Origin of the sequence: Bradyrhizobium sp. SZCCHNR1098 (assembly GCF_032489375.1) — a bacterium.
Lineage (GTDB): Bacteria > Pseudomonadota > Alphaproteobacteria > Rhizobiales > Xanthobacteraceae > Bradyrhizobium.
The window spans coordinates 1-54623 of record NZ_JAUEXY010000008.1 but is presented as its reverse complement, the minus strand read 5'-3'; the positions used below and the strand labels follow the sequence as shown (position 1 = coordinate 54623).

General features: G+C 66.2%; 57 protein-coding genes, 1 pseudogene and 1 riboswitch (1 of these 59 running past the window's edge). Of the genes and pseudogenes, 38 read left to right on the top strand and 20 right to left on the bottom strand.

Annotated elements, in window-relative coordinates:
• From QX135_RS18080 to QX135_RS18070, 3 genes are all read left to right on the top strand, one after another.
• Positions 1–915: the 3' portion of a hydroxyacid dehydrogenase gene (locus QX135_RS18080; protein ID WP_316179284.1), read on the top strand. 135 nt of this gene lie to the left of the window's left edge; 915 of the gene's 1050 nt are visible here — the last part of the coding sequence; the start codon falls outside the window, past its left edge; its stop codon occupies positions 913–915.
• 33 nt (positions 916–948) lie between these two features.
• Complete coding sequence (locus QX135_RS18075) at positions 949–1077, top strand: hypothetical protein (RefSeq protein ID WP_316179286.1); 129 nt, start codon at positions 949–951, stop codon at positions 1075–1077.
• A gap of 269 nt (positions 1078–1346) precedes the next feature.
• The gene (locus QX135_RS18070; RefSeq protein WP_315739782.1) at positions 1347–1559 is read left to right on the top strand and encodes a hypothetical protein; all 213 of its coding nucleotides are present in this window, start codon (positions 1347–1349) and stop codon (positions 1557–1559) included.
• Between the two features lie 8 nt (positions 1560–1567).
• On the opposite strand, the gene QX135_RS18065 is transcribed toward QX135_RS18070, so the two are convergent.
• Together QX135_RS18065 and QX135_RS18060 are read right to left on the bottom strand one after the other, a co-directional pair.
• Positions 1568–2140, bottom strand: a complete 573-nt coding sequence (locus QX135_RS18065) for an N-acetyltransferase family protein (RefSeq protein ID WP_316162632.1) — start codon at positions 2138–2140, stop codon at positions 1568–1570.
• An 8-nt stretch (positions 2141–2148) separates the two neighbouring features.
• A complete protein-coding gene (locus QX135_RS18060) occupies positions 2149–4506 on the bottom strand; it encodes an Orn/Lys/Arg decarboxylase N-terminal domain-containing protein (protein ID WP_316179288.1) in 2358 nt (785 codons plus the stop codon).
• Positions 4507–4649: 143 nt separating this feature from the next.
• Here QX135_RS18060 and cobT point away from each other — a divergent pair, with 143 nt between their 5' ends.
• The 3 genes from cobT to cobS are packed head-to-tail and all read left to right on the top strand — an operon-like array spanning position 4650 to position 7014.
• Positions 4650–5705 carry a nicotinate-nucleotide--dimethylbenzimidazole phosphoribosyltransferase gene (cobT, locus tag QX135_RS18055; protein WP_315786280.1) on the top strand — a complete coding sequence of 352 codons (1056 nt, stop codon included), beginning with the start codon at positions 4650–4652 and terminating at the stop codon, positions 5703–5705.
• Positions 5705–6298: a histidine phosphatase family protein gene (locus tag QX135_RS18050; RefSeq protein WP_315786185.1), complete on the top strand. Its 594-nt coding sequence runs from the start codon at positions 5705–5707 to the stop codon at positions 6296–6298. The genes cobT and QX135_RS18050 overlap by 1 nt, the downstream gene beginning before the upstream one ends.
• Positions 6295–7014 (top strand): adenosylcobinamide-GDP ribazoletransferase, encoded by a 720-nt coding sequence (gene cobS, locus QX135_RS18045; RefSeq protein WP_315739776.1) that lies wholly within the window; start codon positions 6295–6297, stop codon positions 7012–7014. Before QX135_RS18050 ends, cobS begins: the two co-directional genes overlap by 4 nt.
• Here cobS and cobD read toward each other — a convergent pair.
• Positions 7011–8042, bottom strand: coding sequence for a threonine-phosphate decarboxylase CobD (cobD, locus tag QX135_RS18040; protein ID WP_316179290.1), 1032 nt, complete (start codon positions 8040–8042; stop codon positions 7011–7013). The two genes, cobS and cobD, sit on opposite strands and share 4 nt — an antisense overlap.
• 22 nt (positions 8043–8064) lie before the next feature.
• Here cobD and cbiB point away from each other — a divergent pair, with 22 nt between their 5' ends.
• Entirely contained in the window at positions 8065–9036 is a 972-nt protein-coding gene (gene cbiB, locus QX135_RS18035; protein WP_316179293.1) for an adenosylcobinamide-phosphate synthase CbiB, read from the top strand.
• Here cbiB and QX135_RS18030 read toward each other — a convergent pair.
• From QX135_RS18030 to cobU, 3 genes are read right to left on the bottom strand one after another with little or no spacing between them, the layout of a single operon-like run.
• Entirely contained in the window at positions 9023–10516 is a 1494-nt protein-coding gene (locus QX135_RS18030; protein WP_316179295.1) for a cobyric acid synthase, read from the bottom strand. The two genes, cbiB and QX135_RS18030, sit on opposite strands and share 14 nt — an antisense overlap.
• A gap of 4 nt (positions 10517–10520) precedes the next feature.
• The gene (gene cobO / locus QX135_RS18025; RefSeq protein ID WP_315799166.1) at positions 10521–11129 is read right to left on the bottom strand and encodes a cob(I)yrinic acid a,c-diamide adenosyltransferase; all 609 of its coding nucleotides are present in this window, start codon (positions 11127–11129) and stop codon (positions 10521–10523) included.
• Between the two features lie 16 nt (positions 11130–11145).
• Positions 11146–11682: a bifunctional adenosylcobinamide kinase/adenosylcobinamide-phosphate guanylyltransferase gene (cobU, locus tag QX135_RS18020; RefSeq protein WP_315799165.1), complete on the bottom strand. Its 537-nt coding sequence runs from the start codon at positions 11680–11682 to the stop codon at positions 11146–11148.
• Between the two features lie 35 nt (positions 11683–11717).
• A riboswitch (cobalamin riboswitch) is annotated at positions 11718–11911 on the top strand.
• A 119-nt stretch (positions 11912–12030) separates the two neighbouring features.
• Here cobU and QX135_RS18015 point away from each other — a divergent pair.
• Genes QX135_RS18015 through cobJ form a run of 8 tightly spaced genes read left to right on the top strand, consistent with a single transcriptional unit; the run spans position 12031 to position 20966 of the window.
• Positions 12031–12663, top strand: coding sequence for a HupE/UreJ family protein (locus QX135_RS18015; RefSeq protein WP_316179298.1), 633 nt, complete (start codon positions 12031–12033; stop codon positions 12661–12663).
• Between the two features lie 3 nt (positions 12664–12666).
• A complete protein-coding gene (locus QX135_RS18010; RefSeq protein WP_316179300.1) occupies positions 12667–13062 on the top strand; it encodes a DUF1636 domain-containing protein in 396 nt (131 codons plus the stop codon).
• 19 nt (positions 13063–13081) lie between these two features.
• Positions 13082–14119, top strand: a complete 1038-nt coding sequence (cobW, locus tag QX135_RS18005; protein WP_315799163.1) for a cobalamin biosynthesis protein CobW — start codon at positions 13082–13084, stop codon at positions 14117–14119.
• 9 nt (positions 14120–14128) lie between these two features.
• Positions 14129–17551 carry a cobaltochelatase subunit CobN gene (gene cobN / locus QX135_RS18000; RefSeq protein WP_316162615.1) on the top strand — a complete coding sequence of 1141 codons (3423 nt, stop codon included), beginning with the start codon at positions 14129–14131 and terminating at the stop codon, positions 17549–17551.
• Entirely contained in the window at positions 17548–18822 is a 1275-nt protein-coding gene (cobG, locus tag QX135_RS17995) for a precorrin-3B synthase (protein WP_316162614.1), read from the top strand. Before cobN ends, cobG begins: the two co-directional genes overlap by 4 nt.
• The gene (locus QX135_RS17990; RefSeq protein ID WP_316162612.1) at positions 18815–19447 is read left to right on the top strand and encodes a precorrin-8X methylmutase; all 633 of its coding nucleotides are present in this window, start codon (positions 18815–18817) and stop codon (positions 19445–19447) included. Before cobG ends, QX135_RS17990 begins: the two co-directional genes overlap by 8 nt.
• Positions 19444–20202, top strand: coding sequence for a precorrin-2 C(20)-methyltransferase (locus QX135_RS17985; protein WP_316162610.1), 759 nt, complete (start codon positions 19444–19446; stop codon positions 20200–20202). Before QX135_RS17990 ends, QX135_RS17985 begins: the two co-directional genes overlap by 4 nt.
• Positions 20199–20966 carry a precorrin-3B C(17)-methyltransferase gene (cobJ, locus tag QX135_RS17980; protein WP_316162608.1) on the top strand — a complete coding sequence of 256 codons (768 nt, stop codon included), beginning with the start codon at positions 20199–20201 and terminating at the stop codon, positions 20964–20966. The genes QX135_RS17985 and cobJ overlap by 4 nt, the downstream gene beginning before the upstream one ends.
• Here cobJ and QX135_RS17975 read toward each other — a convergent pair.
• A complete protein-coding gene (locus QX135_RS17975; protein WP_316162606.1) occupies positions 20930–21703 on the bottom strand; it encodes a cobalt-precorrin-6A reductase in 774 nt (257 codons plus the stop codon). The two genes, cobJ and QX135_RS17975, sit on opposite strands and share 37 nt — an antisense overlap.
• Positions 21704–21717: 14 nt before the next feature.
• On the opposite strand from QX135_RS17975, the gene cbiE reads away from it, so the two are divergent.
• From cbiE to cobM, 3 genes are read left to right on the top strand one after another with little or no spacing between them, the layout of a single operon-like run.
• Positions 21718–22953 carry a precorrin-6y C5,15-methyltransferase (decarboxylating) subunit CbiE gene (gene cbiE, locus QX135_RS17970; protein ID WP_316162604.1) on the top strand — a complete coding sequence of 412 codons (1236 nt, stop codon included), beginning with the start codon at positions 21718–21720 and terminating at the stop codon, positions 22951–22953.
• A complete protein-coding gene (locus QX135_RS17965) occupies positions 22950–23354 on the top strand; it encodes a cobalamin biosynthesis protein (RefSeq protein ID WP_315739759.1) in 405 nt (134 codons plus the stop codon). Before cbiE ends, QX135_RS17965 begins: the two co-directional genes overlap by 4 nt.
• On the top strand, positions 23351–24112 hold the full coding sequence (gene cobM, locus QX135_RS17960) for a precorrin-4 C(11)-methyltransferase (RefSeq protein WP_315777618.1): 762 nt from the start codon (positions 23351–23353) through the stop codon (positions 24110–24112). Before QX135_RS17965 ends, cobM begins: the two co-directional genes overlap by 4 nt.
• Here cobM and QX135_RS17955 read toward each other — a convergent pair.
• A complete protein-coding gene (locus QX135_RS17955) occupies positions 24082–25212 on the bottom strand; it encodes a cobalt-precorrin-5B (C(1))-methyltransferase (RefSeq protein ID WP_316162602.1) in 1131 nt (376 codons plus the stop codon). The two genes, cobM and QX135_RS17955, sit on opposite strands and share 31 nt — an antisense overlap.
• Positions 25213–25259: 47 nt before the next feature.
• Here QX135_RS17955 and QX135_RS17950 point away from each other — a divergent pair, with 47 nt between their 5' ends.
• Both QX135_RS17950 and bluB read left to right on the top strand, forming a co-directional pair.
• Positions 25260–26600, top strand: a complete 1341-nt coding sequence (locus QX135_RS17950) for a cobyrinate a,c-diamide synthase (protein WP_316162600.1) — start codon at positions 25260–25262, stop codon at positions 26598–26600.
• The gene (bluB, locus tag QX135_RS17945) at positions 26597–27253 is read left to right on the top strand and encodes a 5,6-dimethylbenzimidazole synthase (protein WP_316179306.1); all 657 of its coding nucleotides are present in this window, start codon (positions 26597–26599) and stop codon (positions 27251–27253) included. The genes QX135_RS17950 and bluB overlap by 4 nt, the downstream gene beginning before the upstream one ends.
• Before the next feature lies 1 nt (position 27254).
• Here bluB and QX135_RS17940 read toward each other — a convergent pair whose 3' ends face one another.
• Together QX135_RS17940 and QX135_RS17935 are read right to left on the bottom strand one after the other, a co-directional pair.
• Entirely contained in the window at positions 27255–27980 is a 726-nt protein-coding gene (locus QX135_RS17940; protein ID WP_316179308.1) for a formyltransferase family protein, read from the bottom strand.
• Between the two features lie 18 nt (positions 27981–27998).
• Positions 27999–29330 carry a hypothetical protein gene (locus QX135_RS17935; RefSeq protein WP_316179310.1) on the bottom strand — a complete coding sequence of 444 codons (1332 nt, stop codon included), beginning with the start codon at positions 29328–29330 and terminating at the stop codon, positions 27999–28001.
• Between the two features lie 940 nt (positions 29331–30270).
• Here QX135_RS17935 and QX135_RS17930 point away from each other — a divergent pair.
• The 11 genes from QX135_RS17930 to QX135_RS17880 all read left to right on the top strand — a co-directional run bounded on the left by QX135_RS17930 (position 30271) and on the right by QX135_RS17880 (position 40480).
• Entirely contained in the window at positions 30271–30975 is a 705-nt protein-coding gene (locus tag QX135_RS17930; protein ID WP_315756401.1) for an RNA polymerase sigma factor, read from the top strand.
• A gap of 138 nt (positions 30976–31113) precedes the next feature.
• The gene (locus QX135_RS17925) at positions 31114–31938 is read left to right on the top strand and encodes a flagellin (RefSeq protein ID WP_315739750.1); all 825 of its coding nucleotides are present in this window, start codon (positions 31114–31116) and stop codon (positions 31936–31938) included.
• A 61-nt stretch (positions 31939–31999) separates the two neighbouring features.
• On the top strand, positions 32000–33715 hold the full coding sequence (fliD, locus tag QX135_RS17920; RefSeq protein ID WP_316179312.1) for a flagellar filament capping protein FliD: 1716 nt from the start codon (positions 32000–32002) through the stop codon (positions 33713–33715).
• Positions 33715–34140 carry a flagellar export chaperone FliS gene (locus QX135_RS17915; RefSeq protein ID WP_316179314.1) on the top strand — a complete coding sequence of 142 codons (426 nt, stop codon included), beginning with the start codon at positions 33715–33717 and terminating at the stop codon, positions 34138–34140. The genes fliD and QX135_RS17915 overlap by 1 nt, the downstream gene beginning before the upstream one ends.
• 232 nt (positions 34141–34372) lie before the next feature.
• Entirely contained in the window at positions 34373–34645 is a 273-nt protein-coding gene (locus tag QX135_RS17910) for a hypothetical protein (RefSeq protein ID WP_315739747.1), read from the top strand.
• Positions 34646–35103: 458 nt separating this feature from the next.
• Positions 35104–35769: a flagellar hook assembly protein FlgD gene (locus QX135_RS17905; protein ID WP_316179316.1), complete on the top strand. Its 666-nt coding sequence runs from the start codon at positions 35104–35106 to the stop codon at positions 35767–35769.
• Between the two features lie 22 nt (positions 35770–35791).
• Positions 35792–37030 carry a flagellar hook protein FlgE gene (flgE, locus tag QX135_RS17900; RefSeq protein WP_315739745.1) on the top strand — a complete coding sequence of 413 codons (1239 nt, stop codon included), beginning with the start codon at positions 35792–35794 and terminating at the stop codon, positions 37028–37030.
• A 3-nt stretch (positions 37031–37033) separates the two neighbouring features.
• Positions 37034–37303 (top strand): hypothetical protein, encoded by a 270-nt coding sequence (locus QX135_RS17895; RefSeq protein ID WP_315739744.1) that lies wholly within the window; start codon positions 37034–37036, stop codon positions 37301–37303.
• 15 nt (positions 37304–37318) lie between these two features.
• A complete protein-coding gene (locus QX135_RS17890) occupies positions 37319–37771 on the top strand; it encodes a flagellar protein FlgN (protein WP_316179319.1) in 453 nt (150 codons plus the stop codon).
• 27 nt (positions 37772–37798) lie between these two features.
• Positions 37799–39556, top strand: a complete 1758-nt coding sequence (flgK, locus tag QX135_RS17885; RefSeq protein ID WP_316179321.1) for a flagellar hook-associated protein FlgK — start codon at positions 37799–37801, stop codon at positions 39554–39556.
• Positions 39557–39571: 15 nt separating this feature from the next.
• Positions 39572–40480, top strand: a complete 909-nt coding sequence (locus QX135_RS17880; protein ID WP_316179323.1) for a flagellin — start codon at positions 39572–39574, stop codon at positions 40478–40480.
• Positions 40481–40916: 436 nt separating this feature from the next.
• Here the strand turns inward: QX135_RS17880 and QX135_RS17875 are convergent, their stop codons facing one another.
• The 6 genes from QX135_RS17875 to QX135_RS17850 all read right to left on the bottom strand — a co-directional run bounded on the left by QX135_RS17875 (position 40917) and on the right by QX135_RS17850 (position 45931).
• Positions 40917–41456 (bottom strand): hypothetical protein, encoded by a 540-nt coding sequence (locus QX135_RS17875; RefSeq protein WP_316179325.1) that lies wholly within the window; start codon positions 41454–41456, stop codon positions 40917–40919.
• Positions 41457–41596: 140 nt separating this feature from the next.
• Complete coding sequence (locus tag QX135_RS17870; RefSeq protein WP_315799147.1) at positions 41597–42001, bottom strand: BA14K family protein; 405 nt, start codon at positions 41999–42001, stop codon at positions 41597–41599.
• A 124-nt stretch (positions 42002–42125) separates the two neighbouring features.
• Positions 42126–42908 (bottom strand): alpha/beta hydrolase, encoded by a 783-nt coding sequence (locus QX135_RS17865; protein ID WP_316179327.1) that lies wholly within the window; start codon positions 42906–42908, stop codon positions 42126–42128.
• A gap of 3 nt (positions 42909–42911) precedes the next feature.
• Positions 42912–44207 (bottom strand): O-acetylhomoserine aminocarboxypropyltransferase, encoded by a 1296-nt coding sequence (locus tag QX135_RS17860; RefSeq protein WP_316179329.1) that lies wholly within the window; start codon positions 44205–44207, stop codon positions 42912–42914.
• 92 nt (positions 44208–44299) lie between these two features.
• Positions 44300–44920 carry a nitroreductase family protein gene (locus tag QX135_RS17855; protein ID WP_316179331.1) on the bottom strand — a complete coding sequence of 207 codons (621 nt, stop codon included), beginning with the start codon at positions 44918–44920 and terminating at the stop codon, positions 44300–44302.
• Positions 44921–45001: 81 nt separating this feature from the next.
• Positions 45002–45931, bottom strand: coding sequence for an aliphatic sulfonate ABC transporter substrate-binding protein (locus QX135_RS17850; protein ID WP_315777648.1), 930 nt, complete (start codon positions 45929–45931; stop codon positions 45002–45004).
• A gap of 1451 nt (positions 45932–47382) precedes the next feature.
• On the opposite strand from QX135_RS17850, the gene QX135_RS17845 reads away from it, so the two are divergent.
• A complete protein-coding gene (locus QX135_RS17845) occupies positions 47383–48135 on the top strand; it encodes a hypothetical protein (RefSeq protein ID WP_315799143.1) in 753 nt (250 codons plus the stop codon).
• A gap of 378 nt (positions 48136–48513) precedes the next feature.
• Here QX135_RS17845 and QX135_RS17840 read toward each other — a convergent pair whose 3' ends face one another.
• Positions 48514–49164: a TetR family transcriptional regulator gene (locus QX135_RS17840; RefSeq protein ID WP_316234205.1), complete on the bottom strand. Its 651-nt coding sequence runs from the start codon at positions 49162–49164 to the stop codon at positions 48514–48516.
• 93 nt (positions 49165–49257) lie between these two features.
• Between QX135_RS17840 and QX135_RS17835 the strand changes: the two genes are divergently transcribed.
• Complete coding sequence (locus tag QX135_RS17835; RefSeq protein WP_316179335.1) at positions 49258–49920, top strand: O-methyltransferase; 663 nt, start codon at positions 49258–49260, stop codon at positions 49918–49920.
• Positions 49921–49997: 77 nt separating this feature from the next.
• On the opposite strand, the gene QX135_RS17830 is transcribed toward QX135_RS17835, so the two are convergent.
• Positions 49998–50165: a hypothetical protein gene (locus tag QX135_RS17830; RefSeq protein ID WP_316179359.1), complete on the bottom strand. Its 168-nt coding sequence runs from the start codon at positions 50163–50165 to the stop codon at positions 49998–50000.
• On the opposite strand from QX135_RS17830, the gene QX135_RS17825 reads away from it, so the two are divergent.
• Positions 50086–50685 carry an aspartate/glutamate racemase family protein gene (locus tag QX135_RS17825; RefSeq protein ID WP_316179357.1) on the top strand — a complete coding sequence of 200 codons (600 nt, stop codon included), beginning with the start codon at positions 50086–50088 and terminating at the stop codon, positions 50683–50685. The genes QX135_RS17830 and QX135_RS17825 overlap by 80 nt on opposite strands.
• A gap of 18 nt (positions 50686–50703) precedes the next feature.
• Here QX135_RS17825 and QX135_RS17820 read toward each other — a convergent pair whose 3' ends face one another.
• Entirely contained in the window at positions 50704–52062 is a 1359-nt protein-coding gene (locus QX135_RS17820; protein WP_316179336.1) for an LLM class flavin-dependent oxidoreductase, read from the bottom strand.
• A 142-nt stretch (positions 52063–52204) separates the two neighbouring features.
• On the opposite strand from QX135_RS17820, the gene QX135_RS17815 reads away from it, so the two are divergent.
• The 4 genes and pseudogenes from QX135_RS17815 to QX135_RS17800 form a co-directional block, all read left to right on the top strand.
• Positions 52205–52738, top strand: coding sequence for a tannase/feruloyl esterase family alpha/beta hydrolase (locus tag QX135_RS17815; protein WP_316179338.1), 534 nt, complete (start codon positions 52205–52207; stop codon positions 52736–52738).
• A gap of 140 nt (positions 52739–52878) precedes the next feature.
• Positions 52879–53085, top strand: a complete 207-nt coding sequence (locus QX135_RS17810; protein ID WP_315739728.1) for a PRC-barrel domain containing protein — start codon at positions 52879–52881, stop codon at positions 53083–53085.
• 330 nt (positions 53086–53415) lie between these two features.
• On the top strand, positions 53416–53643 hold the full coding sequence (locus tag QX135_RS17805; protein WP_315739926.1) for a hypothetical protein: 228 nt from the start codon (positions 53416–53418) through the stop codon (positions 53641–53643).
• 139 nt (positions 53644–53782) lie between these two features.
• Positions 53783–54108: pseudogene (locus tag QX135_RS17800) on the top strand (amidohydrolase); the annotation flags it as partial.
• A gap of 137 nt (positions 54109–54245) precedes the next feature.
• Here the strand turns inward: QX135_RS17800 and QX135_RS17795 are convergent.
• Positions 54246–54623: hypothetical protein (locus QX135_RS17795; RefSeq protein WP_316179341.1), on the bottom strand; the 378-nt coding region annotated here is incomplete at its 5' end.

The following is a 54623-nucleotide window of genomic DNA, read 5'->3' as shown; positions in this document are numbered from 1 at the left end:
ATCCTCGCGGCGGCTCACGCCTACCAGATCGGGGCGGCCCGCGACGAGCTCGCGCCGCGCTTCCACGTCGATGCAGACCTGCTGCGCCGCGCCCCAAACCTCCTCGTCGTGTCCAGCAACGGGGCCGGATACGACCCGGTCGACGTCGACGCCTGCACCGAAGCCGGCGTCCTCGTCGTGAATCAGTCCGGCGGCAACGCCCATTCGGTGGCGGAGCACACGCTCGGCATGATGCTGACCCTGTCGAAGCGCATCATCCAGTCCGACCGCCGGCTGCGCCGGGAGCGCGACGTCAACCGCAACGATCTGATCGGCAACGAGGTGCAGGGGCGGACGATCGGCATCGTCGGGCTTGGCAATGTCGGCCGCCGGGTTGCCGAGCTGTGCCGCGGCATCCTCGGCATGACGGTGCTGGCCTATGATCCGTATCTCTCGTCCGAGGAGATCGCCGCACGCGGCGCGGAGAAGGTGGAACTCCATGACCTGATGCGGAGCTCGGATTTCGTCTCGATCAACTGCCCGCTGACGAAGGAAAGCCGCGGCATGATCGGTGCCCGCGAGTTCGCGCTGATGCAGCCTAGCGCCTATTTCGTCACCACCGCCCGCGGCTTCATCCATGACGAGGAGGCGCTGTTCGCCGCGCTCAGCGAAAAGCGCATCACCGGCGCCGGGCTCGACGTCTGGGCCAAGGAACCGCCGCCGCCGGACCATCCGCTGCTGCAGCTCGACAACGTGCTGGCGAGCCCGCACACCGCCGGCGTGACGCGGGAGGCGCGGCAGAACATGGGCCGGATCGCGGCCGAGCAACTGCTCGCCGCGCTCGACGGCGGCCGGCCGCCGCGCCTGATCAATCCCGAGGCCTGGCCGCGCTACAGCGCTCGTTTCCGCGAGGCGTTCGGAGTGACGCCCTCGTAGCCAGGAGAGAAGAGATTGCGGGGAGAAGATTTCGTGCGTCGCAAGCTGCGACGCAGCAAAAAATCTTCTCTCCAGGGCGGCTTCGGCGAAGCGGACATTGCTATTTTCGGAGCCGTCTCGACAGCCCAGTGGTGGCTGATCATTTTTCCAGGGGCGCCATGAGCTTAGGCCACGTTTTTCGCTCGGCGCGGAAGGGAAATTGGTCTGATGCGCCGGTTGAACGCCATCCTGAAGTCGACCCACGGCCGCGTCCGTCGCGCCGTCTCGGAGTTCGTCGCGATCGCCGCCGCGAGCCTGCCTTCGGTGGGCGCCTGAGCGCCGGTTCCACCGCTGCGTCAAATATTTGCATCGGCCGCTTGATATCGGTGAACAGCGGGAGGAGAAGCGCGGTAACATCACCTTCGAGCACTGCGTGAGAGGCAGGAGGTTGCATGTCGCGCTATGTCATCCATTTCATGAAGGACGTGCTGGGCGAGAATGGCCGCCAGTGCGAGATATGCCAGAGCACGTTGGAGGTTGAGGCCGACAGCGAAGGCGAAGCCGCAGAAATCGCAAAGTCCAGGTTCTGTAAACAGCAGGAGGTGCGCGACTGGTCGCTGCATGCCGACCGCATTGAGGTGAAGGCGGCCGACTTTCCGTCCTGACGTGCGGCTCAGCGGCCCAGCCCAGCCGGTGCATCGCTGGCCCCGGGGCCAAGCGAGCGCTGCACCATCACCGTGTCGCACCAGCGGCCGTAACGGTAGGCTACTCCCGGCAGCAGCCCCACCCTGACGAACCCGAAGCGCTCATGAATGCCGAGCGAGGCGACGTTGTCGGCGTCGATATAGCCGATCATCTGGCGATATCCGGCCGCGGCGGAAGCATCGATCAGCGCCTGCATCAGCAGCCCGCCGACACCACGGCCGAGATGCTCATGGTGGACATAGATCGAATGCTTGACCGCGAACCGATAGGCCGGCCGCTTCCTGAACAGGACGACATAGGCATAGCCCACGACTTCGCCGCGGAATGTCGCGACCAGATGCGGCAACCGATGATTTCGCAGATTCTTGCGCCGCTGCTTGAGGTCGTCCGGCTCGGGCGCCCCGGAACCGGCGGCGCTGTCCTCGACTCCGCGGCGGACATGCCGCCGGTAGATCGAGAGCATGGCCTCGACATCCTCGTCGCGTGACGGCCTGACGAGGACCGGCGGCTCGGTGTCGCGAGCCGTGATCGCGCTGTCCATGGTTCGAATTACTCTGCGCAGACATAGGTATGGAGCCGGATCCGGCCAGCTTCGTCGATCTCCTTGTACAGCCCCTGGATCTCGACGTCGAAGCCGGGATAGGTGTTGAACGCCCGCTCGAACATCTTGAGGTAATCGATCATCGGCTTGGCGCGGTCGGATAGCCGCTCGCCCGGAACGATGGTGGCGATGCCCGGCGGATAGACCACGAAGGGGGTCGTCGCAATGCGGTCGGAGATGCGATCGATCGGCAGGTAGTCGACCTCGTTGCGCATCAGCGCACGCGCCGCCTCGCGTGGCGACATCGCGATCTCCGGCATGTGCTGCGGCTGGAACTGTTTCGCCTGCAGCGCGCTCACCTCGGCGTCGCGGTAGAAGCGGTGCATCTCGGCGCAGAGGTCGCGCAGCCGCAGCTTGCCGTAACGCGCAAAGCGCTTGCGGGTGAACTCCGGAATGGCGTCCTCCAGAAGCACGTTGTCATCGTGGAGCCGCTTGAAGGCGACCAGGCCACTGATCAGGGTTCCCGCCTTGCTCGCCTCGACCCCCGGCGTCAGCAGGAACAGCAGCGAGTTGAGATCGTTCTTCTCCGCCACGATGCGGTTCTCGCGCAGATATTGCGCGACGATCGGAGCCGGGATGCCGTGATCGGCATAGCCGCCGGTGGCGCGATCGAAGCCCGGGGTCAGCAGGGTCAGCTTGTTCGGATCGGTCATCGCGAAGCCGGGGGCGAGATCCGGAAAGCCGTGCCATGCCGCGCCCGGCGTGAGCTGCCACAGCGCGGTATCGGTCGCGAGCTGGTCGGTCGAGATCGCCTCCCAGGCCACGTCATGGCTAGCCCCGGGATTGGCCGCATCGGGGATCGACACCCGGTCCGGCACGAACGGCTCGAAGAACCAGCGCCGCGCCGGATCCTTCTCCTTCTCCTCGAATTCCCGGCGCATCGCCCTGATCTTCTTGCGCAATTCGATTCCGAGCCGGATCGTGTCGTCCCACAGCACCTCGCCGGAGCGGCCCTTCATCATCTGCGCGCCGACGTCCAGCGAGGCGAACAGCGGATAGAACGGCGAGGTCGAGGCGTGCTGCATGAAGCTTTCGTTGAAGCGGCGATGCTCGACCCGCCGCCGCTGGCCCTTGATGTGGCGGTCCTTGACGTGGATCTGCGAGGCCTGGGAGAAGCTCGCGAGCTGCTTGTGGGTCGATTGCGTGGCGATGATGCCGGGGGCGTCGGGTCCGAGCTCGCCGAGGCCCATGGCGAAGCGGCCGGCGTAGAGCGGGTGGAATTTCATGAAGCCCGCCCAGGCCTCGTCGAACATGATGTAGTCGCAGAGATGCCCGATCCGCTTCAGGATCATCTCGGCGCTGTGGATCGTGCCGTCATAGGTGCACTCCTCGACCACCGCGACGCGGAACGGCCGCTCCTTGCGCCAGGCGTCGGGGTCCTTGACCAGCGGGTTGTCGCGGATCTGCTGTCGCAGATGCTCTTCGTCCAGCAGATCCCAGCGCATCGGGCCGATCAGGCCCCAGGGGTTGCGAACCGTTGGGATGTAGATCGGGACGCCGCCCGAAATCAGCAGCGCGCCGTGATGAGCGGCCTTGTGGTTGTTGCGATCGAACAGCACGAGGTCGCCGTCGGTGACCAGGGCCCCCAGCACGACCTTGTTGGAGGTCGAGGTACCGTTGAGGACGAAATAGGTCTTCTCGGCGCCGAAGATCTGCGCGGCTTCCTTCTGCGCGCGCAGCGCCGGCCCCTCATGGGTCAGGAGATCGCCGAGATCGAGCACGGAATTGTCGAGATCGTCGCGGAACACGGCCTCGCCGAGATGCTCGACGAAGACCCGGCCGATCGGGCTGCGGCTATAGAACACGCCGCCATTGTGCCCGGGGCAGGTCCAGAGCTGGTTGCCTTCCTCGGCGTAGTCGACCAGCGCGCCGAAGAATGGCGTCTTCAGTGTCTCGGCATATTGCTTCAGCCGGCTGACCAGGTTCTTGGCGATGAAGGCTGGAGTCTCCTCCGACAGGAACACGTAGCCGTCGATGAAGTCGAGCACCTCGACCGGCAGATCCTCGAACCGCTTGCGGCGGATCAGGAGGATGATCGGGAAGTCCAGTCCGCGACGGCGCATCAGGTTGATCAGCGACGCCGTCTTGCCTTCCAGGCCCTTCTTGCCCCAATCGACGACCATGCAGCCGATCGCGGCATCCGTCTGCACGGCGATCTCGGCGTCCTCCAGCTTGCGGGCGCGCACCACCTCGAAGCCCGAGCGCTGGATCTCCTCGATGATCTGGTTGAAGCGGAGCCCCGCAAGGTCGTCGGTCTCGAACACGGGCGCGGCGAACAGGAAGGTGAAGCGGCGGAAGTATTCCATGAGAGTCTTTCGGGCTGGGTGGGCAGCCACCTGTCGTCACGTTCGATGACGCTTCGATGACAATAGGGCGCCTCACGGAGCTTGTCTCGGTCGCCTCGCAGTGGCAATCGTCCCGAACCCGAGTGATGCTGAAAGGATCCGTGGTGCTTCCCGAATGGATCAGCCTTGATTGTGTGGCGCCGTCCGAGCTCCATCGGCAGGCGGCGCTGGAACGCCAGGCCCAGTTGACCAAGCCGATTGGCGCCCTTGGGCGATTGGAGCAGGTGGCGGTCGAGCTGGCGGCGCTGCAGGCGTTGGAGCGGCCGGGGGCCGATCGGGTCCCGGTGGTGCTGTTCGCGGGGGACCATGGCATCGCGGCGCGGGGCGTGTCGGCGTATCCGCCGGAAGTGACGGTGCAGATGCTGCACAACTTCGCGGCCGGTGGCGCAGCGATCTCGGTGCTGGCGCGCAACCTCGGCTGTCCGCTGGAGGTGGTCGACGTCGGCACGCTGGCGAGCGAGCCGGTGCCCGGCGTGATCGTCGACAAGCCGCGGCGCGGCACGCGCGACTTCAGCACCGAGGCGGCGCTGACGCTGGAGGAGGTCGCGTTTGCGGCCGAAGCCGGACGGCGCGCGGTGGTGCGGCAGGCCGATCACGCGCCGCAACTCGTGATCTTCGGCGAGATGGGGATCGGCAACACGACATCGGCGGCAGCGATTGCCGCCGCGCTGCTGTCATGCGCGCCCGCGGACATCGTCGGCAGCGGCACCGGGCTCGACGCCGACGGACGGGCCAGGAAGGCTGCGGTGATTGCCGATGCGTTGGGGCGACACGGGCTCACGACGGGAGCGGCCGTCGCGGACGTCCTGGCCGCCGTCGGCGGTTTCGAGATCATTGCGATGGCCGGCGCGATCGTCGCCGCCGCGCAGCGGCGCTGGCCGGTGCTGGTCGACGGCTTCATCGTCTCTGTCGCGGCGCTGGCCGCCGTCCGCCTCAATCCCTCCTGCCGTCCGTGGCTGCTGTTCTCGCATCGCTCGGCCGAGCGCGGCCACGCCATCGTGCTCGACGCGCTCGGTGCCCGTCCGCTGATCGACCTCGATCTGCGGCTTGGCGAGGCCTCGGGCGCCGCCACTGCGCTGCCGATCATTCGGTTGGCCTGCGCGCTCCACGGGGGCATGGCCACCTTTGCGGAGGCCGCCGTCTCGGGAGCCAAGTCCTGATGCGGATCGATCTGCTGCGGCACGGGACGACAGGACGGGACGGCTATCTCGACGGCCGTACCGACCCGCCGCTCAGCGACCTCGGCTGGGATCAATTCCGGCGGCAGACGCGGAGCCTGATCTGGCACAGCGTCGTCAGCTCGCCGTTGGCGCGCGCACGTGCGGCAGCGGAGGATTATGCCCGGCAGACCAACTGTGCGCTGGACATCGATGCGGATTGGAGCGAGCTCGATTTCGGACGCTGGGACGGGCGGACGCATCGCGACATCGCCGCGGAGCCCGGAGGCGAAGCCTTGCTCGACACCTTCCATGCCGATGCTGAGGTCCGGGCGCCGGGCGGTGAGAGCTGGTCCGATTTGCAGGCGCGAGTGGCGCGCGCAACACATCATATCCTTGTCCGGCCCGAGCCTGCGCCGGTTCTCGTGGTGACCCATGGCGGCGCCATACGCGCAGCGCTCTCGCATCTGCTCGGCTGGCCGCTGCACCAGCTGTGGAGCTTACGCATTCGCCCTGGTACGCGGATCACGCTCGAAGCCGGGCAGGGCGATGATGGTGTACCTTGGGGCGAAATCGTCGAGATCATCCAGCCATGATGCTTCGTGAATTCTGGATCGCATTGCAATTCCTGACACGGCTGCCGACACCGCGGGTCGCTGAGTTACGACCGGACGATCTGGCGCGGGCGTCGGTCTGGTTTCCGGCAGCCGGACTGGTGATTGGCGCCTGTCTGGCGCTGGTCGCCCGCCTTTTTCATGATGCCGATCCGTGGATCGTCGCGCTGACCGTGCTGGTCGCCTGGATCGGGATCACCGGCGCGCTGCATCTCGATGGGCTCGGCGACGTCGCCGATGCGTTCGGCGCCTCGCATGGCAAGCCGGAGCGCTTCATCGCCGTGCTTGGCGATCCCCACGCCGGCAGCTTCGCTGTCGTCGCGATATCCCTGCAGATCGCCGCGAAGCTGGTGCTGATCGCCGAGCTGGCGACGGGGCCGACGGCCTGGGCGCTCGTGCTGATCCCGGCCTGGGCGCGCTGGGGAACGCTGGTGTGCAACAAGACGCTGCTTTCGCTGAAGCCGGGGCTGGGGGCGAGCATCTCCAACAGCGTCGGCTGGAACGTCATCGTCGCCTGGGGCGGCGGACTCGCGATCGGTGCGCTCGCCGGCGCGGTACCGACGCTGGTTGCGATTGGTCTCGTTCCGGCGGTCGCGTTCTACTGGCAATGGCGGCTCGGCGGCATCACCGGCGATTGCCATGGCGCCAGCATCGAGGTCACGGAAACGCTGCTGCTTGCCGCCTGCGTGCTCGGTTAGAAGGCATCGCCGAGCGCCGGCGCCAGCCGGTGCCACTCGGACGCATTGCCCGGCAGGCCGAAGCGCAGCCAGCTCGGCTGAGCCGGAAAGCGCCGGACGTGGATGCCGTGCCGGGCGAGCCGCTCGGCGATGTCAGGCGCGTTCGGCGATGTGATCAGCCTGAACAGCGGCGTGCCGCCGATGACCGCGCAGCCGGCCTTGCTCAGAAGATCGTCGATGCGCTGACAGTCGTTCGCCAGCCGCGCGCGTGTCTGCTCCAGCCAAGCAGCGTCGGCCAAGGCCGTCGTTCCGATCGCGAGCGCAGGTCCGGATACGGCCCAAGGCCCGAGCTCGTCGCGGAGTCGGCGGACGACGTCAGCGGAGCCGATCGCGAAACCGAGGCGGACGCCGGCAAGGCCGTAGGTCTTGCCGAACGAGCGCAGCACGATCGTCGCCGGCGGCAGGTCGGCTGCGAGGCTGGCGTCGGCGGGACAAAGATCGATGAATGCTTCGTCGACGATCAGCAGGCCGTCGCGCCGGCGCAAGGTCGCGGCCAATCCGACCAGCACATCGCGGGGCAGCAGGCGGCCGGTGGGATTGTTGGGATTCACGACGACGGCAACATCGGCATCGGCGAGCGCATCGATATCATCGACCAGACCGACGCGATGCCCACAGCGGCGCCAGCACAGCGCATGCTCCTCGTAGGTCGGGGCGAGCACGGCAACCCTCGAGCGCGGGCGCAGCCGCGGCAGGATCTGCAACAGCGCCTGCGTGCCGGGCGCGGCAACGATCATTTCGGGCCCCGCCACGCCATAGCGCGCAGCAGCCGCTGCGCGCAGCGCGTCGTCTTCGGCTTGGGCCGGCAAGCGCGCCCAACTTGCGGGCGGGATGGTCGGCACCGGGTAGGCTATGGGATTGATGCCGGTCGACAGATCGATCCACGGCCGCGGCGCATCCGGGTAGCGACGGCTGATCGCAGCGAGATCGCCGCCGTGAAGGATCGCTTCCGGCTGGTCAGCGCGCGTGCTAGTCGCTCTGTCGTCCATGTCTGTCCTTCAGCGGAGATCGATGTTCGTCTCTCTCGCGCTCACGGCGCTGCTCGTCGAGGCGGCGGTCGGTTATCCCCAGGTCCTGGTGCGGCGGATCGGCCATCCCGTGATGTGGATGGGTGCGCTGATAGCATGGGCGGACCGCCGCTGGAACGGGGCAGGAGACGGCTTTGCCGCGCGACGAGCCCGCGGCGTCGGGCTCGTCTGTCTGCTCGTGGCCGGCATGATGACCATCGGCCTCGCCGCAGCGTGGGTGATGCAGGCGGTCGTGGGCGAGCCGGTCGCAACGATCGTCCTTGGTGTGGCGGCAAGCAGCCTGCTGGCCCAGCGCAGTCTCGACACGCATGTTGCGGCGGTCGCGGAAGGACTGGAGCAGGAGGGGCTCGAGGGCGGCCGCAGAGCCGTCTCGATGATCGTCGGCCGCGATCCCGATCGGCTGGATGAAGCCGGCGTTGCGCGGGCCGCGATCGAGAGCCTGGCAGAAAACTTCTCCGATGGCGTCGTCGCACCCGTGTTCTGGCTCGTCGTCGGTGGTCTTCCTGGTATCCTGATCTACAAGGCTCTCAACACCGCGGACAGCATGATCGGTCATCTCTCGGACCGGCACCGCGCGTTCGGCTGGGCGGCGGCGCGGCTCGACGATCTCGTCAACTTGCCGGCCTCGCGCCTGTCCGCGCTGTGGATCGCAGCCGCTGCGGCCTGCATCCCGAGCGCCTCGGCTTCGGCCGCGGTGCGAGCCGTTGCACGTGATGCGTCGAAGCATCGTTCGCCCAATGCCGGCTGGCCGGAAGCGGCGATGGCTGGTGCGCTCGGACTGCGCCTGGCGGGGCCGCGCGTCTATCACGGTCATCTCGTCACCGATGCCTGGATGGGCGATGGGCACGCCGATCTCGACGCGTCCGACATCCGGAGCGCCTTGCGGCTGTATCGGCTGGCCTGTCTGGTTCAGGTCCTGGTCGTCGCAGGACTCGTCCTGGTCAGGATCCTGTAGCAACGACGGCCGGCGCGGGCTTGCTTGCCAATGCGAGGATACGGTCCACGTCAACGTAGCGCTCGAGATGCTCCGCGAGTGCATCCAACGTCGTGTCCACATCGATCTCATAGGAGAGGCCGCTGGTCGTCGCGTCGAGGCCGCGCAGCCAATGGCTGCGCAGGCCGTCGTCGGCGAACAGGCCATGCACGTAGCAGCCGGCTACCAGGCCATCAGGCGCGATGGCGCCATCGCGCCGGCCATCGGAGAAGGTCAGGAAGGGGCGCTGTGTCGCCCGTCCCTCCGTGTGGCCGATGTGCATCTCGTAGCCGCGGAACGAGAGCTTATCGTGCGTCAGCGTGCCCTGGACCTCGCGCAACGCCTTGTCATCGGTCAATGTCGTTTCGACGTCGAGCAGGCCAAGTCCCGCGACGGACTCGGGCGTGCCCTCGTGCCCATCGGGATCGCTGATCACACGCCCCAGCATCTGATAGCCGCCGCAGATGCCGAGCACGCGGCCGCTGCGGCGCAGATGCGCGATAAGATCGATGTCCCAGCCGACTTCACGCAAGGCGGCGAGATCGGCAATCGTGGCCTTCGAGCCCGGCAGGATCACCATCGATGCGTCGCCGGGGATCGGCGTGCCAGGCCGCAAAAACTGCAGATCGATTCCATCTTCCAGCCGCAACGGATCGAACTCGTCGAAATTGGAGATGCGCGGGTAGGCGAGGATGACGACCTTCGGCCGCTGTCCTCCCGATGATCCGCGTTCAGCCAGGCCAAGCGCGTCCTCCGCTGGCAGGCGGCGCGCATCCGAAAAATGCGGAATGAGCCCGAGCGATGTCCACCCCGTCCGCTTCTCGATCTCGTTCATGCCTGACGCAAACAAGGCCGGATCGCCGCGAAACTTGTTGACGAGGAAACCTGCCACGCGCGCGGCATCGTCCGGCGGGATCACAGTCCTGGTGCCGACCAGGCTCGCAATCACGCCGCCCCGATCGATATCGCCGATCAGCACCACCGGAATCTGCGTGGCTTGCGCAAAACCCATGTTGGCGATGTCGCCCGCGCGCAGGTTGATCTCGGAGGCGGAGCCCGCGCCTTCGACCAGCACGATGTCGGCATCCGCTGCGAGGTGATGGAAGCTGTCCAGCACGGCCGCCATCAGTTGCGGCTTCATCGCCTGATAGGCGGACGCCTTGGCGTTGCCGACCACGCGGCCCTGCACCACGACCTGCGACCCGATCTCACTCTGCGGCTTCAGCAGCACCGGGTTCATGTGCACGGTCGTCGGCCGCCGCGCCGCGCGCGCCTGCAGCGCCTGGGCACGGCCGATCTCGCCGCCATCAGCGGTGACGGCGGCGTTGTTCGACATGTTCTGCGGCTTGAACGGCGCCACCTTGAGGCCGCGCAATGTCAGCGCGCGCGCGAGCCCCGCGACGATCAGCGATTTGCCGACGTCGGAGCCGGTGCCCTGGAACATGATGGCGCGCGCGCTCATGGGCCTAGTACTCGATGCCTTCCTGCGCCTTCACGCCGGCCGCGAAATGATGCTTCACGAGGTTCATCTCGGTGACGAGATCGGCGGCCTCGATCAGCTCCGGCTTGGCGTTGCGCCCGGTGACGACGACGTGCAGATCGGGACGGCGCCCTGCGAGCGTGGCGACGACGTCTGCGATATCAAGGTGATCGTAGCGCAGCGCGATGTTGAGCTCATCGAGGACGAGCAGCCGGATCGACGGATCCGCCATCAGCTCCTTTGCCTTTGCCCAGGCGCGCTCGGCCGCGGCGACGTCGCGCGCGCGATCCTGCGTTTCCCAGGTGAAGCCCTCGCCGAGCGTGTGCCAGGAGACCTGATCGCCGAACTTCTCGATCGCCTTGCGCTCGCCGGTTTCCCACGCGCCCTTGCCGAACTGCACGACGCCGATGCGAAAACCGCGGCCGAGTGCGCGCAGCATCAGGCCCCAGGCCGCCGTCGATTTGCCCTTGCCCTTGCCGGTGTGAACGATCAGCAGGCCCTTCTCGACGGTCTTGGAGGCGACCTCGGCATCCTGCACCGCCTTGCGGTTCTCCATCTTCGCCTTGTGGCGTGAATCGTCGGCGCTTTCGGTCATCGGCATGTCCTTCCCGTTACTTCAATGTCAGCGGCAGGCCGGCCGCCATCAGGATCACGCGATCCGCCACGGCCGCGACGTCCTGGTTCAGTCGCCCCTGGGCATCGCGAAAGGCGCGCGCGAGCGCGTTGTCCGGCACGATACCCAGTCCGACCTCATTGGACACGGCAACGACGGGGCCAGGCGCGTCCCTGAACGCCTCGATCAGCTCGGCGCATCGTGCCGGAACGTTCATGTCGGCGAGCATCACATTGCTGAGCCACAGCGTCAGGCAATCGATCAGCATCGGCGCGCTCGAATTTGCCCGTGCACGGACCAGGCCTGCAAGATCATGCGTGGTCTCCAACGTCTGCCATCCCTCGGTGCGGCGCGCTTTGTGCTGCGCGATTCGGTCCTTCATCTCATCGTCGAACGCCTGCGCGGTCGCAACATAGGTCCAAGGTGCGGGAAGGGCGGTTACGAGCGCCTCGGCATGACGGCTCTTGCCGGAACGCGCGCCGCCGAGCACCAGGGTGAGGCGCGGCAGGGCGGGATGCGGGCGGGCGGGGACCATGGGGGACGATTCCGATTGACGGGCTTTGGCGCGACCCGTATCTAACAGATGACGGTTCTCCGAAAGGAGAGATTTAGGGAACACGGTGCGGGTTCTTGACCCAAGGCCGTGGCTGCCCCCGCAACTGTAATCGGCGAGTGTGAGGCCAAGACACCACTGGGAAACCGGGAAGGTGGCTTCATGCGGTGACCCGAGAGCCAGGAGACCTGCCGTCGACATTGCTGTTGGCCGACCCGTCGCGCGGGGAGTCGCGATGCTGGTTCTGATCCCGCCAGGATGGGCGGGATGCCGTCGGATGCAGCGCATCGTCCGGTCCTCTGGGGGAGCCGGCAAGCGACGGAGACGGCCATGAAGTTGACCCGTATCACGACCTTTGCAGCCGCGAGCCTGGTGCTGCTCGCCGCCGATCCCGCCTTCGCGCATCACATGATGGATGGCAAACTGCCGCAGACGTTTGCGCAGGGCCTGCTGTCCGGCCTCGGCCATCCTGTGATCGGAATCGACCATCTGGCCGCCATCGTCGGTGCGGGCATCGTCGCAGCATTTCTGGGCCGCGGCTTCGCGCCGGTGCTCGCCTTCACCACCGCGATGATCGCGGGCGTCGGTCTTCACGTGGCCAAGGCCAACATCCCGGCTGCCGAGCTGCTGGTCGGCCTGACCACCGCCGTGGTTGGGCTGGTGGTGGCGATGCGTGGCCGTTTCGGCGTGCTGCCCGTCGCCGGCCTGTTCGCCGTGACCGGCCTCGTCCACGGCTATGCGCTGGGTGAATCGATCGTTGGGGCCGAGAACACCCCGCTCGGGGCCTATCTCGTCGGTCTGCTCGTGATCCAGACCATCATCGCCGCCGGCGCGTTCCTCGGCACCAGGCTGCTGTCGGCGAAGGCCAAAGCGGCCGCACCGCTGGCGCTGCGGCTCGCGGGCGCTGCCATCGTGCTGGTGGGTGGGGTCGCCGCGGCGACGGCGGCCGGCGTGATCGGCTGATTGATGACCGCATCGGAGATTGGTGAGACGACGCTGTTCGTCTGCGTCACCTGCCGTTCGCAGGCGACGGAACCTACGCCGCCTGATCAGCCGCGGGCCGGAGCCCGTCTGCTCGCCGCGATCGAGACGTTGCCGACCGCGCAGCGCGCCGGTGTCGCCGTGGTCGGCGTCGAGTGCCTGTCCAACTGCAATCGTGCGTGCACGGTTGCAGTGACGGCGCCGGGCAAATGGACCTACGTGCTCGGCGCGCTCGATCCGGATCTGCATGTTCAGGATGTGCTGACATTCGCGCAGCTGCATCAGCGCCATGACGCCGGCCTGCCGGCCTGGCGCGAGCGTCCCGAATACATCCGCAAGAACACCGTTGCGCGCGTTCCCGCGCTGTCAGCACCACGCTGAAACGAGAGATCGTATCGCCATGACGAAGTCGTTCGCCAAGACGCCTTGCACCATCGTCACCGGTTTCCTCGGCGCCGGCAAGACCACGCTGGTGCGCAACCTGATCGAGACCGCGAACGGTCGCCGGCTCGCCATCATCGTCAACGAGTTCGGCGATGTCGGCATCGACGGCGACATCCTGAAAGGCTGCGGCGTGCCGGACTGTCCGGAGGATCGCATCGTCGAGCTGTCGAACGGCTGTCTGTGCTGCACCGTTGCCGATGATTTCGTGCCCGCGCTCAGGAGCCTGCTGGATCAGAAGGAGCCGCCCGAGCATATCGTGATCGAGACCTCGGGGCTCGCGCTGCCGAAGCCGCTGGTGCAGGCCTTCAACTGGCCGGAGATCGCGACGCGCGTCACCGTCGACGGTGTGGTGGCGGTCGTCGACGGCCCGGCGGTGGTCGCGGGACGCTTCGCCGACGATCCCGAAGCGCTCGCCGCGCAGCGCGCCAGTGATGCTTCACTCGATCACGACAACCCGCTGGAGGAGGTCTACGAGGACCAGCTGCTGTGCGCCGATCTCGTTGTGATGAACAAGAGCGACCTGATGAGCGAGGAGCAGCGCAAGGATGTCGCGGCCGAGATCACGGCGAAGGTGCAGCGTGCCGTCAAGGTGATCGCGACGGAGCACGGCAGGCTGTCGGCTTCAATTCTGCTCGGGCTCGGTGCCGCAGCGGAGGACGATCTCGCGGCCCGACCGTCACATCACGACAACGAGGCCGAGCACGACCACGACGATTTCGAGAGTTTCGTGCTCGACGTTCCGGCGCAGGCTTCGCCCGATGCGCTCGTCGACCGCATCGCGGCCGCCGTCGACGCGCATGACGTATTGCGCGTGAAGGGGTTCGTGGAAGTCGCCGGCAAGCCGCTGCGCCTCCTGGTGCAGGCCGTCGGCAACCGCATCCAGCATCAGTTCGAGCGCCCGTGGCGATCCGGCGAATCGCGGCAGGGGCGGCTGGTGATCATCGGCGAGCGCGGCCTCGATGCCGCCGCCATCCAGAGCCTGATCACAGGATAGGCGGGACCGATGCACCTGCTGGCGACAACGGGCGCGGATCTCGACGACCTCGAACAGGCCGTGGATCTTGCGCAGTCGCCGGCCGAAATCGTCGTGCTGTCGTTCTCGGATAGCGACTTGTCGGCATTGGCCGAGGCCTGGACCGCGTCGTCGGATGAGCTGCCGAGCCTGCGCCTCGCGAGCCTGAAACGGCTGAAGCATCCGATGTCGGTCGATCTCTATGTCGACCGCGTCGTGCTGGGCGCGCGCGCCGTCGTCGTGCGCTGTCTCGGCGGGCTCGACTATTGGCGCTACGGGCTGGAGCGCATCGCATCGGTCTGCCGCAGCCGCCACATCCTGTTCGCGGCACTGCCGGGTGATGATCGCGCCGACGAGAGGCTCGATGCGCTCTCGACCCTGCCGCAGGACGCGACCTCGCGTCTCTACGGCTATCTGCACGAGGGCGGCGTCGGCAATGCGCGCGAGGCCCTGCGCTATCTCGCGACGCTGCTCGGGCGCGACGCGCATTTTGCGGAGCCGGTCGCGATCGGTTCGATCGTCGGCTTCATGCCCGATCGCGGAGCCGTCGGCATCGATGATCTCTGCGGCCACGATGATGCGCGGCCCACCGCGTTGATCGTGTTCTACCGTGCGGGCCTGCTCGCCGCGGATACGGCAGGGATCGCGGACCTGATGCGGGCGCTCGAAGGTGAAGGGCTGGCGGCAGTCGCGGTCGCGGTGACCAGCCTGAAGGATCCCAATATCGGGGATGCACTGGCGCGACTCGTCCAGCGCCGGCGTCCTGCGATCATTTTGAACGCCACCGCGTTCTCGGCGCTGCGCGACGACGGCACCACGGTGCTCGACCTCGCGGACGCGCCGGTCTTGCAGATCATCCAGGCGCAGAGCACCGAAGAGGCCTGGGCCTCGTCGGCGCGCGGACTGTCGCCGACGGATCTGGCCATGAATGTCGTTCTGCCGGAGCTCGACGGCCGACTGTTGGCGCGCCCGATTGCGTTCAAGGGCGAAGCGCCCGCGGATGAGCGTCTGCAGTTCGGCACGATGCGCTATGTGCCCCGACACGACCGCATCGCTTACGTCGCCCGGCTCGCGGCGCGATGGGCGCGGCTGCGGGCGCTGCCGGCAAGCGAGCGGCGCGTGGCGCTGCTGCTCTCCGACTATCCGGCGCGCGGCGGGCGCCGCGGCTACGCTGTCGGTCTCGACACCAGCGAAAGCGCAGCCGCCATTGCGCGGCTGTTGGCGGAGGCGGGGTACGATATCGGCCGCGCAGCGCCGACCGCCGAAGATGTCGACGCGCTGCTGCGGGACGAGGCAGATGAGCTCGTCGTGCCGCTCGCGGCCTATCGGTGTGCTCTGGCGCTGTTGCCGGACGATCTGCAGCGTGCCTTGCATGACAATTGGGGAGAGGCGGAAGCCGACCCGGCGGTTCGAGATGGCGCCTTTCGTTTTTCGGTGCTGCACGCCGGACAACTATCGATCCTGCTACAGCCGGATCGTGGCAATCGCGCCGATCGCAAGTCTGGCTACCATGACACGAGCGTGCCTCCGCGGCACGCCTATGTCGCGCTCTATGCGCATCTGCGTGAGGCCGAGCGGATCGATGCGCTGATTCATCTCGGTGCGCATGGCACACTGGAATGGCTGCCGGGCAAGGCGCTGGCGCTGTCAAATGCGTGCTGGCCGGAGGCCGTGCTGGGTCCGCTGCCGGTGATCTATCCCTTCATCGTCAACAATCCCGGCGAAGCGATGCAGGCCAAGCGGCGGTTGTCGGCACTGACGCTCGGGCATCTGACGCCGCCGCTGTCGCAGGCCGGTCTGCACGGACCGTTGCTGGAGTTGGAGGGGCTGGTCGAGGAATATGCCGAGGCGGATGGCCTCGACAAACGCCGGCTCGGACTCCTTGAGGACGAGATTGTCGCGCGGGCCTGGCAGAGCGGCCTGGCCGCCGATTGCGGGCTCGACCGCGCAATGACCGGACGCGAGGCGATCGCACAGCTCGATGCGCAGCTCTGCGACATCAAGGAGCTCGCGGTGCGCGACCGCCTGCATGTGTTCGGGGAAGCGCCCGACACGGCGGCGACCGGCCTGCTTGCGGACGCGATCACGGCGGCCATGGGGCCGGCGGCCGCGACGGTCGATCGCGCCGACATCGCCGCACGGATCGCCGCGAGCGCTGCAGCCGAAGGTAGCGCGTTGCTCGCGGCACTCGACGGTCGCCGCGTCGCTGCCGGTCCCGCCGGCGCGCCGAGCCGCGGCCGGCTCGACGTGTTGCCCACGGGGCGCAATCTCACCGCGATCGACCCGCGTGCGATCCCGACCCGGACCGCCGCTGTGGTCGGCGTACGCGCGGCTGACGAGGTGATCCGGCGCTATTTGCAGGATCATGGTGACTACCCGCGCGCGCTCATGCTCGATCTCTGGGCGTCCGCATCGCTGCGCACGGGCGGTGACGATCTGGCCCAGGCCTTGGCTTATCTGGGCGTGCGGCCGCGCTGGGACCTGAACTCCAATCGTGTCACCGGCGTCGACGTACTGCCGTTGGCGATGCTCGACCGCCCGCGCATCGATGCGACGCTGCGGATCTCGGGGCTGTTTCGCGACCTGTTCGAAGCGCAGATCGCGCTGTTCGATCTCGCCGTGCAGAAAGTGGCGTCTCTCGACGAGGACGATGCCGACAATCCGCTGGCCGCGGCACGGCGGCGCGGCGAGAGCCTCGCGCGCGTGTTCGGCGGGGCGCCTGGCAGCTACGGTGCCGTTGCCGCCGACCTTGCGCTCGGAATGGACTGGACGAGCCGGTGGCAGCTCGGCGAGGCGTATCTCGAGAGCGCCGCTTATAGCTTTGGCGGGACGCATGACGGCGCGTCTGCTTCCGACACGTTCCGCGCCCGCGTCCGCAGTGCCGACGCCCTCGTGCATCCGCAGGACGATCGTGAGCGCGACCTGCTCGATGGCGAGGAGGCCGCCGACTTTGCCGGAGGCTTCGCAGCCGCTGCAGCGTCGCTCGGCGCGTCGCCGACGCTGCTGCATCTCGACACCAGCCGTCCGGAGGCGCCGGCGGCGCGGAGCTTCAGCGAGGAGATTGCCCGCGTGGTGCGCGGCCGTCTCACCAATCCGCGCTGGATTGCGGGAATGCTTGCGCATGGCTATCGCGGCGTCGCCGAGATCGCGCAGGGCGTCGACGCGCTCTACGCCTTTGCGGCCACCTCCGACACCGTTGCCGAGCACCTGTTCGATCTGGCGCATGGGGCGCTGCTGCGTGACGAGGCCGTGCTGGACGGCATGACCGCACGCAATCCCGCGGCCGTCGCCGCGATCGTGGCGCGATTCGAAGACGCGCTGCGACGGCAGCTGTGGGTGCCACGCCGAAATGCCGTCGCCGATGAGCTTGCGCATGCGCGCACGCGCCTGACGCAAGCGGAGAGCGCGTCATGACCGCCTCGGTCGAGATCAAGGGCTGGTGCCCGGGCGCGCGGCGGCCGATGCCGAGCGGCGACGGCCTCATCGTTCGTGTCCGGCCGCATGGCGGCGCGTTGCCGGTGTCGGCGCTGCGCGAGCTTGCCGAGGCCGCTCGGCGCTACGGCAACGGCCAGATCGACCTCACGCGCCGCGCCAATCTGCAAATACGTGGCGTATCGTCCGAGACGCTCGCGCCGCTGTGGGAGCTGATGGCATCGCTCGGCCTGCTCGATGACAGCGCCGAGCTCGAGGCCATCCGCAACATCGTCGTCAATCCGCTGGCGGGACTCGACCCGGCCGAATGGGTCGACATGCGTCCCGTCGCTGCCGAGCTGGAGACGCTGCTGGCCTCGGATCAGGCGCTCCATGCGCTGCCGCCCAAGTTCGGCTTTGCGCTGGATGGCGGCGGCAGGCTGCCGCTGACCGGGCTCGCCGCGGATATTCGTCTCGTCGCCTGTGGTGGCACCGAGGCAAGGCGGATCGCCGTCGGCATTGCCGGTTCGAACGACTATGTGTGGCTGGGAACGGCAGCCGTGACCGACGCGGCGTCGACGGCCGTTCACCTCGCGCGGCTGGTGCTGCAACACAGCCCGACGCGACGTTCCGCGACGTTGCAGCCGCAAGCGAGCGCTGCCATCCGCGCTGAACTGGGCCTCGATGTTTCAAACGCCGTCGCGACGGCGTCAGCAACCATTTCGCAGCGACGTTGCGGCATCATTGCCCTGACGGATCAAACCTGCGCCGTCGGTCTCGGCGTGCCATTCGGCCGCATCGATAGCGGCACGCTGGCGCGGCTTGCGGCCATGCTCGCGGCACACGATGTTGCCGAGGTCCGCCTGTCACCATGGCGTGCGCTGTATGTCGCCGCGGGCGCCGTGACCGCGGAGCAACTGGTGGCGGATGCCGCCCGGCTCGGCCTGGTCGTCGACGATGCCGATCCATTGATGCGCATCGACGCCTGCTCGGGCGCCGGCTGCTGTCCATCGACCGGACTGGCGACGCGACAGCATGCCCGCGTGCTCGCGGATGCGATGGCCCGGACCGGATTCAACGGCACGCTGCACGTCTCCGGCTGCGCCAAGGGCTGCGCACGCTCGGCAGCCGCGGACGTCGTGCTGGTCGGCGAGGGCGAAGGTTATCACATCGTCCGCAACGGCACGGTGAAGAGCGAATCCTGCGGCATGCTCGATCCCACTGAGACCGACGTCGACGGGCTGTTCGAAACGAAAGAAAAGGCCGATGTCTGAGCTGCGCGACTACATCAAGGACGGGGCGGAGATCTATCGCCGTTCGTTCGCGACCATCCGCGCCGAGGCCGATCTGTCGCGCTTCCACGGACTGGAAGAGAAGATCGCCGTGCGCATCATCCATGCCTGCGGCATGGTCGAGATCACCTCCGACATCGCCATGTCCGAACACTTCGCCGCCGAAGCGCGGGCGGCGCTCGATCGTGGCGCGCCAATCCTGTGCGACGCCAAGATGGTGGCGCAGGGGATCACGCGGGCGCGGCTGCCGGCGAGGAACGAGATCATCTGCACGCTCGATGCTCCCGCCGTGCCGGCGCTTGCGGAGCAGCTCGGCACGACGCGGTCCGCGGCAGCGCTGGAGCTGTGGCGGCCGCATCTCGGCGGCGCGCTGGTGGCGATCGGCAACGCGCCGACGTCGCTGTTTCATCTGCTCGACATGCTCGATCAGGGCGCGCCGCGACCGGCTGCGGTGATCGGAACGGCCGTTGGGTTCGTCGGAGCCCGGGAATCCAAGGAGGCGCTCGCGGTGGACGGCCGTGTGCCCTATCTGATCGTGAGGGGTCGCAAGGGCGGCAGCGCCATGGCGGTCGCGGCGGTGAATGCGATCGCGAGCGACGTCGAATGAGCCTGCTCGACACCATCGCGGGCTCGGCCGATCCGGGTACGCTGTACGGCATCGGCGTCGGTCCGGGCGACGTTCGCTATCTGACCTTGCGCGCCGCTGGTCTGGTTCGGTCCGTCGACGTGGTGGCGTTCTTTGCCAAGCGCGGCATGGAAGGCAACGCGCGACGGATCGTGGCGCCGTTGATGGAATCGGGCCGGCACGAGCTGCGGCTCGAATATCCGGTCACGGAGGAATTGCCCGTTGCCGACCTGTTCTATCAGTCCCAGATCGCCGACTTCTACCGACGTGCGTCGGACAGCATCACCGCGCATCTGGCGGCGGGGCGATCGGTCGGTCTGCTATCCGAAGGCGACCCGTTCTTCTACGGCTCGTTCATGCATATGTGGCGGCGGCTCGAGCGCGATCATCCGGTCGAGGTCGTCCCGGGCGTAACCGGCATGTCCGGCTGCTGGACCAAGGCCAATGTTCCAATCACCTGGGGCGACGACGTCCTCTCCGTGCTGCCGGGCACGCTGGGCGAGGACGTCCTGCATGACCGGCTGACGCGTTGTGAGGCCGCCGTCATCATGAAGGTCGGGCGCAACCTCACCAAGGTGAAGCGCGCGATCATCAGCGCCGGCTTGCTCGATCGCGCGCTCTATGTCGAGCGCGGCACGATGGAGGCGCAGCGTGTCGCGCCCCTGGCCGAGGTGGAGCTGGAGCGCGGCCCCTATTTCTCGATGATCCTGATCCCCGGACAGGGGCGACGGCTATGACGGGCACGCTGACCATCGTCGGCGTCGGCCCGGGGCGAGCCGAACTGATCACGCCGGCCGCCTCGGCCGCCATCGCTCGCGCGACCGATCTGATCGGTTATGGACCGTATCTCGACAGAGTGACCACGACGAGTCCGGGCCAGATCCGGCACGCCAGCGACAATCGCGTCGAGCTCGACCGCGCCCGCCACGCACTCGGGCTCGCAAGCGACGGCAAGCAGGTCGCGGTGGTGTCGGGCGGTGATCCCGGCGTCTTCGCGATGGCCGCAGCGGTGTTCGAAGCGGTCGAGGCGGGACCGGCGGCCTGGCGCGACCTCGACATCCGTGTCGAGCCTGGTGTCACGGCCATGCTGGCAGCCGCGGCCGAGGTCGGGGCGCCGCTCGGTGGCGACTTCTGTGCGATCTCGCTGTCTGACAATCTCAAGAGCTGGACGACCATCCGCCGCCGCCTGGAGGCGGCCGCTGCAGCTGATTTCGTCATCGCGCTGTATAATCCGCTGTCCAAGGCGCGCCCGCATCAGCTGGGCGAGGCGTTCGCGCTGCTGCGGCAGATCAAGCCGGCTTCGACTATCGTCATCCTGGTGCGGGCCGCGGGCAGTGGTGATGTCAGACAGATCATCACCACGCTGGGCGAGGTGGATCCCGACAGGGCGGACATGCGCACGCTCGTGCTGATCGGATCGACGGCCACGCGCCTGATCGCGCGCGGGCGCCAGCCGCCCTTCGTCTATACGCTGCGTCGTGAAGTCGAGGGCGGCGCATGAGCGAGCTGCGCCTCCAGCCACAGCAACGCGGCCCGCGCGCCGTCCAGCGCGACGCCATGCGGCTTCACGGGGCGGGTGATCATCACCACCGGAATCGCGAGCCGTCGCGCGGCTGCGATCTTCGGGTAGGTCGCGGCTCCGCCGGAGTTTTTCGACACCACGAAGGCGATGCGCTCCTGGATCAGAAAGGCTTCCTCTGTCGGCTCGTCGAACGGCCCCCGATCATGGACGAAGCGAATGTCGGAGGGCAGCAGGACGTCACCAGGCGGATCGATGGTTCGGGCGACATAGTGATGCTGCGGGGCTGCCCCGAAGGCTGCGAGCTCCAGGCGACCAAGGCTGAGGAACACACGCGCCGGATCGGCTCCGAGCGCCGAAGCCGCGTCGTCGGCACTGTCGACCTCGATCCAGCGGTCGCCGGCCTGACGTTGCCAGGCCGCGCGCCGGATCGACGCCAGCGGCACCGACAGCGCATGGCAGGCTGCGACGGCATGGCGCGAGATCTGGTCGGCGTAGGGATGCGTGGCATCGATGACGGCGTCGATCGCATGATCCCGCAGCCAGGCTTCCAGTCCGGCGATGCCGCCGAAGCCGCCGATGCGCGTCGGCAGCGGCTGCGGTTTGGGCGAAGCGGTGCGGCCGGCGAGCGAGAGCGTCGCTGCGAACCGGTCGTCGCCGGCGAGCAGCTTCGCCAGCTCCGAAGCCTCGGTCGTCCCGCCGAGAATGAGGATGCGCATGCGGGGCAGGGTCCATGGTGAACTCGGCCGCAACTTGCAACGCGCAGCGCTGGCTGTCCATCGTCGGGATTGGCGAGGACGGCGTTGACGGCCTCTCGACGCCTGCGCGACGTCTCATTGCGCAGGCGGCCCTCGTGGTCGGCGGCACCCGTCATCTCGAGCTTGCAGCGCCGCTGATTGCGGGCGAACGGCTGGCCTGGCCCAGCCCGCTGAAGCTTGCGTTCGATCAGATCGCGGCGCGACGGGGAGAGCCCGTCGTGGTTCTCGCAAGCGGCGATCCTTTCAACTACGGCGTCGGCAAGCAGCTCATGCAGCGTTTCGCGTCCGCCGAGATGCTGTGCGTCCCGCAGCCCTCGGCCTTCAGCCTCGCGGCGGCGCGGCTCGGCTGGCCGCTGCAGGACGTGGCGCAGGTGACGTTGCACGGCCGCGCGCTCGAAGGGATCATCCGCCATCTTGCGCCGGGGGCGCGCATTCTGGCGCTGGCCTGGGATGGATCCACCGCCCCAAGGCTCGCCGCGCTGCTGACCTCACGCCGCATGGGACGCTCGCGCCTGACGGTGCTGGAAGCGATCGGCGGCGCGCACGAACGGGTGCGAAGCGCGCTGGCTGACGCGTTCGATCTTTCCGATATCCATCCGTTGACCACGATCGCGATCGAGGTTGACGCAGAGGTTGATGCGCCCGTGATCCCGCTGACCGCCGGTCTTGCCGATGACCTATTCGAGCATGACGGCCAGTTGACCAAGCGCGAGGTCCGCGCCGTGACGTTGTCGGCCCTGGCGCCACGTCCAGGCGAACTGCTGTGGGACGTCGGGCTGGGCTCGGGTTCGGTGGCAATCGAGTGGCTGCTGCGTCATGGCTCGTTGCGCGTGATCGGCATCGAGGCGCGGCAGGACCGGGCCGACCGGGCGATGCGCAACGCGCTGGCGCTCGGCGCTCCCGAGCTGAAGCTGGTGATGGGGCGCGCGCCGGCGGTGCTGGCGGATCTCGAGACGCCGGATGCGGTCTTCATCGGCGGCGGCATTTCGGAAGCGGGGGTGTTCGAAGCCGTCTGGTCGCGGCTGAAACCCGGCGGCCGCCTCGTCGCCAACGTGGTGTCGCTCGAAGGCGAGGCGCGGCTGATCGAGTTGTTCGGCAAGCATGGCGGTGAACTGATCCGCATCGCCGTTTCGCGGATCGAACCGGTCGGTCGCATGCATGGCTGGCGGCAGGCCATGCCGATCACGCAGTGGCGGGTGACGAAGCCATGATCGCGCTCGGGATTGGCTGCCGCCGTGCCGCCAGCGTCGCAGACATCGAGGCGGTGATTGCACATGCGCTCTCGCTTGCGCGCCTCGCACCCGCGGACGTGGCGGTGCTCGCCACTGCGGCCGACAAGGTCAGCGAGCCTGGCGTGATCTGCGCCGCGCAGCGGCTTGGCCGTCCGCTGCTCGGAATTGCCTCTGCAGCGATGACGGCTGTCGCCGACCGCGCGATCACGCGAAGCGATCGCGTGAGGCGCTTGAAGGGTGTACCTTCGGTGGCCGAGACGGCCGCGCTGGCTGCCGCCGGCGCGAATGCCCGGCTGATCCTCGCGCGCGTCGCAAACGCCGCGGCGACCTGCGCGCTGGCGGAGGGCGAGGCTGTCACCGATGCGGAGCCTGCGCCATGACGGTGCACTTCATCGGCGCCGGTCCCGGTGCCGCCGACCTGATCACCTTGCGTGGTCGCGACCTGATCGCGCGCTGCCCGGTGTGTCTCTATGCGGGCTCGCTGGTTCCTCAGGCGCTGCTCGATCATTGTCCGCCCGGTGCGCGTATCGTCGATACCGCACCGATGTCGCTCGACGAGATCGTGGCCGAGATCGAGCGTGCCACGCTCGCGGGCGAAGATGTGGCGCGGCTGCATTCCGGCGATCTCTCGATCTGGAGCGCGCTCGGCGAACAGCTGCGGCGCCTCGACGCGTTGAGGATACCCTACACGATCACACCCGGCGTGCCGTCGTTCGCGGCGGCGGCGGCCGCGCTCGGTCGCGAGCTGACCTTGCCGGGACTCGCACAATCGGTGGTGCTCACGCGTACCTCCGGCCGCGCTTCGGCCATGCCCGAGACGGAACAGCTCTCGCTGTTCGCGCAGTCGCGCGCCACGCTCGCCATCCATCTCTCGATCCACGTTCTCGATAAAGTCGTCGAGGAGCTGCGGCCGCACTACGGCGACGACTGTCCGGTGGCGATCGTCTATCGCGCGAGCTGGCCGGATCAGTTGATCCTGACCGGCACGCTGGCGACGATCGTCGGGCAGATCACGACTTCCGCCGTGGAGCGGACCGCGCTGATCCTGGTGGGCCGCGCGCTCGCAGCTGAGGATTTTCGCAATAGCGCGCTGTATGATGCCGATTATCAGCGACGCTTCCGCGGGAGGGGCGAATGAGCCGGCCCGTAACTCTGTCCGACGAGCCGGCCATCGCGGTCGAACACGGCGACATCGAGCGCAATGTCGTTGTCGCTCAGCGCACGCCGCGCCGTCTGCCAGGCGGCGTGCGCGACGACCTCGCCGGCCGGAAATCCGAGCCGCTCGGCCTCCTGAAGCACCTGCAGCGCGGTGTTGGCGGTGCGCGCGGTCGTGACCAACGCGTCCGGCGCGCCGGCGTCATGCAACGTGTTCGCGAGCCAGCCGAGATCGACTTCGCCGGCGCGCGAATGCAGGTCGAGCAGGCCCTGGCCGAGCTTGGTCATCTTGGCGAAGCCGCCGGCCACGGTGATGCGGGCCACCGGATGCCGGCGCAGATATTTCAGCATGCCGCCGGCGAAATCGCCCATGTCGATCAGCGCCGTCTCCGGCAGGCTGTGGAGCTGCTGCACGGCCTTCTCCGACGTGCTTCCCGTCGCGCCGGCGATGTGCGGCAGGCCGGCGGCGCGCGCGACGTCGATGCCACGATAAATGGAGTGGATCCAGGCGGCGCAACTGAACGGCACGACGATTCCCGTGGTGCCGAGGATCGACAGGCCGCCGACGATGCCGAGGCGCGGGTTCAGCGTCTTCTTGGCAAGCTCCTCGCCGCCAGGAATGGAGATCTCGATGATGACGTCGCCCGTCGCGCCGAGCGCTGCGGCGGCTTCGCCGATCGCCGCCGCGATCATCTCCCGCGGCACCGGATTGATCGCAGGTTCTCCCGGCGGCAGCGGCAACCCCGGGCGCGTCACGGTGCCGACGCCCGGACCTGCGCGGAACGTCATGCCGGAGTTGTCTGCACCGCGCCGCAGAGTCGCTTTGACCAGCGCACCGTGCGTGACGTCAGGATCGTCGCCGGCGTCCTTGATGACGCCGGCGGTTGCCTTCGCGCCGTCGGCCTCGTGCATCGCGACCGCAAAGCCGACACGACGTCCGCCGGGCAGGGCGATCTCGACCATGGCAGGACAGTTGCCCGTGATCAGCAGCTCGTAGGCGGCGCGCGCCGCGGCCGTGGCGCAGCTGCCGGTCGTCCAGCCACGCTTCAGCGGTCGGTTCGGCGGATCCGCGGTTTCCATCATGTCCGTTCGCATAGCACGTTTTGCCATGCCTCGGCGGCGTTGCGGCCATGACCAGGGTGGCGCCCAGCGGGATCATCATCGCCGCGCCGCGTTCGGGCGCCGGCAAGACGACGGTGACGCTCGGACTGCTGCGTGCCCTCAGCCGGCGCGGCACGCGCGTGCAACCCTTCAAATGTGGCCCCGACTATATCGATCTCGCCTTTCACACGGTTGCGGCAGGACGGACGAGCTACAATCTCGACAGCTGGGCGATGTCGGCGCCGCAACTGCTGGGGCTTGTCCGCGACGTTGCCGCCGACGCCGATATCGCCATCGTCGAGGGCGTCATGGGCCTGTTCGATGGCGCGTCGCATCCCGGACGCGCGGGCAGCGGCTCGGCCGCGGGTCTCGCAGCCCTGACCGGCTGGCCGGTGGTGCTCGTTCTCGATGTGAGTGGGCAGACCGAGACGGCCGCTGCCGTCGCGCTCGGCTGCGCGCGTTTTCGCGACGATGTTCACGTGGCCGGCGTGATCCTCAATCGGGTCGCGAGCGAGCGGCATAGGGCGCTCATCGAGCCGGCGTTCGCGACCATCGGAATCAGGCTGCTCGGCGCGCTGGCGCGGGACGCGCAATTGACATTTCCCGAACGTCATCTCGGACTGGTCCAGGCCCAGGAGATCACGGCCCTCGAAGCCCATCTCGAGCGTCTCGCGGCAAGCGTCTCCGGAGCCGTCGATCTCGAGGCGCTGCTGGGTCTCGCGAATCCGATCCGCTCTACCGATCTCGCTGCGCAGACATCTGGCCCTGGCATCAAACCGCCCGGACAGCGCATTGCGCTTGCCGCAGATGCGGCCTTCTCGTTCAGTTATCCGCATCTCCTGCGGCACTGGCGCGCTCAGGGCGCGGAGGCCATCCCGTTTTCGCCGTTGAACGACGAGGCTCCAGATCCCGCAGCCGACGCGGTCTGGCTGCCAGGCGGCTATCCCGAATTGCATGCGGGACGGTTGGCCTCGGCGCGGTCGTTCCTCGATGCGCTGCGCGCGATGGCCTTGCGCGGCGTGCCGATCCACGGCGAGTGCGGTGGCTACATGACACTGGGGGCGGGACTCGAAGATGCCCACGGTGTCCGGCATGCGATGGCGGGGCTGCTGTCGCTGGAAACCTCGTTCGCACGACGCCGCTTGCATCTCGGCTACCGTCAAGCGACCCTATTGGCCGATTGCAGCCTCGGCCGAAGGGGCGCCGTCGTTCACGGTCACGAATTCCACTATGCAACCATCCTGAGCGAGGCAGACGATCCGCTGATCGCGTGCCGCGATGCGTCGGGCGGCGTCGTCGCCGAGCGCGGCGCCCGGCGCGGGTCGGTGACCGGATCGTTCCTGCACGTCCTGAGCGGGGAGGGCGCATGAGCGAGCCAGGCCGAAGCCCTCCGCAGTTCGACGCGACATTCCGGCAGCGCTTTGCCGAGCTGGTGCGCTGGCGTCGCGACGTCCGCCGTTTCCGCGCCGATCCGGTCTCCCCAGAGCTGATCGAACAGTTGCTCGCGCTCGCGTCCCATGCGCCATCTGTCGGCTTCTGCCAGCCCTGGCGGTTCGTGCTCGTCGAGAGCCCTGAACGCCGCGCGACGGTCATGGAGAACTTCCAGCACGCGAACCAGGCCGCGCTCGCCGGCTATGATGGTGAGCGCCGCGCGCTTTATGCAAGCCTCAAACTGGAAGGGTTGACGCAGGCGCCGGTCCATCTCGCCGTCTGCGCCGACGAGGGCGCTGCCACCGGTCATCGGCTCGGCCGCGCCACGATGCCGGAAACGCTCCGCTACTCGGTGGTGGCGGCGATCCAGACGTTCTGGCTGGCGGCGCGCGCCGAAGGTCTCGGCGTGGGCTGGGTGTCGATCCTGGACCCGGCGGCTGTCTGTCGCGAACTCGCGTTGCCGTCCGACTGGAGCCTGATTGCGTATCTCTGCGTCGGCTGGCCGCAGGAGGAACATGACGATCCCGAACTGGAACGTCACGGCTGGGAAACGCGGCTCGACCAGACAGTGATCAAGCCGCTCAAGCGCTAGGTCACGATGCGAGCGCCAACGCCGGTGCGTCAACCGTCCTTGGCTCGCCAACAGCGCCCGCGGCGCTCATGAGCTGAAACCGTGTGCCGTGCAGGTTGATGGTCAGTGGAATGCCGCGGAAGTCGTCGTGAAAGGCGCGGATGCGGCGCGCCATTTCGGCCGGATCGATGTCGGCGGACATGTCGCACATGGCGGCGTACATCTGTCTGGTGCTCTTCGCCCCGCTCCAACCGACGCCGAGCGCCGGCAGCGGGCCGGCATGGCAGGCGAGGTCGCGCGACATGCGCCAGAACAAATAGGCGAGCCGCACGAACGTCATCTGCTCCAAACCACGGACATCCACGCCGCGCGGGATGTCGAACGTCTCGACACCGACGATCGGGCCGCAGTCGACACGGGTCTCCATCACATGGGCCGTTGCGCCGAAGCGTGTCGCACCGTCGTACATCGCGAAATGAGCCGGCGCCCAGCCCGGATAATCCGGCGGGGCCGGATGAAAATTGTAGGCGCCGTGGCCGAGCGCCTGAAGGATGTCGGCAGGCACGATGACGCCGGTCGTGAAGGCAAGCAGGCGGGATCTGCCGAGCACATCGCGTTCGATGGCTTCGATGTCCTGCAGGCTGACCGCGAAACGGAATGCGAGGGCAGGGTTGTGCGCCCGTAGCAGCTCCGACAGCGCAAGTTGTTGGTCGCGGCTGCCGGTGAGAAGAATGATGGCGTCGAACATGATTTGTCCTGGTTGGCGTCAGCGGCGATGGGCGTTGAAGGTGGCGGGCCGGTGCGCAGCTCCGGAGGTGGCCGTCGCGGCGAACAAATTGGCCGGCAGCTCCTGACCGGGGATGATCTCGAGCACCATGTTGTCGGCCAGCAAAGCGGCCTCCCGCGCGATGCGAACCTCCGGCTGCCACGAGCACAGTGAGAGCTCGAGGCGGCCAAAGCCGCCGCAATCAGCGACGAAGGCGCTGGTCAGCTTCTCGATGCTGTCAGCGGCGGCGCGTGCGCTGCTGCTTCCGACGTCGCGCAGGATGACCGTGACACCTCTGTCGGATTTTACTTTCGAGCGCACCACGAGCAGCGACTCCAACGCGCCGACGCGCCCGGCCCGCCGGGGCGACCGCGCCACCTCGGCAAAGTCCGGGTCGGGACCAAGATCAGCCTTTGTCGGCTTCAGATTGTGGACGATCGTCGCGTTGCGGACTCCGGCTTCCCCTGCGACGGCATGGTAGCTGCGGGGAAGCCAGACCGTGTCGAGCGCGATCTGGGAGCTCACCGCACTCCAGGCCTGATCGATCTGATAGCCGTCCCAGATATCGGGATATGAAGAGGCGATCTCACGCCAGGTTGTCAGCATTGTCCCGGCCGCCTTGGACCGGCCGAAATAGAGGGTGCGCGGCGACATCTCCCAGCCGTTCCACTTATGGACGGCAAAGTCGCAGCCTGCCAGATGAGGAAGGTCCGGAGGTGCTTGGAACATCACGTCGGCCTCGACGTACAACAGCGGTTCGCGATTCCGCTGCCACATCCGCGCGATGAAGTCGGCCTTGTCCGCAGCGCTCAGGCGTTCGCCGGGGCGGCGATCGATCGCCTCGACGTCGAATGGGAGCCCGAGCCGTTGCAACGAGCGTCTGAGATGATAGACGTGCAAGTCGCCGACCGTCGTTGAATGGCAGGACACGACACGCATCGCAGTTGCCGGTGCTGCGTCCGGCGCAGGCCAGTCGCGGCCGCCCCACCATAATTCGTGCGGGCCGTCGGCTGAGGTGCCGACGGTGCCGAACTCGGTCAACTTGGATTTCAGGAAATCGAACGCGGGGTTTTCGCCGAAGGGGATCACCACGGCGTCATGCGAGGTCAGCGCGCCGTACAGCAGCTCCGCCCCGGCGCCCGTTGGCGGGTCGATCAGGACGATAGTACGGCCACGGCCAGGCGGTGGAAGGTCATCGCAGTGAACCACCGGCCCGAATGTTCGCGACAGCCATTGCAGACGATCACCTTGCCGCTGACCGAGCCTGACGCCGTGAGCGCGCAGGCTTTGCACCGGGTCGTGGTCGTTGGTCTTCAGATCTTGTCGCGTCATGCCGGGCCCTCCCGCACAATAGAACGGACCACGTCGGCCAATCAGGCGCGTCGATCGCGCATGCGCTTGCGTCGGTGTCTTGCGATAATGCGAGTAAGACCGGGCTTTCGACACGGAAAACGCGAACTTCGTTTCGCAATATTGCCGGGCGCGCTGCTCGAGGCCGCAACAGATGACAAACACCGTGGCTGCGCGAGCAGAAGTATTCGCAATCACTTCGATCTAGTGCGCCTTATCAAGGCCGAAGCGGACGATTGGTCTCGTAAACGAAGTCGCAGTGCGGATCACGAGTTTCACACCGGATATATCGCGTGCGGTGACGCTCTGGAGCCTCGATGCAGATCGAAACATTCAGCAACATTCGTTGACGCTATAGACATGTTAGCCATCTACGCGCGCGCGTCGGCGGCGTGCGACGCAGCGCGTCGATCGCTTCATCTATCGTGCTATCAGCAACTATAACGTACGAACGCGATGGATCAGGCGCGCAATGTCGCAAAAGTCGTCACGCGATTCAAAAATCGCGTCCGCGGCAACTGACAGAGTCGAAAAATGCGATAATTTCGTCGAGGTGATTCGGAAAAAATTGCCGGGCGAGATGATCGTTTCGCAATAATTCCGAACCTTGCTCAACCGCGGACTTTGTGTGCGCGGTATGCATCCACGGATGCTGTTAGTAAGCGTTGCAGCTCGCGTTTTCTGCTGAATTCGTCTTCTGGAATGAATCCCCCGCCATGCCGAACATCGGCCTCTCTTTCTCAACGATCGTCGGGCGCTCGATCCGCGTGCGGCAGAATTTGCCTGTCCCTGGGCAAAACATTCCATCTAACTACCTGAAAAGTCACAAAAAATCTTCGCCTGCTTCTTTCGGTCGCCACGTTCAACGATCGGAAGCCGTCTGCGAATGCCGCATTCGGCATTGCGGGTTGGAGATTCGGAAATGAGCTACGCGCTGGACGTCTGGGCCCCGGCCGATGGCATATCTTCGAAAGAGCCGGGGTCCCCGGACGTCGCGGCGCTGTCGTCGAGCGAGTCGGCCAGCACGGTTCCCGACTCCGCGCCGCCAGGCGAGACCGCGGTCTTCGACGAGGACAAGGACCTGCTCGACCGGCTCGCCACCGGAGAGGAGCTCGCATTTCGTCTTCTCGTCGAGCGCCACATCGATCGCGCCTATGCGATTGCGTTGCGCATCGTCGGCAATGCCGCCGACGCCGAGGACGTCGTGCAGGACACGATGTTGAAGGTCTGGACTCACCGGGGGCGGTGGCAGCACGGTCGCGCCAAATTCTCGACCTGGCTCTATCGCGTCGTCAGCAACCGCTGCATCGACATCCGCCGCAAGCCGCGGACCGAGAATGTCGACGTGGTACCCGAGGTTGCGGACGGCAAGCCGGATGCAGTGAGCGTCATCGAGCGTGCGGAGCTCAGCGTCCTCCTGGAGGGAGCGATGCAGCGGCTTCCGGAGCAGCAACGGATCGCCGTGATCCTGTCGTATCACGAGAACATGAGCAACGGCGAGATCGCCGAGGTGATGGACACGACAGTGGCCGCCGTGGAGTCCCTGTTGAAGCGGGGACGCCAGCAACTGCGCGACATGCTGCGGCGTCACGAGCGCGACATTCGCGGCGCCTTCACGGATTGCTAACCATAAAATTCTCGGCGCAGGAGAATTCCCGCCTGAATCCCGCAGGCGCTTCCGTTTGATCGGTCAGACGGGGCCGATCCGCACCGTCAGTCCTTCCACGATGCGGCGTGCTTTGCCGATCACTCAGGAGTCCTCACCGTGCCCGCAATTTCCACCAACATCGCCGCCAACTCCGCCGTCCGTTACCTGAACATCAACTCCAACCAGGAGACGAGCTCGCTCGCCAAGCTGTCGAGCGGTTCGCGCATCACGTCAGCCTCGGACGACGCGGCCGGTCTCGCCATTTCGACGCGCATCTCGTCGGACATCACCACGCTGCAGCAGGCTGCGACCAACGCGGCGCAGGCGACGTCGATCCTGCAGACAGCGGATGGCGGCGCGTCCAACATCAGCGACATCCTGGCGCGCATGAAGTCGCTGGCCTCAGAGTCCGCATCGGGCACCACGGTCGGAACCAGCCGCACCTACATCCAGTCGGAATTCTCGCAGCTGATCAGCGAAATTTCGTCGATCGCGACCGGAACGCGCTATAGCGGCCAGAGCCTGCTCGACGGCACCAGCACCTTCTCGTCGGGCGTCTCGGTCCTGGTCGGCTCGTCCGCGTCCGACACCATCAACATCACGCTGTCGGATCTCACCGCGAGCACGCTCGGCGTCTCGTCGCTCGACGTCAGCACCCAGACCGGCGCGACCGCAGCCTTGACCGCTCTCGACACCGCGATCGACACCGTGTCGAAGGCCCGCGCCGACATCGGCGCGCAGGAATCGCGTTTCAACTTCTCGGCGGACTCGATCTCCACGCAGACGCAGAACCTGCAATCGGCCAACTCCGCGATCAAGGACGTCGACATCGCGTCGGAGCAGGCGAAACTGTCGTCGGCGCAGGTGAAGACCCAGGCCGCGGTGTCGGCGGAAGCCGCCGCCAACCAGATCCCGCAGTACCTCCTGAAGCTGCTGGGCTGAGTTGTGATCTGCCGGGCCGGCGCCTCGCCGGTCCGGCTTTTTCCTTGGAGGACGACGATAGATGACGGTGAGCAGCGCAACCTCGAGCACGAGCAGCACGACGTCGTCTTCTTCCTCATCATCGACGAGTTCGAGCAGCTCGCTCACGACGTCGGGAACGAGCACGACGAGCACGATCGACTGGACTGCGCTGATCGAATCCGCGGTCAATGCCAAGCTCACCCAAGCGACCCAGATCTCGACCAAGATCACGGCCAATGAGGCCAAGATCACGGCCTACCAGACGCTGCAGACTGCGCTGAAGACGCTGTCTTCGGGATTGTCGTCACTGGCGACGTCGATGGTGAACTCGCTTGCGACGAACGCCTTCGCCACGCGGGCCGCCACCATCAGCGCGACCGGCGACGTCAGCGCCTCATCGGCTCTGTCGATGTCGGTGAGCAACGGTGCTGCGACCGGCAGCCACACGCTGACGATCGGCCAGATCGCCACCGCACACAAGGTGACGGGCACGGCGCAGTCGAGCCAGACCGCGGCACTCGGCTATTCCGGCACGTTCTCGCTCGGCCTATCCGGCGGCAGCACGGCCGACATCACCATCACCAGCGGCATGTCGCTGCAGGATGTCGTCGACGCGATCAATGCCCAGACCTCTACGACCAATGTCGAGGCGTCGATCGTCCAGGTATCGAGCGGGTCGTATCAGCTGGTGCTGACGGGAACCCAGGATTCCGCTGACATCACCTATGCCAGCTCGTCCGGCGACGACGTGCTCAACAAGCTTGGCGTGACCGACAGCTCGGGTGCCTTCACGACCGTGCTGCAGACGGCGCAGGAGGCGGAATTCACGCTCGATGGGATCAGCCTGACGCGCAACACCAACGACATCACCGACGTTCTCAGCGGCGTCACCTTCGATCTGCTGCAGGCGACTCCGTCCGGAACGACGCTGACCGTCACCATCGGGACGGACACGAGCCAGATCTCGTCGGCATTGCAGACATTCGTCACCGACTACAACGCATTCCGCGATGCCGTGATCGCGCAGCAGACCACCAATTCGGACGGGACGGCGTCCTCGAGCTCCGTCCTGTTCGGCGACGGCACCATGCGCGACATCATGAATTCGCTCCAGGCAGTGCTCGGAACCTCGGTCGGCGGGCTGACGATGGCGGACCTGGGCCTGTCGTTCAACGAGAAGAACGAACTCGAGCTCGATACTGGCACCCTGTCGACGATCCTCAGCACCAATCTGAGCGGCGTGACGACGTTGTTGTCGGCGCAGACCAAGACCTCGTCGAGCCAGCTCAGCGTAGTCAATACCGGATCGTCGCCGCAGTCGTTCACCCTGGATCTGACTGTGGACTCGTCGGGGACGCTCACGACCGCGTCGGTCGGCGGCGACAGCTCGCTGTTCACGGTCAGCGGCAACACGATCGTGGGCAATTCCGGGACGATCTATGCCGGGATGGCCTTCACCTACACCGGCTCGACGTCGCAATCGGTCACCGTGACCTCCACACAGGGGCTTGCAACCCAGATCTACCAGATCGCCAAGACCGCATCGTCCAGCACGGGATCGCTGCAGACGCTGATCGACAATCTGACCTCGCAGGACGAGACGATGCAGGCCAAGGTCGATGACATCAAGAGCTCGGCCGCCACGTTCCAGACTCAGCTCACGGCGCAATACGCCAAATATCAGGCCGCCATCGAGAGCGCCAACAACACGCTTACCTATCTGAAAGCCCTTCTCAACGCGAGTTCGAGTAACTGATGACCCAAAATTCGATGGCGCAATTCGCAAGTCAGGCCTATCGCGGTGCTGCGGTGGCCGTTCCGCCGCTCCGGGCCGTCATCATGCTGCTCAACGGAACGATGCTGAGCTTGCAGAAGTCGCTGCAGGCGCAGGAGGCCCGCCGCTTCGAGGAGGGGCACATCCATGTGACCCGGGCGACCGCCATCCTGCGCGGATTGAGCCTTCACCTTGATCCAACGCGCGGCGGGCCGGTCGCCGACCAGCTGTTCGGAACCTACAACGCCCTGATCGTGGCCGCGCTGCGGGCCTACGGTCGACCTCACATGCGCGAGAATTTCCAGCGGATCACTCAAAGTTTGCTGGAGCTGCGGGAGGCGTGGGAGGCTGTCGATGCGGCAGCCCGGGGAAAGCGAGCAGCCGGTGATTCGGCCAACCGTCGGTAGCTCTGTCCGAATCAGGCACCTGCCGCACTGCGGAAATCTTGGGAAACCGATCAGAAACGGGCTGCATTGTCTCCCGTTTCGGTATCCAGTGCGGCGTCGCGTGCAGACGGCTCCCGAAAAATACGGAGTTTCCCGCGTCCGGTTGCGGTCGATCGTCACAATTGCCGATATCAATTTCGTTCGCGGGCTGAATGCTTTATGACCAAGCCGGAAGCGCTGGATTGGGCGGACGATGGACGTCAGGGAATTCGAGGATCTGATCGGTAGGCTGGGTGAGGACATCTCGCGCTGGCCAGCCGAGCAGCGTCAATCGGCTGCTGATCTGCTTGCATCCTCTCCCGAGGCCGATCGATTGCTGTCCGAGGCACGTCTTGTTCGTGAGGCGCTGTCGTCGCCGCCGGTTCGTGCACCCGCGGGCTTGACGTCGCGTATCCTTGCTGCGGCCAACCGCCTGACCCAAGAGGAAGCGTCAACCGCCCCGGCTGACGCCCACCAGCCCGGCTGAGCTCCGCCAGGGCCGAGCTTGGGCGACTGCGCTTCGGCCGGTTGGGCCGTGGGCGCCGGAACCGCAACACCATCACCCTCAATTTGTCGAGCTCGCTTGCGCATGAATCGGGGGCGCCCGAGTGCGACGACGCGAGCCGTGGCGCGGGAGATGACGCGACGGGTGCAGCCGATCTGACCTGGTCGCGCCGTCCATACTCTCTGCTGGTCTCGTCCTGCCCACCGGCCGAGTGCGCCGCGAGGCCGCGCTGCCGATGCAGAGCGGGGCCCCGCACCAGGCGATTTTTGCCGCCCCTGCGCAACCGCGCGCCGGCAAATTCTGCCGTCGGATCAACTAATTCGACCGACTAATTGTGCGCCTGGATTCGGTGCTCCGGCCGTTTGATCAGCAAACGCCTTCGCGACCGTGTGGTCGTGCTGTGTCCCGCCGCCGTTCGCGGCGCGAGCCGGAGTTCCGTCATGACTGTTTCCGCCGCGAGTTCGTCGACCGCGACCACCTCATCGACCTCATCATCCAGCGACGCATCGCGTACGACACTCAGTTCGACCGAATTTCTTCAGCTCCTGGTGAGCGAACTGCAGAACCAGGATCCGCTCAACGCGACCAGCGTGACCGACTTCATCAACCAGATGACGTCCTACGCCAACTACACCTCGCAGCAGTCGCTCAACAGCAGCATGACCTCGCTGGCTGGCTCGTTCTCGAGCCTGGTGACGCTTAATTCAGTGAACTACATCGGTCACACCGTCGAGGCCAAGAGTGACACTGCCGTTCTCTCGAATGGCTCGGCGACGTTCGGCTATTCCCTCTCGTCGGCGGCATCGAACGTTTCGATATCGATCAAGGATTCCTCCGGAAGCACGGTCTGGACCGGCACAGGGACCGGCAACAAGGGCGCCAATTCGATCACCTGGGACGGCACCGATTCCAGCGGCAATCAGCTCAGCGACGGCGGCCAGTACACGATCTCCGTGACGGCGACGGACTCCGCGGGCACCTCGGTTCTCAACTACACGACGATCACCGGGACCGTAACCGGCATCGACACCTCGACCAGCACGCCGTCGCTCACCGTCGGCGGCGTTCCGGTCAGCGCCAGCAACATTATCGGCGTCACCTCCTGACGGCATTACCCGGAGTACAATCATGAGTCTTTCTGGAGCCCTGTCATCGGCGATCTCGGCGCTCAACGCGCAGAGTTCATCGCTCGCCATGATCAGCGACAATATCTCCAACGCCGATACGACCGGATACAAGACCACGTCCGGCCTGTTCGAGCAGCTGGTGACGGCATCGAGCAGCTCGAAAGCCTATTCCTCGGGTGGCGTCTCGGTCTCCGGCCGTGCCAATATCACGCAGCAGGGGCTGCTGGCCGCCACCACCAACGCGACCGATGTCGCAATCCAGGGCTCGGGTTTCTTCGTCGCGACCAACTCGACTTCGGCCGGAGGCGAGACCTTCTACACCCGCAACGGCGCGTTCACCACCGACAATGCCGGCTACCTCGAGAACAACGGCTATTATCTCGAAGGCTGGCGCACCGATGCGAGCGGCAACGTGGTCGGCAATGGGCTCGAATCGATCAACACCAAGGTTGCGCTGACGAATGGTGGAGCGACCACCAAGACGTCGCTCGCCGCCAACCTGCCGGCCGATGCCGCGAGCGGCGATACCTTCAGCAGCTCGATGACGGTGTACGATTCGCTGGGGCAATCGCACACGCTCAACGTCACCTGGACCAAGGGGGCGACGGCGAACGAATGGACCGCCGATTTCGCGCCGGCCACGGCGTCGGACGGCACCGTGACGAGCGGCACCTATACAATCGATTTCAACTCAGATGGCTCGCTGAGCACGGTCTCTTCGACCAATCTCGGCATCACCTGGAATAACGGCGCGGCGGCCAGCTCGATCGCGCTCAGCTTCGGCACGACGGGCGGCGGCACCGATGGTCTGACCCAGCTGTCATCCGGCAGCACGACGCCGAGCGTCTCCAATTTCAGTGCCAATTCCGATGGCATCTCTTTCGGTACGCTGAGCAGCATTTCGGTCGGCAAGAACGGCCTCGTCGAGGCGACGTATTCCAACGGCCAGACGGTTCCGATCTACAAGATCGCGGTGGCGACCTTCGCCGATCCCAATGGCCTCGTGGCGCATAGCAGCGGCATGTACACGTCGACGGCGACGTCGGGCAATGCGACCCTGCAGGCGTCCGGCGAGAATGGTGCAGGAACCATCTACGGCAGTGAGCTGGAGTCGAGTACGACCGACACCACGGGCCAGTTCAGCAATATGATCTCGGCTCAGCAGGCCTATTCGGCGGCATCGCAGGTGATCTCGGCGGTCAACAAGATGTACGACACCCTGATCTCGTCGATGAGGTAGATCATGGCCGACCTGAAGAGGGAGCGGCTCGGCGAGGGCGAGGCTCTGCTGAAGAAGCTGCGGCGGCTGAGACTGCGCGCCGCGACCGTCGGCAAGGACGACCGCGCGCAACTGTTGACCTTGATTGACGATATCGAAACGGTCCGACGAAAGCTTCTGCGTGAATGCGCGCTGCTCGACGAAGAGCTCAAGGTCGCCACCGTGAGGGTGACGGCGCTGAATACCTACGCCCGTGTCGCGCAGATCAGCCGCCGACCGCAGCGTGAACAGTAGGATGGGAGCGACAGGATGAAACACGCAGTTCAGGCCGATCAGCGGCCGGCCAGCGAAGATGAAGTGCGGACCTTGATCGCGCTGATTGACGAGATCATCGCGGTGGTGTCGGAGGAGAATGCGGAGCTTGCCAAAGGGCTCCCGGCCTCGCGCTCCAAGCAGCTTGACGACAAGAATCGGCTCGCCGGGCTGTTTGAGCAGCGGGTTGCCGAATGCGCCAGGCGAACGGCGAGTCTCGACGTCCGCGACCGCGTCCTGCGCGAACAGCTCATGGAGCATATCTTTAACCTGCGTGGCGCGATGGACGAGAACCTCGTTCGGCTGCGGGCTGCGATCGAAGCCAGCAATCGTCGCATCGAGGCAGTCATGCAGGCGATCCGCGAGCAGATCGCGAATGCGGCGCCCTATGGCGCAGGCGGGCGACGCACCGCGCGTGCGACGTCCTGTGGAACCAATGTCAGGGCATGATGGCCGCCCAGCAGCGGGAGTAGAGTGATGTCGCTCGACATAGCACGGCTGGTCGCGTTCAGCGGCATCTCGGCCACGGAGCTGCAGATCAGCGTGGCGTCGTCGAACATCTCGAACGCCGACACGAAGGGGTATACGCAGAAGACGGCCAACCAGGTCACGAATGTGACCGGGGGAGTTGGGACCGGTGTTTCGATTACCGGCATTTCGAGCAATGTCGACAAGCTGCTGCTGAAATCCCTGATCGGATCCAATTCCGAGCTCGGCGCGGCCGACACCACCAACGACTACCTGACGCAACTGCAGCAGCTGTTCGGCAGCGCGTCCACATCCGGCACCTCGACGACGGGAACGTCGCTGGCAAACTCTCTTGCATCACTGGAGTCCGCCTTGTCGTCGTTGGCGAGCTCGCCCAGCAGTGTTTCGCTGCAATCGGCCGTCGTCAGCGCTCTGGACGATTTCGCCAGCCAGCTGCGCAGCACCTCTGGTGGCGTGCAGACGTTGCGCGCCAACGCCGACAAGGACATCGCGTCGTCGGTTCAGAGCGTCAACGACGACCTGCAGCAGATCGCCGATCTCAATGTCGAGATCCGCAGAATGGCAGCGTCCGGCCAATCGACCGCGGATCTCGAGGATGAACGCAATGCCGCGCTGCAGGACCTCTCGTCCTACATGAACGTCAGCTACTACACGGCGTCGAATGGCGATCTTCAGGTCTATACCTCGTCGGGGCGAGCCCTCGTCGACAGCTCGGCGCACGCGCTGAGCTACACGGCCTCGGCGAATGTCTCGGCGGCTTCGAGCTATGCGTCCGGCGGCTTCAGCGGCATCATGGTCGACGGCGTCGACGTCACGTCCCAGATCACGTCGGGCAAGATCGGCTCGCTGGTCACGTTGCGGGACGAAACCTTGCCGGCCGCGCAGACCCAGCTCGATCAGTTGGCTTCGCAGCTGAAATCGGCGCTGAATGAGATCAGCAATGGCGCGTCGGCCGTGCCACCTCCGGCCACTCTGACCGGGTCGGCGAGCGTCAGCAGCACGACCGCCCTGTCGGCGTCCGGAACGGTCCGCATCGCCGTGGCTGACCAGAGCGGCAATCTCGTTTCGTACCAGGATCTCGATCTGTCGTCCTACGCGACGGTGGGCGATCTGGTCACGGCACTCAACGGCATCTCCGGGGTCTCTGCCTCGATCGACTCCAGCGGACACCTGTCGATCAGCGCCACGTCGTCGTCGAACGGCATCGCGATCAACGATATGACCAGTGCGGTCGGCGGCAGCGGCTTCTCCAACTATTTCGGCATGAATGATCTCGTCACCGGCACGAGCGCCGCCAATTTTGCCGTCAACAGCAGCATCTTGAGCGGCGCTTCTGGTCTGCCGACCGGCACGCTCGACGGTTCTGCGACCTTGACGACCGGCAGCCAGGTGCTGACGGCCGGCTCGGCGACGGTTATCAATGCGCTCATCGACAAGTTCACCGGCTCGACCAGCTTTGCGTCGGCGGGAGGTCTGAGCGCAACGACCGGCTCGTTTGCCGACTATGCCGCGGCGATCGTCGCCAATGTCGCCAGCAAGGCTTCGCAGGCCTCCACTGCCTACACCGCGAAGTCGACGGCCCAGTCGAGCTATGCCAGCTCGCTGTCCTCGCAATCGGGCGTCAATCTCGACGAGGAGACCGCGCGGCTGAGCTCGCTGCAGAACAAATACGCTGCCGCCTCGCAGCTGATCTCCGTGATCAACAGCATGTTCTCTTCGTTGCTCACTGCCGTGCAATCGACCTAGTCCGGAGCGCAGATCATGACGATGCGGATTGCGACATTCTCGAACTCCGACCAGATGATCACGAGCGCGCTGCGGACGCAGGCGACCATGGCCAATCTCCAGGTGCAGGAAGCCTCGGGGCTGAAATCGGAGTATCTCGCCGGCTACGGCGCCGACACCCAGCACGTCGTCAATCTTCAGGTCTCGGTCACGCGGGCGCAATCCTATATCGATGCTGCGACCCTGGCCGACAGCAAGCTGCAAGTCATGTATTCCGCGGTGGGACAGGTGTCCGACATCGTCAGTCAGCTGCGCACGGCCCTGAGCGCCGCGAGCTCCGGCAGCAGCACGGGAACCACGTCGGCGATCAGTACCGCGCAGCAGTTGCTGCAGCAGATGGCGGGCATTCTGAACACCCAGTATGATGGGCAATATCTGTTCGGCGGGGGGCGCACCTCGACTCCGGCTGTCGATACCTCGACCTTCGCGTCCGGCTCGGGATCGCTGGCCACGACGGATACCAGCTATTATCAGGGCGACAGCGAGCTTGCCTCGGTCCGTGTCTCCGACGGCCAGTCCGTGACGTATGGCGTGACCGCCGACAACCCTGCTTTCGAGGAGGTCATGCGTGTTCTGAAGTTCGTTGCGAATAGCTCGACCCTGTCCGGAACCGACATCACCTCCGCGCTGACGCTTGCCGATCAAGCAGTGGACGATGTCGCCACGGTGCAGGCCAAGGTCTCCGATGCAGCGTCCCGGATCGAGAGCGTGAAGTCTCAGCAGACCGACTACAAGAGCTATGCCGAGAGTCTGGCGACCGACCTGACCAGCGTGGACGTCGCTGCGGTCACCGCCCAGCTCTCGACTTATCAAGCCCAGCTCACGGCGAGTTATACCGCCATCTCCAAGATCCAGAGCCTGAACCTGGCCAGTTACCTGCGCTGAGTTTCGGGACATCGTGCGAGCCCAGCAGAGCCGGACTGCCGATTCAAACCATGCGGCTCGCTGGCGGGCATCTCGTCGGCGGACCTCTCAATTGCCTAGCTTGCGACGTTCGACAGCGGCGCTGCGCGGGATCGGTGGGGTGAGTATGGGCGGATCAAGGAAAACGCGAAAGTCCAGCAGCTCCATCTGCGAGAAGAGGATGATCAGGACGTCGAGCCGCCAAGGAATTCCGCACTGGAGTCGTCTGCGCCTTCGTCGCCACGGTCATGGCTCTCGAGCAGATCTGGTGGGTAATCGCGCCCGGCGCAATGAGGCGTTGGCGACATTTGTCGTGTTCGTCTGGCGCGATCATGAGGAGTACGTCATCCGCCGCGGCGGAGGTTGCGCATCGCCGTGCCGGTGCGTCGGGCGAGCCCCACGCACCAGCGAAATCACATCACCAGCGATGATGGGCGCGGATCACGCCATGACCGTAGCGGTGTCCGAAATGACGGCCGCCGTGCCAGCCATGATGGCCCCAACCCGGACCGCGGTAATAGCCGTAGCTGTGCCGCCACGGCCGCGGGCCATAGGAATAGCCGTAGCTGCGATAGATCGGGCGCGGCACGTAGCTGTAGCCATAATAGCCGCCGTAATAGGGCCGGTAGGCCGGGTAGTAGCCGCCATAGCCGTAGGGATAGGCGGCGTAGCGATACCCGCCGTAGTAGGGATAGGGCGCGTAGCCGCCATAGTAGGAGGGTGCGGCGATCGCCGATCCGATCAGGGCACCCGCCAACAGCCCCGCGCCGATCGCGGCACCGCCGCCCCAGCCGCCATGCCAGCCGCCGTAGCGGACCTGCACGGCATTCGAGCTTTCGGCGCTCGGTTTGGCGGTTGCTGACAGCGACGTCAGCGGCGCAGCCGAGACCGAGTGCAGCGTGGATACAGAAAGTGCGCCGGCGATGGCGAGCGTCGCGGCGGCTTTGAAGGTGACCATCCTGATGTCTCCCGTTGATTCAGCGCTATGCTCAACCGGACGAGACGAACTTCGTTGCATTTGTCGCAGCGGACGTTTTGTCACGCGCCATTGGTCCAGGCGGCGGTCGATGCCGGGGGGGGGCATCGACCTTGGTGTCGTTACGGGCAGGAATGGCGCAGGCCGTCATTGCCGAGATAGGTGCCGGAGCCCGGGTCGTAGGACCGGCCCCGCTGGGCGCAATAGGCCTGGGCGTTGGCGGCCTCGGCGCGGCTGTCGGCGATGGCGCCCCCGATGATCGCGCCGGCCGCGAGGCCGCCGAGGGCGGCGGCACCCGCACCATAGCCGTGGCGATGCCCGTAAGAGCGATGGCCGTAATAGCCGTGGCGATGACCGTAACCGCCGCGCCAGTGGCGATATTGCACCTGCTGCGGCTCGGTCGCGTTCTGCGTGGCTGGGGTCGGCGCCGGGTGGTTCGGCAGCAACGGCGCTGCGGCGAGCGGCGATGCGGCCGCGAGCGCCATCGTTCCGATGGTGGCGACCGTCAAAAGCTTGCGCAGATCCATCTGCGTGCTCCTTTCTGTTCTTTGTGCCGGAGGGCAACGGCTCGCCGTCGCCCTCCGTTCCGCGCCGCGAAGGAGCATGTCGGCGGCACGAGGTCGCATCCAAGAGCGGAACCGTGACCGCAAGCTAATCGATCAGCGCATCGAGCAGCGCATCGGGACATTCTGTCATCATCGTATGTCCCGCGCCGGGCAGGACGGTCGTGCGCGATTGCGCAATCGCAGCCGCCAGCGCCTTGCCGGCCTTCAGCGGCGTCATCATGTCCTTTTCGCCGAGGATCAGCCGCGTCGGCACCTTGATCCTGGCCGCCGATGCCAGCGCATCCTGGTACTCGTTGCAGGCCGAGAGATCGTTGAACAGCACGCCCGGCGCGCAGCGCTCCAAGGTCGCCTGCGCGCCGCCATGCATCCACAAGCCCGGTGCGCGGCTGCCGCCGAGCTCGGCGGCAAAACCGAGGCCCCAGATCGAGACCATGTCGATGGCGGCGTGATCGTTGGATTCGGCGGCCTTCAGGAGGTCAGGCCCTACCGTCATCGTCGCCGCGGTGCCGATCAGGCTGAGCGCCGACACGCGATCGGGATGGCGTGCCGCGGCATCCAGCGCGATCAGCGAGCCCATCGAATGGCCGATCAGGTGAGCGGGTTTCGCGTTCAACGCCTGCAACAGCGCGATGATCCAATCGGCCATCGCAGCGATGGTCGGCAGCGCCGGGCCCGCCGAGCGGCCATGGCCCGGCAGATCGGGCGCCAGCACGGCAAAGCCATGATGGGCGAACCAGCGGCTGTGCAGTGCCCAGACCGAATGATCGAAGCCGGCGCCATGGATGAAGACGACGGCCGGCAGGGGCGAATCGAAATCGCGGCCGCCCGTGGCGGCGAAGACCTCATGATCTCCGATTGACAGCTGCATGGCTCACACCTTCTGCGAGGCGCGCAGCGCCTGTCCGAGATCGTCGATGATGTCGCCGGCCGCCTCGATGCCGACCGAGAGCCGGATCAGCTCCTCGCCGATTCCGGCCGCGTCGAGCTGGGCTGCGTCCATCTGCTGATGCGTGGTCGAGGCGGGGTGGATCACCAGCGTCTTGGCATCGCCGACATTGGCGAGATGGCTGATCAGCTTCAGGCTCTCGATGAACTTGCGCCCCGCCGGACGTCCGCCCTTGATGCCGAACGAGATAATTGAGCCGGCGCCGCGCGGCAACAGCTCCTTGGCGAGCGCATGGTCCGGATGGGCCTCGAGCGAAGGATGCAGCACCCAGTCGACGGCCTTGTTGGCCGTCAGCGCCTCCAGCACGGCGCGGGTGTTGGCGACGTGCCGCTCCATGCGCAGATGCAGCGTCTCGACGCCCTGCAGCAGATGGAACGCGTTGGTAGGCGACAGGCAGGCGCCGAAATCGCGCAGGCCTTCGGTCCGCGCGCGCATGATGAAGGCGGCCGCGCCGAACTGCTCGTCGAAGACGATGCCATGATAGCCGGCATAGGGCTCGGTGAGCTGCGGGAATTTGCCGGACGCGCGCCAGTCGAACCGGCCGCCATCGATGATCGCGCCGCCGATCGCGATGCCATGGCCGCCGAGCCACTTGGTCGCAGAGTGCATCACGATGTCGGCGCCTTGGGAAATCGGCTGGCTCAGATAGGGCGTCGCGAAGGTGTTATCGATCAGGAGCGGCACGCCGGCTGCATGCGCGATCGCCGAGACCTTGGGGATGTCCAGCACCTCCAGACCGGGATTGCCCAATGTCTCGCCGATCAGGAGCCGCGTGTTCGGCTTGATCGCGGCGCGGAAACCGTCGTGATCCCTGGGCTTGACGAAGCTCGTGGTGATGCCGAAGCGCGGCAGCGTGTGCGCGAGCAGGTTGATGGTGCCGCCATAGAGCGAGGAGGAGGCGACGATGTGATCGCCCGCATTCAGGAGCGTGGCGATGGCCAGATGCAGCGCCGCCTGGCCGCTCGCGGTGCAGACGGCACCGACGCCGCCTTCGAGCGCGGCGAGCCGCTCTTCGAGCACGGCCGTGGTCGGGTTGGAGATGCGGGTATAGATGTGGCCGGCACGTTCGAGATTGAACAGCGCCGCGGCGTGCTCGGTGTCGTCGAACACATAGGACGTGGTCTGATAGATCGGCACCGCGCGGGCGCCGGTCGCGGGATCCGGGTGCTGGCCCGCGTGCAGGCTCAGGGTTTCGAAGGCGGGCGGTTTCGGCGGCGGCATGCGGATCAACTCTCCTCAAGCAGATCGCATCTTCTGCCACAGATTTCGCCGTCAGTCAGGAGCGGCGCGGTGCGCCGCCCCTGAGACATCGATCAGCCGCCGAAGCGCTGCGGGAACAGGCCGGCCGAGGCGATCTCGGCGATGGACAGGCGTGCGCTCGGCTTCTCGCGCTCCTTGAGCATGGCGGGCAGGTTGGCGCCGTCGCCCTTGCGGCCGACCGCGATCGCGATCTCCACGGCGAAACCGTCGGGCACCCCGAGCGCTGTCTGTGCGGCGGCGACGTCGAAGCCGCTCATGCCGTGGGTGATCCAGCCGGACACCGCCGCCTGGTTGGCGAAATTGGCCCAGGCCGCGCCGGCATCGAAGGAATGCGTGCGCGTTGGTGCCGGCTCGGTCTTGCCGGCCGGGATGAAGGTCTTCTTCGACAGCACGTAGACGATCGCCGCGGCATGCTGCGCCCAGCCGCGGTTGAACTCGACCAGCGGCGCCAGGAAGGTGTCGAACTCGGCCGAGCCGCGCAGCGCGTAGAGGAAGCGCCAGGGCTGCGAATTGTAGGAGGAGGGCGCCCAGCGGGCCGCCTCGATGAAGGTCAGGAGCTGCGTCTCAGGAAGCGCCTCGTCGCTGAAGCCGCGCGGCGACCAGCGATCGACGAAGATGCGATGCGCCGGATGCTCGGTGATGCGGTCGGTCGGCGGGGGAAGATGGGCAGTCACGGGTGGTCTCCTTCGTTCAGGCTCGTCGTCGGGCCTCGTGCCGCGCTTCGCTGCCGGGCACAATCTCGGCTCCTGTGTGGCTCACGGCGCTTTGGGAGTCCAGATCGCCAACGCAGATGTGTCCACCTTCGCCGGCAGCACGCGCTCCGCCAGGAAAGCATCCGCGATCTTCTGCTGCTCCGACAGGCCGGCCGCGGTGACCGCGCCGACCTGGTAGGAGCGGTGGCTGTTGGCCTCCTCGACGGTGGCGGCATCGATGCCCCAGAGCGCTGCGAGCTGGCTCGCCGCGGCGCCCGGATTGGCCTTCACCCATTTGCCGGTTTCGACGAGCTTGCCGTAGATGACGTTGAGGGCGTCGCCATGCCCGGCGGCGTAGTCGGCGGATGCGAGATAGTAGCGCTTGTAGCTGGCAAGCCCGTCGCTGCCGTCCGCGAGCACGCGCGCCCCTGACTGGCGGATGGTGCTGGTCAGGAACGGATCCCACGCGACCCAGGCATCGACATTGTTGCTGACGAAAGCGGTCCTGCCGTCGGCGGGCGGCAGATAGGCGGGGGTGATGTCCTTGAAGGTGAGACCCGCTTTGGCGAGCGCGGCGAGCAGCAGATAGTGGCTGCCGGCGCCCTTGGTCACCGCGATCTTCCTGCCTTTCAGCTCAGCGAGCGTCTTGGTCGGCGAAGCCGTTGCCACGAGGATCGCCTGCGCCGACGGCGAGGCGGCCTCCTCGGCGACATAAGCGAGCCTCGCGCCCGCGGCCTGCGCGAACACCGGGACGGTATCGGCGACATCGGCGCCGACATCGATGCTGCCGATGTTGATCGCTTCCAGCAGTGGCAGGCCGCTGGAGAATTCGTGCCACGACACCTTGATGCCGAGCGGCGTCAGCGCCTTCTCCAACTCGCCATTGGTTTTGAGGAGGGCGATCAGGGTCGAGGATCTCTGATAGCCGATGCGCAGCGTCTCGGCTGCGTCGGCTTGCGACGTGGCGAGCGCACCGAGCAGGGCCGCGGCCATCATCAGGACGCCGCGACGGGCGAGATGCAAGGGCCGAGCGCGGCGCAGGCCGCTGAAGGACGGTGTCATTCGGCAATCTCCCAAACAGGCGGTTGCATGCAATTGTCCAGGATCATTCGCAGGATCGTGAGCCCTGCGCAATTTTGCAGATCTGTTCATATGGAGATGAAAGTTTCTCATGTGCCCGTGCCGCGAGGGGTTTTGTTTTCTTGGCGCGCGAGATCTGACGAGACAGCCGCTCGCATCCTCGCGACGCGCAGGGCGTCCGAGATGTGTCTGCCGTTCGTCCCTCCATCGAGAGAGGGCACAGGGAAGGCCGGGCGTCGACTGACACCCATGGCCCGCGTGCAAAAAAGGAAGCACGCGGCGGTTACCACAGGATCAGCCGGACATCCGGCCTTCCCTGCGCAACGGGCTTACGGCTTATACGCGTTCTCCCCGGCGCGCCGAGCTTTCTGGCCACCGTCGCCTGCGCGAAGCCGAGCCTCGTCGCAGACTTGATACTAGCATCGGAGTATCAGGACCACGCGATTTCGCCGTCCGGCTCCCATCGTTCGTCCGCGCGCTTGACGCACGCTGCGACGAGAACCGGCCATCGCATCCCGCACCAACGTTTCGTGACGTTCGCGAAGCGCCCCTCTCGATCGGGCGGGATAGGGTGATACAACCACAAATTCCGAAAAAAAGAAACAAGAATGTTTTTCGCAGGAGGACTGGACAGGGCAAATCAGCTTGAGAACGCGGGCGAATTTCGTTCCGTCGCGCAAGCGCGAGGAGAAGCAATAGGCTCGTCACGCAAGACCTGGAGCTTTGGCATATGACAATCAGCTTGAGCCCCTCTGCCTCCACGTCATGGCCGGACCTCGTCCCGGCCATCTACGTCTTAGTAACTCTCCGCAGAGGTTTGGGCGGGTTGTCCGATCGAACGGCCTTGCATCTGCCGGCCGAAATGAAGCGCGGGAGCTCATGAGCGGATTTGGCCTGAGGCCTCCGACTTGCGCGGTGCGACAAATCGGCAGCCATTGGGGGCAGGAGCCGCGGAGCAAGCGCATTCGGGAGGACAGCCCGTGACTAAAGCAAACCTCCGCGACCGAGTCAGCGGCGTTCGCATTCAGCCCATTGTGGACATCCGAAGCGTAGACCGGGTAGTCCGAGCCCGGGCCACGGGCGGACATGGAAATGGAGGCGGCAACTCGTCGTCGCCAAGCACATTCCTCAGGACGTCCACTCGATCAGCTGAATGGTGACAATCTTTGTCGCCATGCGCCGTGTTTACATTGCGCAGCACGTTGGTGAAGCCGCCGCCCACACCGACGACGCCTGCATGGTTGGAGAACCCCGCAGCTATCGCGGGGGTGCCTCGACTCATGTCGGGGAAAAGGCAGGCGGTCGGCCTTGCCGCGCCGACGCCGGTCTGTAGGATTGCTGCCGCATTCCAAGGAGACATATTGATGAGATTGTTGATTGCGGCTTCCCTGATTTTCGCTACCCTCGCCACCCCGGCGTTAGCCGCGCCGCCCGCCAGCTGTGCCTCTAAGTTCGTCGGCGAGTGGCGGCATTCCGGCAGTGGCAACCGCGGTTCGGTGAAGGCCGACGGCCGCGCGCTGTGCAGCGAACATCCCGCCTGCGTGCAGGGCACCTGGACCTGCTCTGGCAACGTCCTCACCTACACCAACAGCCTCGGCACCTGGAACTACACGCTGGCGCCCGACGGCAAGTCGATGTCGACCGGCACGGCCACCGCGACTCGGATCGGGCCGGCGCCGGCGAGCGCCCGTTCGCGCGCCTCCGATACGGTGGCCGACGCCCCCGATCGGGCCTGCAAGGCGGGAAACATCGCCTCGCTGCAGGCTCACGACGACAGGCTGAAGGGTCTGTGGCAGAGGGCCAGCGAGCGTGAGCAGTGCGGGCCCATTCTCGCCCTCGGGAGAAAGCGAATCGAACTGCTCAAGCAGATCAATTCCGGCAGCTGCGGCAAGGAGTCGGTGCAGATCGGCGCGAGCAACGAGATGACGAAGGTCGCCTCGGTAATGTCGAAATGCGACCAGACCTACACCCCGTCCGACCCGGGCATCCTGAGGCGGGCGGGCGGCACGATCCGAGGTTTCGTCAAGGACCACGTCTTGAAGTGCGAACCTACCTCCGAGAACAACAACTGTGCGCCCAAGCCCCAGCGCAACGGCGGTCCCGGCGTCAGAGGTTAGCCCCTCTGATCCACCCAAATGTGACGCCGCTCCACGCACTCTGCCGGTGCAGCGTGATCGTTCGCTTTGGGTCAAAGCCGCCGTCCGACGGCCTACTTCCGGTTGAACCCCGAGAACCGACGTCGCAAGCTTCGACCGAAAGGCCCGGGATGGGCAGAAGCGGACGAATGTCACTCTTTGAGCCGACCTTCGTACGCTTTCACGTGATGCGGAAACAGTTCCTTGTAGGATGGCTGCGCGATCCCGAGGCAGGAAACTTCCCACCCAAGTGGATTTTCAGCTTCGCCGTACTCGCAAACCTCGACGTGCGAACAAACAAGTGCAATCCCGTCCGCCGTCCTTGCGCAAACAAGAGGCGGGGACGCGCCGGCTGCGGGACTACCCGGCCTTGCGTCTGTGAGGCTTGTTCGCGGTGGAGAGGTACGCACAGAACATGTCCGCCATCGCATCGGCATAGGCCGATATCTCGGCCCGGCTGCGCGGCGTCTCCGAGAAGTGCTTGCCGACCTGGCTGAGCGTCGTCTTGATCAGGTCTGCTGCCCGCGCGTGCTCGGCCTCTCCAGCACCAGGCAGCACCTCGCGCATGAAGGCGAGCATGGCGCGGCGGCCGCTTGTCTTGGCCCGGCGCGCCTCGGGCGCGTCGCGATAGAGCGGGGCGGCGTCGTCGAGCGCGCCGCGCACCGCGGCTTCGTCGCACTCCGATTGCAGGAACGCGTGAACGAGCGCGCGCAATCGCGTCAAAGGCGGACGGCGCGTGTCCTCCAGAATGCCGTGCAGCAGTTCCGTCGTCTGCTGCCACTCGTCGCTCTGCAGCCTGAACAGGATCGCCGCCTTGTTCGGGAAGTACTGATAGAGCGAGCCGACGCTGACGCCGGCCTTCTCGGCGACACGGGCCGTGGTGAAACGTTGCGCGCCTTCCTTGGTCAAGACCTGAACAGCCGCCTGAAGTATGGCCGCGACGAGGTCGGCCGAGCGTGCCTGTTGGGGCAGTTTTCGCGGGGAAATCGGGGCTTTTCGAGCCGGGGCCATGGAGCGTTCCGAAATGCGATTAGCGAATGCGAATGATTATTCGTATTCTGACTTCGACGCAAACGACACGCATCGAGAACACGGAGAATATCAATGATCACCCTGACCGCTCAGCCGGTGGCGCCGCTGCTGGATCGCCTGCTTGCCGAGGCCATGTTGCTGCGGCCGGAGACGAGTCCGATCTTCGCCGGCTTGGTCGAACGGGGCGCGCAACTGATGCGCAGCAGGTCCGGCCATGTCGAGCTCTACACGCAGCTCAAGGACTTTCCGTTGCCCGTGTCGCGCGACACCGGCATGCTGCTCTACATGCTGGCGCGCGGCGTCGGTGCGCGATCGATCGTCGAATTCGGCACCTCGTTCGGCATCTCGACGCTGTTCCTCGCCGCGGCGCTGCGTGACAATGGCGGCGGCCGGCTGATCACCACGGAGTTCGAGCCGTCCAAGGTCGCCCGTGCCCGTGCCAACCTCGCGGAGGGCGGCCTGGCCGATCTGGTCGAGATCCGCCAGGGCGACGCCCTGCAGACGCTGAGCGGTGATCTCCCGGACGCGATCGACCTGGTTCTGCTGGACGGCGCCAAGCCGCTGTATGGCGATATCCTGGCGCTGCTCGAGAGCCGGCTCAGCGCCGGCGCGTTCATCGTCGCTGACAATGCCGACCACAGCCCCGACTACCTCGCCTACGTCCGTTCGCCGGCCAACGGCTATCTGTCGATGCCGTTCGGCGACGAAGTCGAATTGTCGATGCGGATCGGGTGAGCGGCCGGCGACGAACGGCGATGTCCGCCACCCTCATCGGCGAATGTGCCTGGAGTTGACGTTTGGCCGGCGATTGTTCACGAGGAGAGCTTCGTCATCTGAGCAACCGTTCGCATGCCTCGCATCCTCCTGATCAATCCCAACAGCTCGGCCGCGACCACCGCGATGATGGTGTCGATTGCGGCCGCCTGCTGTGCCGGCCGGGCGGAGGTGGTCGGCGCGACCGCGATGCGGGCGCCGGCCATGATCGTCGATGCCGAGGCGTTGGCGGCATCGGCTGCGGAAGTGGTCGACATCGGCTGCGGGCATCGCGATGCTTGCGATGGCATCATCGTCGCGGCGTTCGGCGATCCCGGCGCCGCGGAGCTGCGCAGGCTCTGCCCGCTGCCGGTGGTCGGGATCGGCGAGGCGTCGATGCGCGAGGCCGCAGAGGGCGGGCGGCGCTTCGGCGTTGCCACGGTGACGCCTGCGCTGGTTGCGAGCATCGCGGGCCTTGCAGACAGGCTGGACCTGTCGGCGCAGTTCACCGGGACGCGTCTGACGCAAGGCGACCCGGCCGCGCTCGCCGTCGATCCGGCGCGGCTTGCTGCCGCCCTGGCTGACGTCACGCGCGCTTGTATTGCCGAGGACGGTGCAGAAGCCGTGATCATCGGCGGTGGACCGCTGGCGCAGGCGGCCGATCAGCTGCAGCCGCAATTCGCCGTGCCGATCATCAAGCCGATCGCGGCAGCGGTTTCGCAGCTGCTGCAGCGGCTGTCCGCGTGAGCAGCCAAGTGCGCTGTGCTATGGCCGGTAGCTTGCCGCCGGATGCGGCGCCGCGAGCCGGGCACGGCCGAACAGCTTTTCGCGCAACGTTCCTGGCTGATACGCCTTCTTGTAGCGGCCGCGTCTGGTCAGCTCCGGCACCAGCATGTCGGTGACATCGGCAAAACTCTCCGGCGACAGCGCAAAGGCGAGGTTGAGGCCGTCGACGCCCGTCTGCTCGATCCAACTCTCGACGAGATCGGCGACCTTCGCAGGCCCGCCGACGAACACCGGGCCGATGCCGCCGATGCCGACATGCTCGGCAACCTCGCGCACGGTCCACACCCGGTCCGGATCGGCGCGCGTGACGTTGTCCATGGCGCTGCGGCCGGCATCGTTGAGCACGTGGCGGACCTGCTGGTCGAGGTCGTAGGTCGAGAAGTCGACGCCGGTCCAGCCCGACATCAGGGTCAGCGACGCCTCGTGGTCGATGTAGCGGCGATAGTCGGCGAACTTCGCCTCGGCCGCCGCGTCGGTCTCGCCGAGCACGACGGTGGCGATGCTGAAGATGACGATGTCGCTGCCGGCGCGACCCGCGTCGGCGGCGGCCTGGCGGATCGCGGCGACGCGCGGCGCGATGATCTTGGCCGACGGGCCGGACATGAACACGCATTCGGCATGGCGGCCGGCGAACACGCGGCCGCGCGGCGAGGTGCCGGCTTGATAAAGCACCGGCGTCCGCTGCGGCGACGGCTCGCAGAGATGGATGGCGTCGAGCTGGTAGTTCTCGCCGCGATGGCTGACGCGGTGAACCTTCGTGGGATCGGTGAACACGCCGCTGGTCCGGTCGCGCTTGACGGCGTCGTCCTCCCAGCTGCCTTCCCACAGCTTGTAGACGACCTCCATGTACTCGTCGGCGACGTCGTAGCGGTCGTCATGCGCGGTCTGGCGCTCCCTGCCCATGCCGCGTGCGGCGCTGTCGAGATAGCCGGTGACGATGTTCCAGCCGATGCGGCCCTCGGTGAGATGATCGAGCGTCGACATCCGCCGCGCGAACGGGTAGGGCGGCTCATAGGACAGCGTGCAGGTGACGCCGAAGCCGAGATGCTCGGTCACGGCGGCCATTGCCGAGATCAGCATCATCGGATCATTGACGGGCACCTGGATGGCGTGGCGGAGCGCCGCGTCGGGGGTGCCGCCATAGACGTCGTAGACGCCGAGTACGTCGGCGAGAAACAGTCCATCGAAGCGGCCGCGCTCCAAGGTCTTGGCGAGGTCGAGCCAATAGGGCAGGCGGTTGTAGTCGGAGGAGCGGTCGCGCGGATGCCGCCACAGGCCGGGCGACTGGTGCCCGACGCAGTTCATCGCAAACGCATTCAACCGGATGTCCGCAGCCATGATGTCCTCGACGCTGTCTTGAGCCGACCAGATGGCACGCTTCGCCTATGGTTTTCAATCGCGTGGATGCGCACGGCCGCTGCGCGCCGCGGATCAATGACGGCGCAGGACGGGCCGTGGCCCGCATGTGGGGAGGACGAGATTGGCGGCGATCCGGATCACGACGCTGGCCGCGCTGGTACTGACATCGTCGGCTGTGGCCTCCGTCCATGCGCAGGACTTGAAGGCGAGTTGCGCCGCGCTAGCGCAAGGCCTCGCCGACAGCGGGCGCGTCGTCACGGCCGAGTTCGTCGCCGCGGGCGGCGTGCAACTGACGCCGCCGGCACCCGCGGGCGTGACCGCTTCTGGGGCAGCGCTTCCCCGAGTTGTTCGACGGCGTCATCGCGGGCGCGCCGGCCTATCGCGTGCCGCTTGCCGGTTCGCGTGGCTGTTCCTGTTTCCCGGCATGAACCATTGCGGCGGCGGACCCGCCACCAATCAGTTCCACTTGCTGATCGCGCTGGACCAATGGGTGGAGGGCACGGCCGCGGCGCCTGAGGCGATCCGCGCCACCGCGCGGCGTGCGGCCGATGTGCCACGGCCCGGGCGCACGCGCGATCTCTGCGCGTTCCCGAAGGTGCTGACCTCCAAGGGCAGCGGCAGCCTCGAGGATGCAGCGAACTTCGAGTGCCGCTGAACAGGTCGTGCATGCCGTCTGCACGGTGTGCACGATCACTTGATGAGCGGTTGACCCGGGAGGGGGATGAGCCGATCTATCTGCCAGCCGACCTGTCTCCGCAGCGTTGCGGCTCCCATCAGCCCACACACCGGTCCCTCATGGTTGCCAAGACGCGAGCCTTCACCATTCTGTGCGAGTTCGAGCACGTCCAGACCGAGCTGATCGGCAAATGCGTGGCCTTGAGCGACGGCAAGGCCGGAACCGTGGAGCAGGTGTATCTTGATGAGCTGCATGGGTTGCGCATCACCCTTCGCGGTCATGACGGGCGCTGGCCGGTGTCGACCATCAAGTTCACGCAATCCTGAGCGGCGGCGTTGGTCTCGGATTTGGAACGCTCAAACGATCGAAACGGCTTGATTACGCGTCGCATGGCGTTGCGTGGGGCATCGGATCGAGCGTTCGAACTTCTCGAGCGGCCTTTGCAGAGGCCTGCCGGAAGACCTGCGCATCGCATATCAAATGATACGAGAGCGGGCCGGCGCTGCGGCTAGCCTCGATGCTCCCGGCGCGGCCGGCCGCTGCTGCTCTGCCGCCCGGACTACGGTGGTCGCGGCCGATTCACTTATGTTGATGCGCCCGGCATCTCCTGATCTAGAGTTGTCGGTGCGCATCAATGAAACTGGATGCAAACCCGCATGGAAGTAGAAGGTCGGAAGAAACGGCGTCGGCGTGTCAAGCAGACGATGTCGTTGGGTGAGCGGTTGCTAGAGATGGCGCGCGAGGCGCGAGACAGGGCGAAACGTCTGCCGCCGGGCATCGAGCAGGCCAGGCAGCTGCGGCGCGCCCGCGAGGCCGAAGCGATCGTCGAGCTCGATCGCTTCCTGACGGCTCCAGCACGCAGCACTCCGCCGCGATCGCGTTGACGCCGTCTCGCGCCGGCGTCGGACGAGGGGGGCGCGGCGCTGCCAGTGGTGTTTCCGGAACTTGCGGCAACAGGGCTGACCGATCCGGCCGAGGCCGGGCCAATTCCCGACGGCACCCTCTCAACCTATCGCAAGACGCATCCCGGCCGGTGCCGATCTGCAGCACTGGCCTCACCTCCGTGTTCGCGGTGGTGAGAACAACGCCTACTTCGCATTCGCGAATGTGTGCGACGCCGCGAATTTCGATCCCGGGCTCAGCGGCGTGTTCGGTCCGGATACATCAGCGTTTCCGCGCCGTGAGGCGATCGTCGCAGGCGGGGGAGGGGATCGAGACCGTCGACATCGACACCAGCAATCTCGACAGCTTCCATCCGACCAACGTCGTCCGGCGGAAAGATCTCGTCCCGCATGCGGATGCCGCACTCGTATCGTGCGCTGGTGCAACCGCACACGAGCAATTCCTGACGCTGCGCGCGCCAACCGTTTCAAAATGGAACGGAAACGGCGTGTGACGGGTCCGAGCGTGGGGGGCGACAGCGCTATCCACATTTCTGCACAGCCGTCGCAAAAAGTTCTTGCGCGGGATGCGGCGCCGCACTATCTCACCACCACGCCAGCCGGACATCACTGATGACTGAGGCCCCCGACTTTCGGGACCGACGTTGCTTTCTTTGGTGTTTTTTCTTCCGACTGGCTCCTGAGTTTTTCTTCAGAAAAGCTCTTGACGGTCTCTCAAAATCAGCTATGTGAAGCGCCCCGGCAACGGGGACTTCGACGGCGAAAGAGACCAGAGAAGTTGCACTAATTAGTTCAAGCGAACTAACAAGTGCGGGCTGTTTGACAAGTGAAGATGAAGAAAGAGAAACGTGGACGGCGGAGTCCTTGCGGGTCTCGGGATTGAGAGCTTCGGCTTTTGGTTCTGGGATCGGACGAGAAGACTTCGGCGGACAATGTTTCAAAGGTAACACCATGGTTTTCGC

Excerpts from the sequence above, each read along its gene's own strand:
- QX135_RS18070 (WP_315739782.1), top strand. The coding sequence starts at position 1,347 with ATGTCGCGCTATGTCATCCATTTCATGAAGGACGTGCTGGGCGAGAAT.
- QX135_RS18065 (WP_316162632.1), bottom strand. The coding sequence starts at position 2,140 with ATGGACAGCGCGATCACGGCTCGCGACACCGAGCCGCCGGTCCTCGTC.
- QX135_RS18060 (WP_316179288.1), bottom strand. The coding sequence starts at position 4,506 with ATGGAATACTTCCGCCGCTTCACCTTCCTGTTCGCCGCGCCCGTGTTC.
- QX135_RS18050 (WP_315786185.1), top strand. The coding sequence starts at position 5,705 with ATGCGGATCGATCTGCTGCGGCACGGGACGACAGGACGGGACGGCTAT.
- cobS (WP_315739776.1), top strand. The coding sequence starts at position 6,295 with ATGATGCTTCGTGAATTCTGGATCGCATTGCAATTCCTGACACGGCTG.
- cobD (WP_316179290.1), bottom strand. The coding sequence starts at position 8,042 with ATGGACGACAGAGCGACTAGCACGCGCGCTGACCAGCCGGAAGCGATC.
- cbiB (WP_316179293.1), top strand. The coding sequence starts at position 8,065 with ATGTTCGTCTCTCTCGCGCTCACGGCGCTGCTCGTCGAGGCGGCGGTC.
- QX135_RS18030 (WP_316179295.1), bottom strand. The coding sequence starts at position 10,516 with ATGAGCGCGCGCGCCATCATGTTCCAGGGCACCGGCTCCGACGTCGGC.
- cobO (WP_315799166.1), bottom strand. The coding sequence starts at position 11,129 with ATGACCGAAAGCGCCGACGATTCACGCCACAAGGCGAAGATGGAGAAC.
- cobU (WP_315799165.1), bottom strand. The coding sequence starts at position 11,682 with ATGGTCCCCGCCCGCCCGCATCCCGCCCTGCCGCGCCTCACCCTGGTG.
- QX135_RS18015 (WP_316179298.1), top strand. The coding sequence starts at position 12,031 with ATGAAGTTGACCCGTATCACGACCTTTGCAGCCGCGAGCCTGGTGCTG.
- QX135_RS18010 (WP_316179300.1), top strand. The coding sequence starts at position 12,667 with ATGACCGCATCGGAGATTGGTGAGACGACGCTGTTCGTCTGCGTCACC.
- cobW (WP_315799163.1), top strand. The coding sequence starts at position 13,082 with ATGACGAAGTCGTTCGCCAAGACGCCTTGCACCATCGTCACCGGTTTC.
- cobN (WP_316162615.1), top strand. The coding sequence starts at position 14,129 with ATGCACCTGCTGGCGACAACGGGCGCGGATCTCGACGACCTCGAACAG.
- cobG (WP_316162614.1), top strand. The coding sequence starts at position 17,548 with ATGACCGCCTCGGTCGAGATCAAGGGCTGGTGCCCGGGCGCGCGGCGG.
- QX135_RS17990 (WP_316162612.1), top strand. The coding sequence starts at position 18,815 with ATGTCTGAGCTGCGCGACTACATCAAGGACGGGGCGGAGATCTATCGC.
- QX135_RS17985 (WP_316162610.1), top strand. The coding sequence starts at position 19,444 with ATGAGCCTGCTCGACACCATCGCGGGCTCGGCCGATCCGGGTACGCTG.
- cobJ (WP_316162608.1), top strand. The coding sequence starts at position 20,199 with ATGACGGGCACGCTGACCATCGTCGGCGTCGGCCCGGGGCGAGCCGAA.
- QX135_RS17975 (WP_316162606.1), bottom strand. The coding sequence starts at position 21,703 with ATGCGCATCCTCATTCTCGGCGGGACGACCGAGGCTTCGGAGCTGGCG.
- cbiE (WP_316162604.1), top strand. The coding sequence starts at position 21,718 with ATGGTGAACTCGGCCGCAACTTGCAACGCGCAGCGCTGGCTGTCCATC.
- QX135_RS17965 (WP_315739759.1), top strand. The coding sequence starts at position 22,950 with ATGATCGCGCTCGGGATTGGCTGCCGCCGTGCCGCCAGCGTCGCAGAC.
- cobM (WP_315777618.1), top strand. The coding sequence starts at position 23,351 with ATGACGGTGCACTTCATCGGCGCCGGTCCCGGTGCCGCCGACCTGATC.
- QX135_RS17955 (WP_316162602.1), bottom strand. The coding sequence starts at position 25,212 with ATGATGGAAACCGCGGATCCGCCGAACCGACCGCTGAAGCGTGGCTGG.
- QX135_RS17950 (WP_316162600.1), top strand. The coding sequence starts at position 25,260 with ATGACCAGGGTGGCGCCCAGCGGGATCATCATCGCCGCGCCGCGTTCG.
- bluB (WP_316179306.1), top strand. The coding sequence starts at position 26,597 with ATGAGCGAGCCAGGCCGAAGCCCTCCGCAGTTCGACGCGACATTCCGG.
- QX135_RS17940 (WP_316179308.1), bottom strand. The coding sequence starts at position 27,980 with ATGTTCGACGCCATCATTCTTCTCACCGGCAGCCGCGACCAACAACTT.
- QX135_RS17935 (WP_316179310.1), bottom strand. The coding sequence starts at position 29,330 with ATGACGCGACAAGATCTGAAGACCAACGACCACGACCCGGTGCAAAGC.
- QX135_RS17930 (WP_315756401.1), top strand. The coding sequence starts at position 30,271 with ATGAGCTACGCGCTGGACGTCTGGGCCCCGGCCGATGGCATATCTTCG.
- fliD (WP_316179312.1), top strand. The coding sequence starts at position 32,000 with ATGACGGTGAGCAGCGCAACCTCGAGCACGAGCAGCACGACGTCGTCT.
- QX135_RS17915 (WP_316179314.1), top strand. The coding sequence starts at position 33,715 with ATGACCCAAAATTCGATGGCGCAATTCGCAAGTCAGGCCTATCGCGGT.
- QX135_RS17910 (WP_315739747.1), top strand. The coding sequence starts at position 34,373 with ATGGACGTCAGGGAATTCGAGGATCTGATCGGTAGGCTGGGTGAGGAC.
- QX135_RS17905 (WP_316179316.1), top strand. The coding sequence starts at position 35,104 with ATGACTGTTTCCGCCGCGAGTTCGTCGACCGCGACCACCTCATCGACC.
- flgE (WP_315739745.1), top strand. The coding sequence starts at position 35,792 with ATGAGTCTTTCTGGAGCCCTGTCATCGGCGATCTCGGCGCTCAACGCG.
- QX135_RS17895 (WP_315739744.1), top strand. The coding sequence starts at position 37,034 with ATGGCCGACCTGAAGAGGGAGCGGCTCGGCGAGGGCGAGGCTCTGCTG.
- QX135_RS17890 (WP_316179319.1), top strand. The coding sequence starts at position 37,319 with ATGAAACACGCAGTTCAGGCCGATCAGCGGCCGGCCAGCGAAGATGAA.
- flgK (WP_316179321.1), top strand. The coding sequence starts at position 37,799 with ATGTCGCTCGACATAGCACGGCTGGTCGCGTTCAGCGGCATCTCGGCC.
- QX135_RS17880 (WP_316179323.1), top strand. The coding sequence starts at position 39,572 with ATGACGATGCGGATTGCGACATTCTCGAACTCCGACCAGATGATCACG.
- QX135_RS17875 (WP_316179325.1), bottom strand. The coding sequence starts at position 41,456 with ATGGTCACCTTCAAAGCCGCCGCGACGCTCGCCATCGCCGGCGCACTT.
- QX135_RS17870 (WP_315799147.1), bottom strand. The coding sequence starts at position 42,001 with ATGGATCTGCGCAAGCTTTTGACGGTCGCCACCATCGGAACGATGGCG.
- QX135_RS17865 (WP_316179327.1), bottom strand. The coding sequence starts at position 42,908 with ATGCAGCTGTCAATCGGAGATCATGAGGTCTTCGCCGCCACGGGCGGC.
- QX135_RS17860 (WP_316179329.1), bottom strand. The coding sequence starts at position 44,207 with ATGCCGCCGCCGAAACCGCCCGCCTTCGAAACCCTGAGCCTGCACGCG.
- QX135_RS17850 (WP_315777648.1), bottom strand. The coding sequence starts at position 45,931 with ATGGCCGCGGCCCTGCTCGGTGCGCTCGCCACGTCGCAAGCCGACGCA.
- QX135_RS17845 (WP_315799143.1), top strand. The coding sequence starts at position 47,383 with ATGAGATTGTTGATTGCGGCTTCCCTGATTTTCGCTACCCTCGCCACC.
- QX135_RS17840 (WP_316234205.1), bottom strand. The coding sequence starts at position 49,164 with ATGGCCCCGGCTCGAAAAGCCCCGATTTCCCCGCGAAAACTGCCCCAA.
- QX135_RS17835 (WP_316179335.1), top strand. The coding sequence starts at position 49,258 with ATGATCACCCTGACCGCTCAGCCGGTGGCGCCGCTGCTGGATCGCCTG.
- QX135_RS17825 (WP_316179357.1), top strand. The coding sequence starts at position 50,086 with ATGATGGTGTCGATTGCGGCCGCCTGCTGTGCCGGCCGGGCGGAGGTG.
- QX135_RS17830 (WP_316179359.1), bottom strand. The coding sequence starts at position 50,165 with ATGGCCGGCGCCCGCATCGCGGTCGCGCCGACCACCTCCGCCCGGCCG.
- QX135_RS17820 (WP_316179336.1), bottom strand. The coding sequence starts at position 52,062 with ATGGCTGCGGACATCCGGTTGAATGCGTTTGCGATGAACTGCGTCGGG.
- QX135_RS17810 (WP_315739728.1), top strand. The coding sequence starts at position 52,879 with ATGGTTGCCAAGACGCGAGCCTTCACCATTCTGTGCGAGTTCGAGCAC.
- QX135_RS17805 (WP_315739926.1), top strand. The coding sequence starts at position 53,416 with ATGGAAGTAGAAGGTCGGAAGAAACGGCGTCGGCGTGTCAAGCAGACG.